The sequence below is a fragment of the Actinoallomurus sp. NPDC052308 genome (assembly GCF_040679195.1).
Classification (GTDB): domain Bacteria; phylum Actinomycetota; class Actinomycetes; order Streptosporangiales; family Streptosporangiaceae; genus Actinoallomurus; species Actinoallomurus liliacearum.
Genome location: NZ_JBFAUM010000010.1, coordinates 111752 through 168600 on the forward strand (window position 1 = coordinate 111752; position 56849 = coordinate 168600).

The following is a 56849-nucleotide window of genomic DNA, read 5'->3' on the forward strand; positions in this document are numbered from 1 at the left end:
TCATCCTCGCTCTTATCCTCGGCGGCGCCGGATTCGCCGTCCACATCCTGTGGTGGCTCGCAATCATCGTGCTGGTGCTGTGGCTGCTGGGCTTCGTCTTCCGCGGCTCGGCGACCTCCGGCGGCCCGCGTCGCCGCTGGTACCGATGGTGAACGTGCCGTCGCTCTCGTGATCTCTGGCGGCCGCCTCCCCGTACGGGAGGGCGGCCGCCAGAACACGGTTCGATACACGGGTTTATCGTGCGACTCGGCACGTGTCGCTTTACCGGAACGCCATGGCTCCGGTGAGCGGCGTGAAAGAAATGAAAACAGTCGGCCAATTCCAGTGAACCGCGTGACCATTCGCCGCGGACAGGCCGCCTCCCCGCCCATGCGAGAATCCCGTTGTGGATGAGGATGAGAGCCTGCGGCGGTACGGCCTGCGTCCATCCGCAGGAGATCTTGAACGAATCCGTGAGCTGCTGGAGACTCGCACGGCGATGGAACGCCGGCGCCAGGGCGATGGTGACACCGCGTTGCTGAAGCTGAGCTGTGTGCAGCTCTTCAACGCGGGTGACCTGGGCGACGTGCTGCCCATCTGGCGGGCCAAGGAGTCGAGCTGGGACGCGCACTGCTCGATCGATGTGCAACTGCTCTGCGGCGCCGGCCTGGAGGAGACGAAGGAGCACCTGGCGGCCGCCGCCTCCGAGGACGCCTCGGCGGCGCTCGCCCACCTGCTCGGCTGCGAGGCGGCCGGTGACTTCACGGGCTTCTCCGTGGCGTCGCAGACTCGCTGGTATGCCCGGTACTACCTGGGCTGACCCGACAGGCGCACCACCTCCTCGTCGGACAGCCGCAGGGATCCCGCGGCCACGTTCTCGGCGAGATGGTCCGGGTCGCCGGTACCCGGAATGGCCAGAACGTGCGACCCCTGATGCAGCGCCCAGGCCAGCCGCACCTGCGCGGGCGTCGCACCGTGGGCGCGCGCGACGGCGAGAACCTCCGCGCTCTCGGCAACGCCGGCACCGGCCTCGCGCCCTTCACCGGCGATGGTGAAGAACGGCACGAACGCCACGCCCTGCTCTCCGCAGGTGCGCAGGAGTGCCTGGGCCTCGGGCGGCGCGCCGACCCCGTAGGCGTTCTGGACGCAGACCACGGGCGCGATGGACCGGGCCTCGGCGAGGTGCTCGGCGGTGGCGTTCGAGACGCCCAGGTGCCGGATCAGGCCGGCGTCACGGAGAGCCGCCAGCACCCCGAAGTGCTCGGCGATCGAGTCGACCGGCCGCCGGGGGATGCGCAGGTTGACCAGGTCGAGATGGTCACGACCGAGCTGCCGCAGGTTCTCCTCGACCTGACCCCGCAACTGGGCCGGTGTGGCCCACCACCACTCACCGGAGGAGTCCCGGCCCGGCCAGACCTTGGTGGCGATGACCAGATCATCCGGGTACGGGCGCAGCGCCGTGTTGATCAGTTCGTTGGCCGACCGGAGCGACGAGAAGTAGAACGCGGCCGTGTCGATGTGATTCACGCCCAGTTCGACCGCGCGCCGGAGCACGCTGATCGAACGCGCGCGGTCACGCGGCGCACCGAGATCGAAGGCGGCATCACCCGTGAGGCGCATCGCGCCGAGGCCGATGCGATTGACCGTCAGGTCACCGAGCCTCCAGGTCCCCGCAGCCGCCGCCTTGCCGAACTGTGCAGTCATGCTCACCGACGCCCCCTCACCGGGACGATATCCATATGCATATGAGGCTCCTTGATGACGAGAACAAGATGGCGAGAGTCCAGGCCGAAGTCACTGCTCAAGGCTTGGCGGACCTTGCCCGAGGGATTGGATCCGCCGACCCGGGGCGATGCGCCCTCGGGCATGAAAAAAGCCTTCCTGCCGGACGAGTCCCGGATGAAGGAAGGCTGAGCTCTACTTAAGACCATATCAGTGCGATCCGGCCCCAGGCGCACCTCGATACTTCTCACCCATACGCGCCGGACCCAACACCGCCCGTCCCATCCCCCCGCTGATACGGAACCAGCCGCTCACCCGGAAGATGGGTGAACGGCCGGCCGTTCGGGGCGCGGCATCCATAACGGATGCCGCGCGGTGTCGGTGGGATGCGGATCTACGAGAGGACCGCAGTTCACTCGAACAGGTTCACGGTGTACCCGTACCCCGCCTCGGCCCGAGCGGTGGCCGCGTCGACCACCGTCTCGATGATGCGCTCCACGGCCTCGGTGGGCGACTGGCCCTCCTTCCGAAGGAGGGTGTACGCCTCCAGGGCCATGTCCGCGATGGAGGTGCCCCCGATCTCCGAGGTTGCCAGCTCCTCGATGTACTGGGCCACCTTCGCCTCGGAGGCGTGCGCACGGGCGTCGACGTACGACGCGAAGTCCGCGACGGTGACGCGGCCGAGTTCCGCGCTGCCGATACCCAACTTCATGGCCTTGTGGAGAGCCTTGAGAGTCTTCTCGTCGAACATTTGATGCACCTCTTAGTTGTTCGCTTTAGCGGTATCTGTGATTTTCGGTTGTTGCCCTTCTTCATAGACCGTCAGCATCCGGCGGTGAACCGCAACCCTGCCGAGCGATGCTCCCCGCCGAACCCGGCAGCACGATCTCCAGCCGGCGAGACGAGAGTCGCGGCGGTTCTTCTTCTCCAGGGGTCGATCCGGCGGGCCGTCGTTCGTGTACACCGTGAGGCCCCTGTCCGAGATCGCCCAGAAGGTGCGCGGCGTGGCCGCAGACAAGTTCGGCTGCGCGGTGACGGACGTCGCGGTGAGCGGCGGCCGAAAGCCGAACGCCTCCTCGCCGGGTGGCCGTCGGCGCCAGAAGGATCAACGGACGCGCGCTATATAACGGCGGGGAATCGCCGCAACGGACGGTCGTTGCCCCGCGCGTGTGCCTAGACGGCACCTCTGCCAAAACAGGTAGATCGCTTGCGTCTTGCATCGGTGTCGGACAGTCATGGCTGACGCCCGGAATGCCAGGTGTCGTCTTCGCCGAAGGCGAGTCTCATCATGACTGCCAAGCTGTCTGCCGCGCAGGAGTCCATCCAGAACAAGCTGGATCTCATCACTGCCCTGGGCCCGCTGGCTGCCGCCGGCAACCCGGCTGCCGAGGAGCAGGTGCGGCAGATCACCCTGGCCCTGATCCCCGAGTCGGCCAGGGGCGTGGCCAACAAGTTCCAGGCCATCGCCGAGGTCTTCGCGGACCTCGGCGCCGGTACCCCGAGCGACTACAGCAAGCTCTCCGACGAGGAAGTCACGGACGCCTTCAAGTTCGTCATGGCGGCGGCCAAGAACCTCGCGGAGCTCGAAGCGGAAGTCAGCAAGATCAAGTTCCCGCTCTGATCTGCTGTGACCTGAGCTGGTCCCCACGAGATTCCTTCTCCAGGACCGACTCCCAGCACACGAACCCCGGCCGCGCTGGCCGGGGTTCGTCTTGATCCGATACAGCGGAATTCGGCAAAGCACGGGGCTCGCGGCGCGTCAGAATGCGGAGGTGATGGGCTCGCTGTGTCTCCAGAAGACCAAAAGATCTTCATCGGTCGCGCGAGGTCGGCGAGTCTGCGATCGCACTTACCGGTGGCGCAGAGGCGCGGCACGGTCGGCGGCTCAGCCCTACGGCGACCTGTTGGCCTTCGCAAACCCCAGCCCGAGAGGGGGCGTGGGGGCGGAGCCCCCACATCGGGGGGCTCGGGGGGTCGTCCCCCCGAAAAACAAAACGCGGGCCACCGGGAAGGCGCTCCAGCGCCGACCATGGTGACCCGCCTCGCGTGGGCCTAGGTGGACTTGAACCACCGGCCTCATCCTTATCAGGGATGCGCTCTAACCGACTGAGCTATAGGCCCATGCAGCCGCCCCCGTGTCGAAGTAACCGGGGCGACGTCGAGAAACATACCCGATCGTCGGCCCCAACAGGAAATCGAATCCCGTTCTCCGGGGCGGCGGACCGCAGTCTTACTGGTCGGCCTCCTTGAGGGTGACCTCGACGCCTCCGACGAGGTCGGCGGCCATGTTGTAGATGACCGACCAGACGGTCGCCAGAGCGGTGATGAGGAGGACGTTGAGGGTGCCGATCAGCGCGGTGTAGCCGAGGATCCGGGCGGCGGAGAACCAGCTGGCGGGGTTCAGGCCGCCGCTGGTCTTGCCCTGCAGGTCCTTGATCGTGTTGGTGAGGGCGTCGAAGACGCCCAGCGCCGACAGGATGAGGTAGAGCACGGTGACCGCGACGAACAGCACCAGGAAGCACACCAGCGACATGATGAAGCTGAACTTCATCACCGACCACGGCTCGAACCGGGCGACCTGAAGGTGAGCCTTCCGCGGCGCCTTGCGCCCGGCGGGCTTGCCGCCGGCGGGCGGGGTCGCGTCCGCGGGCCGCCGAGCGGGCTCCAGGGCGGTGGAGGAGCCGGGTCCGTACGACGACGGGCCGGGGCCGGTCGCGGAGCCGGTAGAGCCGAAGCCTGGACTGGTCTTGGGAATGTCCATGGACGTCGTCCTACCCGACGCGGTGCCGGGCTCGCTCGTCTTCGACGTTTCCGTGGTCGATCCCTCATCCAGGGAGCTCTTGGAACCCCGGGAGACGAGCCGGTCCTTGCTGCCGGCGGCGTCTCCGGTGGGGTCCGGCTTCTTGGGCGGCAGCCTGAGGTCCTGGACGGTGTCCTCGCTGCCGTCCTTCTTGGTGGCCAGGTCGATGACGGTCTCCTCCGCCCGATCGGCCGGCTCCACCTCGTTGGCCTTGTCGTCGGTCTTCTTCACCGTCACCTCGTCGGTCGGCGGCCTGTTCGCGGCGCTGGTCTTCTTGCCCGGGCCGCTCTTGCCGCCCTTCCCGGTGGTACGCCCGGACTCCCCGTCGGCGCCCTTTCCGGCTTTGGCCGTCATATAACCTCCCCGGGGAGGCGACTCACGTCATGACGCGCCACGAGGCGTCTCACGCGTCGCTCCCCTCCCCGGACTCTGTGTCCGGCTCAGCCTCGGTGTCCTCGATGGACTCCACGTTCCTCGCGATGGCGACCACACTGTCCCCATCAGCGAGATTCATAAGGCGTACCCCCATCGTGGAGCGCCCAGACTGCTTGATCTCGGCCGCTCGTGTACGGATTACGCCACCGCTGGCAGTCATGGCGTACACCTCATCCTCGGGCCTGACCATGAGGGCACCGACCAGCCTGCCGCGATTCTCCACGATCTTAGCGGTCAGTACACCCTTCCCCCCACGACCGTGAAGGGGGTATTGGTCGGCGGGGGTGCGCTTGGCGTATCCGCCCTCGGTGGCGACCAGCACGTCTTCGCCTTCGAGGACGACATGCATGTCGAGGACTTCCTGGCCGTCGTCGAACCGCATGCCGATGACGCCGGCGGTGGCGCGGCCCATCGGGCGCAGGACGTCGTCGCGGGCGGGGAAGCGGATGGCCTGCGCGCCGCTGCTCACCATGAGCAGGTCGTCCTCGGGGGAGACCAGGCGGGCGGCGATGACCTCGTCGCCCTCTTCGAGGTTGATCGCGATGAGCCCGGCGGACCGCGGCGAGTCGTACGCCGACAGGTCGGTCTTCTTGACACGGCCCTGCTTGGTGGCGAGGACGAGGTACGGGGAGACGCCGTAGTCGCGCAGGTCGAGGACCTCGGCGATGCGCTCGTCGGGCTGGAACGCCAGCAGGTTGGCGACGTGCTGACCGCGGCCGTCCCGGCCGGCCTCGGGCAGTTCGTACGCCTTGGCGCGGTAGACGCGGCCCTTGTTGGTGAAGAACAGGATCCAGTGGTGGGTCGTCGTCACGAAGAAGTGGTCGACGATGTCGTCCTGCTTGAGCTGCGCGCCGCGTACGCCCTTGCCGCCGCGCTTCTGCGCGCGGTACAGGTCGGTCTTGGTGCGCTTGGCGTAGCCGCCGCGGGTGATGGTGACGACGACGTCCTCTTCGGCGATGAGGTCTTCCATCGACACATCGCCCTCGAAGGGGATGATCTGGGTGCGGCGCTCGTCGCCGAACTTCTCGACGATGGTCTGCAGCTCGTCGCGGACGATCGCGCGCTGCCGCTCCGGCGAGGCGAGGATGTCGTTGTAGTCCGCGATCTCCGCCATGAGCTTGTCGTACTCATCGGTGATCTGCTGGCGCTCGAGGGCGGCCAGCTTGCGCAGCTGCATGTCGAGGATGGCCTGCGCCTGGATCTCGTCGATCTCCAGGAGCTGCATCAGGCCGTTCTGCGCCTCGGCCGCGGACGGCGAGCGCCGGATCAGCGCGATGACCTCTTCGATGCGGTCGAGGGCCTTGAGGAGGCCGCGCAGGATGTGGGCGCGCTCTTCGGCCTTGCGCAGCAGGAAGCGGGTGCGCCGGACGACGACGTCGACCTGGTGATCGACCCAGTAGCGGACGAACTGGTCGAGGCGGAGCGTACGGGGCACGCCGTCGACCAGCGCGAGCATGTTCGCGCCGAACGTCTCCTGCAGCTGGGTGTGCTTGTACAGGTTGTTGAGGACGACCTTGGCGACCGCGTCGCGCTTGAGCACGATGACGAGCCGCTGGCCGGTGCGGCCGGAGGTCTCGTCCCGTACGTCGGCGACGCCGCTGATCTTGCCTTCCTTGACCTGCTCGGCGATCTTCAGCGCAAGGTTGTCGGGGTTGACCTGGTACGGCAGCTCGGTGACGACGAGGCACGTACGGCCCTGGATCTCCTCGACCTCGACGACCGCCCGCATCGTGATCAGGCCGCGGCCCGTACGGTAGGCCTCCTCGATGCCGCGGCGGCCGACGATCAGGCCGTAGGTGGGGAAGTCCGGGCCCTTGATCCGCTCGATCAGCGCGTCGAGGAGCGCCTCGTCGGTGGCCTCGAAGTTGTCGAGGTACCACTCGACGCCGGCCGTGACCTCGCGCAGGTTGTGCGGCGGGATGTTGGTGGCCATGCCGACCGCGATGCCGGCCGAGCCGTTGACGAGGAGGTTCGGGAAGCGGCTGGGCAGGACCTCGGGCTCCTGGGAGCGCCCGTCGTAGTTGGGCGAGAAGTCGACGGTCTCCTTCTCGATGTCCCGCAGCATCTCCATGGCCAGCGGCGCCATCCGGCACTCGGTGTACCGCATGGCCGCGGCCGGGTCGTTGCCCGGCGAGCCGAAGTTGCCGTTGCCGTCGACCAGGGGGTACCGCATCGCCCACGGCTGCGCGAGGCGTACGACGGTGTCGTAGATCGAGGCGTCGCCGTGGGGGTGGTAGTTACCCATGACGTCACCGACGACGCGGGCGCACTTGAAGTAGCCGCGGTCGGGCCGGTACCCGCCGTCGTACATCGCGTACAGCACGCGCCGGTGCACGGGCTTGAGGCCGTCGCGCACCTCGGGCAGCGCCCGCGAGACGATGACCGACATCGCGTAGTCGAGATAGCTGCGCTGCATCTCGACCTGGATGTCGACCGGTTCGATCCGGTCGGCCGGGCCTTCCGGCGGCAAGGTAACGTCCGTCACCTGAGAACCTCTTCCGCTGTTGAGTCAGTGGCCGGGCGGCACCGGGGATCGGCCCGGTGCCCGAGCGCCGGTCAGATGTCGAGGAAGCGCACGTCCTTGGCGTTGCGCTGGATGAACGAGCGCCGCGCCTCGACGTCCTCGCCCATGAGAACGGTGAACAGCTCGTCGGCCTGGGCGGCGTCGTCGAGCGTGACCTGGAGCAGAACGCGGTTGGCCGGGTCCATCGTGGTGTCCCACAGCTCGTTGGCGTTCATCTCGCCGAGGCCCTTGAACCGCTGCACGCCGTCGCGCGGGCGCGGGTCGCGCTTGCCGCCCGCGATGCCCGCCTCGATGACCGCGTCGCGTTCACGGTCGGAGTAGGCGTAGTCCGAGTCGTTGCCCCGCGCGTCCCACTTGATCTTGTAGAGCGGCGGCTGGGCGAGGTAGACGTGGCCGGCCTCGACCAGGGGCTTCATGAAGCGGAACAGCAGGGTCAGCAGCAGCGTGCGGATGTGCTGGCCGTCGACGTCGGCGTCGGCCATCAGGATGATCTTGTGGTACCGCAGCTTCTCGATGTCGAACTCGTCGTGGATGCCGGTGCCCAGGGCGGTGATCATCGCCTGGACCTCGTTGTTCTTCAGGACCCGGTCGATGCGGGCCTTCTCCACGTTGAGGATCTTGCCGCGGATCGGGAGGATCGCCTGGTGCATGGCGTCGCGGCCGCCCTTGGCCGAGCCGCCCGCCGAGTCGCCCTCCACGACGTAGATCTCGCACTTGGCCGGGTCGGTCGACTGGCAGTCCGACAGCTTGCCGGGCAGCGAGGTCGACTCCAGCAGGCTCTTGCGGCGCGTCAGGTCGCGCGCCTGCCGGGCGGCGATCCGGGCGCGGGCCGCCTGCGTGGCCTTGTTGATGACCTCCTTGGCCTCGCCGGGGTTGCGGTCCAGCCAGTCGCGCAGGTTCTCGTACATCGCGCGCTGGACGAACGACCGCGCCTCGGTGTTGCCGAGCTTGGTCTTGGTCTGGCCCTCGAACTGCGGGTCGGCCAGCTTGATCGAGATGATGGCGGTGAGGCCCTCGCGGACGTCCTCACCGGCGAGGTTGTCGTCCTTACCCTCGCGCAGGAGCTTCTGCTCACGCGCGTACTTGTTGACGACGGTCGTCAGCGCGGCGCGGAAGCCCTCCTCGTGGGTGCCGCCCTCCGCCGTGTTGATCGTGTTGGCGAAGGTGTGCACGGACTCGGAGTAGGAGCCGCTCCACTGCATCGCGACCTCGACCGACATGCCGTCGGTCTCCTCGTTGAACGCGATGACCGACTCGTGGACGGTCTCCTTCTTCGCGTTGATGTAGCGGACGAAGTCCTCGATGCCGCCCTCGTAGCGGTACGCGACCACGCGCGGCTCGCCGTTGATGTGCTCCGGCCGCTCGTCGCGCAGGGTGATGGACAGGCCCCGGTTGAGGAACGCCATCTCCTGCATGCGCCGGCTGAGCGTCTCGAAGTTCCAATCGAGCGTCTCGAAGATCGACCCGTCCGGCCAGAAGGTGATCGTGGTGCCGGTCTCGTCGGTCGGCTCGCCCTTCTGCAGCGGGCCCTCGGCGCCCTGCCAGGTGTAGGACTGCCGCCACACGTGGCCGTCGGTGCGCACCTCGGCCTCCAGCCGGGTGGACAGGGCGTTCACGACGGCCGAGCCCACACCGTGCAGGCCACCGGAGACGGCGTACGACTTGCTGTCGAACTTGCCGCCCGCGTGCAGCGTGGTGAGGACCAGCTCGATGGCCGGTCGCTTCTCCACCGGGTGCTCGCCGACGGGGATGCCGCGGCCGTTGTCCTGGACCCGGACGCCGCCGTCGGGCAGCAGCGTCACCTCGATGGTGTCGGCGTACCCCGCCAGTGCCTCGTCGACCGAGTTGTCCACGATCTCGTAGACGAGATGGTGGAGACCGCGCTCTCCGGTGGAACCGATGTACATGCCCGGGCGCTTGCGAACCGCCTCAAGGCCTTCTAGGACAGTGATCGAGCTAGCGTCGTACGCCAAGTGGAGATCCTCCTGCCGGAGGACACGCGCCGCGCAGCTCCCCGTATACACAAGCAGGGCGCCCGATCCACGGGCGGCCCGCAACGGCGATCGTGTCCTGTATCCGGCTTCCATTCTATCCGTCCCGGACCCGTTCTTGGGCCATGTAGGGCGTTCTCAGCCCGCACAAGCGACGAACAGAGTCGCCCGGAAGTCCCCCTACCGGTCCCGGGGGGTCACGAGGCGTACGGACGACGAAAACGAATCACCCCCGGCCGCGCAAGCCCACGCCCACAGCCTGTGGACAACGGCGCCTCACGGGGTACGGCGGCGGCCGCCGGTCACCCGCAGCCGGCCCGTCCCGCGCGGCCCCGACGAGGGACCGATGACCTTCACCCGCTGGACGGTGCCGTGCCCGAGCTCCTCGTTGAGCCGCTTCACCAGCGGTCCGGACAGCAGGCGCAGCTGCGCCGCCCAGGTGTTCGAGTCGGCCGCCACGACGAGGATCCCGTCCTCGAACGTCTGCGGCTCGGTGTGCTCGGCCAGCTCCGGCCCCACGATCTGCGGCCAGCGCCCGAACACGCCGCCGACCGCGGCGCGCTCCTGCCAGCCGCGTGCCGCGAGGAGCTCCCGGATGGCCGGGCCGAACGCCGTCGGGTCGCCGCCGCGCCGGCCGCCCTCCCGGCCGCCGCGCGGCGCACGCTTCTTCCGCGTCTGCCCGGGCTGGGCGCCGCGCGCCTTCGCGTCGGCCTTGGCCTGCGCGAGGGCCTCCCGGGCCAGCTCGATCCCCGACTTCGGTTTTTCCACAGGCTGTGGATCTTGCTGGTCATCGGACACGGGTGACCTCCCCACTCGCGACCTCGTACGTCGCGCCGCTGAGCCGTTCGGGTACGTCCTCGGGGACCGCCGCGGTGATCAGCACCTGTTCGGCCTGGGCCACCAGATCGGCCAGCCGGGTACGGCGCCCGGAGTCGAGCTCGGCGAAGACGTCGTCCAGGATCAGCACCGGGTCGTCGCCGTCGGCGCGCAGCAGCTCGTACGACGCGAGGCGCAGCGCGAGCGCGAACGACCAGGACTCGCCGTGGCTGGCGTAGCCGCGCGCCGGCAGGTCGCCGAGCTTGAGCAGCAGCTCGTCCCGGTGCGGGCCGACCAGGCTCACCCCCCGCTCGAGCTCGTTCTTGCGCGACTCCGCCATGCCCGCCAACAGGGCCTCGGCGAGTTGTGCACGGTCTGTGGACAACTCTTCCGCCAGGCCGACGGACGCGCGGTACTCCAGGTCGGCCGCGCCGCCGGGGGCCAATGCGGCGTACGCCTTGGCGACCAGCGGGCCGAGCGCCGCGACCAGCTCGAGACGGGCGCCGAGGAGCTCGGCGCCCGTACGCGCCAGGTGGGTGTCCCACACGTCGAGGGTGCTCAGCACCTCCGGACCGGGCGCCCGGCGGTGCTGGGCGGCGGATTTCAACAGGGCGTTGCGCTGCTTGAGGACACGGTCGTAGTCCGAGCGCACCGCCGCGAACCGCGGGGCGCGCACGGTCAGCAGCTCGTCGAGGAACCGGCGGCGCTCCCCGGGATCGCCCTTGACCAGGACCAGGTCCTCGGGCGCGAACAGGACGGTACGCAGCATCCCCAGCACCTCGCGGGGGCGCTGGACGGGCGACCGGTTCAGCCGGGCGCGGTTGGCCCGGCCCGGATTGATCTCCAGCTCGATCAGCGCCTTGCGCTCGTCCCGGACGACCCCGGCTCGTACGATCGCGCGCGGCGCGCCGTGTCTGACCAGCGGCGCGTCCGTGGACACACGATGGCTGCCGTGCAGCGCGACGTAGCCGATCGCCTCGACGAGGTTCGTCTTGCCCTGGCCGTTCGGGCCGAGGAAGGCGCTGATCCCCGGGTCGAGGGCGATCTCCGCGGACTCGTACGACCGGAAGTCCTGCAGCGCGAGGTGGGCGACGTACACCCAGATGAGGGTAGGCCCTGTAGACGCTCCCCGCTGCCCGGCCGCACACCGGCCCCGCCGGGCACGGGTGCGGCCTGGACGACACGGTCGTCCCGGCACCGCGGGGAGACCACGGCCGCTACCAGGGCTCCGGAACCGCCGTCCCCAGAACGGGCCGGATTTTTCCACAACCCTGTGGATGACCGGGACGGATACGCCCCGGAGCACCGGGGCGCGGGGCCGCGCTCGTCCACAGGATGGCGCTGCGGAAGGCTCAGGACTGCGGCGGGGCGACGTCCGCGCCAGGGGAGTCGGCGCCCTTCAACGTCTCCACCGCGTGGCCGCCGAACTGGTTGCGCAGCGCGGCGATCATCTTCATCGCCGGCGAATCGTCCTGCCGCGAGGCGAACCGCGCGAACAGCGACGCGGTGATCACGGGCAGCGGCACCGCGAGGTCCACGGCCGCCTGCACCGTCCACCGGCCCTCGCCGGAGTCCTGTGCATAACCCTTGAGGTGGGCCAGCTCCGGGTCCTCCTTCAGCGCGCGGTCGGCCAGGTCGAGCAGCCAGGACCGGATGACCGTGCCCTCGCGCCAGCTGCGGAAGGTCTCCGGGACGTTGTTGACGACGCCGCTGGCCTCGAGCAGCTCCCAGCCCTCCGCGAAGGCCTGCATCATGCCGTACTCGATGCCGTTGTGGACCATCTTGGCGAAGTGCCCGGCCCCGACGGCGCCCGCGTGCACGAAGCCGTACTCGCCCTCGGGCTTGAGCGCCTCGAAGATCGGCATGAGCTGCTTGACGTTCTCGTCGCCGCCGCCGACCATCAGCGCGTAGCCGTTCTGCAGGCCCCAGACGCCGCCGCTGACGCCGGCGTCGACGAAGCCGATGCCGCGCTCGGCCAGCAGCTCGGCGTGCTTCTGGTCGTCCTGGTAGTGCGAGTTGCCGCCGTCGACCACGACGTCGCCCGCCTCGAGCAGCTCGCCGAGCCGGTCGACCGTCTCCCGGGTCGGGCCGCCGGCGGGGACCATGACCCATACCGCCCGTGGGGCGTTCAGCCGCTGGACGAGCTCCTCCAGCGAGCCGACGTCGCTGACCGCCGGGTCACGGTCATAGCCGACGACCGTGTGCCCGGCCTGCTTGATCCGCTTGGCCATATTGCCGCCCATGCGGCCGAGCCCGATCATCCCGAGTTCCATGAACATCTCCTCAGATGGCGCTCTGTGTCCGTCTGAGCCTAGTTACCCCTGAGATTCAGCTTGACAGCCGGATGGGCATGATCAGATAGCGGTAGTCCGGATCGCCGTCGTCGGCGGGCTTACCGGTGATGACCGCGGGCTTCGTCGAGGTCGTCATGGCCAGCCGGGCGACGTCCGAACCGATCGCGCTGAGGCCGTCGAGCAGGAAGTTCGGGTTGAACGCGATGTCGATGTCCTGACCGTCCAGCGAAGCGCCCAGAACTTCCACAGCCTGTGCATCGTCGCCGCTGCCCGCCTCGAGCACGACCTCGTCCTGCCGGAACGACAGGCGGACGGGGGTGTTCTTCTCCGCGACCAGGCCCACGCGCTTCACGGCCTCGGCGAACGGGCCCGTCTGGATCTCCGCCACGGCCGAGGTCTCCTTCGGCCACAGCGACTGGTACTTCACGAACTCCGCGTCGAGCAGGCGGGTCGTCGTACGGCGGCCGCCGCCCTCGAAGCCGATCATGCCCTCGCCGCTGCCACCGGCCGCCAGCGCGATCGAGACCTCCGCGCCCGAGGTGAGGGACTTGGCGGTGTCGGAGAGCGTCTTGGCGGGCACGAGGGCGACCGCGGAGATGTCGGGCCGCTCCGGCTGCCAGCGGAGCGTACGGACCGCGAGACGGTACCGGTCGGTGGAGGCCAGGGTCACGGTCTCGCCCTCGATCTCCACACGCACACCGGTGAGCATGGGGAGGGTGTCGTCGCGGCCGGCGGCGATCGCGACCTGGGAGACGGCGGCGGCGAACGCGTCGCTGCCGATGGTGCCCGCGGCGGGCGGCATCGCCGGGAGGCTCGGGTAGTCCTCCACAGGCATGGTGAGGAGTGTGAACTTCGCCGAGCCGCACTTCAGCGTGACCTTCGCCCCGTCGGTGGTGATCTCGACGGGGGCGGCGGGCAGGCTGCGGCAGATCTCGGCGAGCAGCCGGCCCGACACCAGCGCGGTGCCCGGCTCGTCGGCGTCGATGTCCATCGTCATCTGCGCCGAGACCTCGTAGTCGAACGAGGACAGCTTCAGTTGGTCGCCGGCCTCGATGAGCATCCCGGCCAGGACCGGCACGGGCGGCCGGACCGGCAACGAGCGCGCGGTCCAGGCAACGGCGTCGGCGAGAACGTCTCTCTCGATGCGGAACTTCACTTTGGACCGTCTCCTGAGGTTTTGATCACCTTGTGTGGTGGAACTTAAGAAACCGTACGGGGCGGGCCGGTGGGCCCGCATGCCCCTCTACTTTTTGACTTTCTTTCTTTGTAGATACAAGGAGAGTCATCGTCATAGGGGCCGTGGATACTGTGGAGAAGCCTAGTCTCCGCAGGTCAGACCCCGTTTTCGTATCCACTGCGGGTGTGCATCACTCCTGTGGATCCAGTGGATGGCTGGGGATGACGAGAATCCATCCCCACCTCGTCCACCGTCCGTCCCCATCTCATCCACCGATTCACCCCTCTGTTCCACAGGGTTGTCCACCGTCATCCATCCACAGGTTTTTCCCCACCCTGTGTACTCCACGATCTCGGGATAACCCCTGTGCATCTCCTGTGGACGCCTGTGGACCGCTGGGGACAAGCGAGGCGCCCGGTGGACGACCGCTGGGGACAACTCACGCCCCACCGTTGCGGGCCTGCTGCTTGATGCGGTTCGTCAGCTCGGTGACCTGGTTGTAGATCGGCCGCTTCTCCGCCATCAGCTTGCGGATCTTCTTCTCCGCGTGCATGACCGTCGTGTGGTCGCGGCCGCCGAACTGCTGTCCGATCTTCGGCAGCGACAGGTCGGTGAGCTCCCGGCACAGGTACATCGCGATCTGCCGGGCGGTCACCAGCACCCGCGAGCGCGACGGCCCGCACAGCTGCTCCATGTCGATCCCGAAGTACGTCGCCGTCTGCGCCATGATCGTCGCTGCGGTGATCTCGGGGCCGCTGTCGTTGGGGATGAGGTCCTTCAGCACGATCTCGGCGAGCTGCAGGTCCACCGACTGGCGGTTCAGGCTGGCGAACGCCGTCACGCGGATCAGCGCCCCCTCCAGCTCCCGGATGTTGGTCGAGATCTTCGAGGCGATGTACTCCAGCACCTCCGGCGGCGCGACCAGGCCCTCCTGCACCGCCTTCTTGCGGAGGATCGCGATGCGGGTCTCCAGCTCGGGCGGCTGCACGTCCGTGATCAACCCCCACTCGAAGCGGTTGCGGAGCCGGTCCTCCAGCGTCACCAACTGCTTGGGCGCGCGGTCGCTGGAGATCACGATCTGCTTGTTCGCGTTGTGGAGGGTGTTGAAGGTGTGGAAGAACTCCTCCTGCGTCTGCTCCTTGTTCTCGAGGAACTGGATGTCGTCGACGAGGAGGATGTCGACGTCCCGGTAGCGACGGCGGAAGTTGTCGGCCTTGCCGTCCCGGATCGCGTTGATGAAGTCGTTGGTGAACTCCTCCGAGCTGACGTACCGCACCCGCGCCCCGTTGAACAGGCTCTGCGCGTAGTGGCCGATGGCGTGCAGCATGTGCGTCTTGCCCAGGCCGGAGTCCCCGTAGATGAACAGCGGGTTGTACGCCTTGGCCGGAGCCTCCGCCACCGCCACGGCCGCCGCGTGCGCGAACCGGTTGGACGAGCCGATGACGAACGTGTCGAAGGTGTACTTCGGGTTCAGCCGCGCGGGCTCGCTCGTCTTCTCGGCCGGGTCCGACGACGGCCGGGACTGCCAGCCGCCACCGGGCACCGAGCCGGGCGTCGGCACGAAGGGGTCGCGCCGGCCCGGAACGTTCGGCAGGCCCTGCTGGTCGGGGCGGCGCTGCTGGTCCTGCGGGTACGGGCCGCCCGGGCCGCCCGGCGCGCCGTACTGGTCGCGGTAGGTCTCGCCGCGATACGGGTCGCCGCCGCCGTACTGCTGCTCCGGGCGGTACCGGTCGGAGCCGTACCGATCACCGCCGTACTGGTCGCCGCCGTACGAGCCGGGCCCTCGGTCTCCGTATCCGCCCGCTCCCGGACCGGGGACGCCCGGGTCTCCGTATCCGCCCGCTCCCGGACCGGGGACGCCCGGGTCTCCGTATCCGCCCGCTCCCGGACCGGCGGCACCCGGGTCGCCGTACCCGCCGATGTTCGGTCCGGCGGGGGCCGGGGCGTTCGAGTCGCCGTACGAGCCCGGGCTCGGGTCACCGTACGGGCCGGGACCTGGGTCACCGTACGAGCCGGGGCCCGGCTCGCCGTACGGGCCGGGGTCGCCGGCCGGTCCGCGCTGCGGCGTGGTGGAGAACCGTGGACCTTCGAGGCGGTAGCCGCCGGGGCCGTGGGACGGCTGCTCGTGATCGGTCTCCGGCTCCGCGGGAACCTGGCGCTCGGCGGACGGCGACGGGTCCGGCTGCACCGTGACCACCACCCGGATCTCCCGGCCGAGCTGGGCGGACAGCACCTCGGTGATGAACGGGTGGAGGCGGTTCTCCAGCACCTCTTTGGCGAACTCGTTCGGCGTCGCGAGCAGCGCCGTATCCTCGACCAGGGCCAGCGGCCGGGTCATGGAGAGCCAGGCGCGATGCTGCGGGGGCAGATCGCCGGGCAGGGCCTCCAGGGCCCTCGTCCACACGAGCGCAAGATCCAGCCCGTCCATATCCTGGTTCCCTCCCTCGAAGCGGCCGGCGCCCCGGTAGTGGGCGTTAGTCCTCCCGCGAAACGTCAGACGAACACTCTCTCACGCGTCATCCACAGGGTTGTCCACAACTTGTGCACAAGCCCCGGCGTCATTGGGGATATGTGTGTTCGGTTTGACCGGAGGGCGGCGCAGAACGTAACGTACGACGGTCGAGTCGCATCGACGGCGGTGCTGCGCGCCCGCAGGTCGCCGGTCCCTCGCATGTCCGCGAGTGACGGCGCCCGATGCGACATCAGCACGTTGACCGCAGCACCCCACTGGAGTCTCGAGTGAGCAAGCGTACGTACCAGCCGAACAACCGTCGCCGGCACAAGAAGCACGGCTTCCGGCTTCGCATGCGCACCCGGGCGGGGCGCGCGATCCTGTCGTCGCGCCGCCGCAAGGGCCGCGCCCAAGTCGCGGTCTGAGTAGCGGCGGCTGTGCTGCCGTCCGGACACCGGATGCGGCGGCGAGAAGAGTTCACCTCGGCCGTTCGGCGCGGCGATCGTGCCGGACGGCCTAATCTCGTTCTGCACCTGCAGTTCCGGGATGACGTCGACGAGCCCGCCCGAATCGGTTTCACCGTCGGCCGCCAGGTCGGTGTCGCGGTGGTCCGCAACAAGGTTCGTCGCAGACTCCGCCATATCGCGCGAGAACACCTGCATCGGCTCGCACCGGGTAGCCTGCTTGTCGTGCGGGCCAACGCGAAGGCGGCGACCGCACGCCACGAGGAACTCGCCGCGGATCTCGACGCGGCACTCGACCGGCTCCTGCGGCGACAGGTCAAGAGGCGGACATGACGGACAAGCCGACGCTCGCGGCTCGGGCCCTGATAGTGCCCATCGTCTTCTATCGTCGGTTCATCAGCCCGCTTCTCGGCCCGGTCTGCCGCTACCAGCCGACCTGCAGCGCCTACGCCCTAGAGGCGCTTCGCACCCACGGCGCCCTCCGCGGAGGCTGGCTCGCGGTGCGTCGCATCGCCCGCTGCCACCCCTTCCACGCCGGCGGATACGACCCTGTCCCGCCGCGGAAGGGCCGAGCACCACAAGACCTCACGCCGCGCGAGAGCGGCACTGTTTCGGAGAGCACATAGGAGCCAGCCGGTGAGTCTCAGCTTCCTCAGTCCGCTGTTCGAGGCCGTAGCGTGGGTGATCGTACAGATCCACGCCGGCCTGAGCCTGATCTTCCCGGCGAACAGCGGATGGGCGTGGGGCCTGTCGATCTTCCTGCTGACCGTCCTCATGCGGGTCGCCCTCTTCCCACTGTTCGTCAAGCAGATCCACGCGTCCCGCAAGATGCAGGAACTGCAGCCGCAGGTGCAGGCGCTGCGCAAGAAGTACAAGAAGGACAAGCAGCGCCTCAACCAGGAGATGATGAAGCTCTATCAGGAGGCGGGTGCCAACCCGCTCTCCGGCTGCCTGCCGCTGGTGGTGCAGTTCCCCATCTTCATCTCGCTGTACAACGTGCTGCGCGCGATCTCCACGACCAAGCCGGGCCAGTCGAAGTACGGCATCTCGGCCGACCTGATCGCCAGCGCCCAGCACGCCCACATCTTCGGCGCGCACATCCCGTCGACGTTCAAGGACGCCTTCTCCAGCGGGCACATCGGCGCGATGGTCGTCACCGGCGCCGCCGTGGTGATCAGCTCGACCACGACGTTCTTCACGATGAAGACCAGCATGGGCCGGTCGATGCAGACGATGACCGCCGACAACCCGATGATGGCGTCACAGAAGTACCTGGTGTACCTCTCGCCGCTGTTCGGCCTCTTCGGCCTCACACTGCCGCTGGGCGTTCTGATCTACTGGGTCACCACCAACTCCTGGACCCTGGCCCAGTCGCACTACGTGTACAAGAAGTACCCGATGCCGACACCCGACGCCCAGGGCAACGGCACCGCCGCCACCGCCAAGCCGGGTGCCAAGCCGGCCGCCGGGGCCAAGGCCGGGACCGCCAAGGCGGGCGCCGCGAAGACCTCCCGTACCGCCGTCAAGAACGGCGCGGCGAAGCCCGCGACCGGCAGCGCGCTCGTGGGTAAGGCGAAGAACAAGGAGGAGGAGGCCGCGGCGGAGGAGCCGGTGGACGACGCGCCGAAGGTCGAACGCCACCAGCCGACACGCCAGTCGCGGAGCAAGAGGAAGCGATAGCGTGACTTCCCAGTCCAGCCGCAGCACGCAAGAGGAGCCCGGAGTGAGCCAAGCCGAAGCCGAGACCGCGGAGACCGTGAAGGTCGACATCAAGGCGCTCGAGCAGGAAGGCGAAATCGCGGCGGATTACATCGAGGGCCTGCTGGACATCGCCGACCTCGACGGCGACATCGACATGGACGTCGAGGGCGAGCGGGCCCTGGTGTCCGTCGTCGGCGCCACGCTGGACGAGCTGGTCGGACGCAAGGGCGAGGTGCTGGAGGCCCTCCAGGAGCTGACCCGCCTGGCGGTGCACCGCCGTACGGGCGAGCGGAGCCGGCTCATGCTCGACGTCGGCGGCTTCCGCGAGCGCCGCCGGTCGGAGCTGTCCAAGCTCGGCACCGAGGTCGGTGAAGAGGTGAAGCGCACCGGCGAGCCGAAGGCCCTGTCGCCGATGACGCCGTTCGAGCGCAAGGTCGTCCACGACACGATCGCCGCCCTGGGGCTGCGCAGCGAGTCGGAGGGCGAGGAGCCCAACCGGTACGTCGTCGTCTACGCCGAATAACGGACGACCGCCGCCGCACGGCCGAGCGGGCACCGACCCGCCGCGCCGACCGTGAGCAGAACGGCCCCGCCACTCAGGGAGTGGCGGGGCCGTTGCTCGTTCTGACGGTGTGGCCGGTCAGCCCACGGCGGATCGTGGCGGCTTATTCCGGCTCATACCTCGTGACGTTGCGACCTCCCGAAACCGGCCGCGGGCGAACCGGCGACTCCGCGCGCTGCGCAGGCTCCTGGACGACGACCGTGGGCCGCTCCTCCTCCCGGGTCACGAAGACCGGATCGTCCTCGACGATCTGCGCGACCTGCCGACGGCGACGCGGACGCGTGTAGGCGAACGTGATGGCCAGCCACGCGGCGCCGACGAACATCAGGATCCATCCGATCATCTGGATGTCGATCCCGCTGACGTGGAAATTGAAGGCGAAGGCGAGGATCGCTCCGATCGCGATGAACGCCAGGCCTGTTCCGATGCCCATCTGAGACGGCTCCTTCCGGGGATGGATCGGCCAGCGGGAGTCGTACCCGACCCACGGGAGATATGCACAGGGCCGAAATTTCCTTGTGGGGAGGGTGGGTCGACCGGTGAAACGCCTGCTCCTCCCGCTATCGGACAGAACGCCCCGATCGTCGTGCGCGGGGTACGGCCACGGGAAGCGCTTTCGCCGCGCTCTTGAACACGGCCATCGAGGGCGGTTCGCGGCCTCCGTCAGGTTCGCGGGTAGGGCCGACGTGGCGGACGCGGGCCCGGTCGCGCGGGTCGGCGTTTCCGGGAGGCCATGCGATGTGGAAGCATTCCATCACTGTGGGGACCCATACCAAGTTTCTGAGCCGCTAGCCATGGCACTACTTCCTGCGCCGTCGATCGCTCGCGAGATCTTCGCCGACGCGCTGCCTTCCGCCGAGAGATACGCCGAGTTCCTCGCCGGTCCCGGAGTCGAACGCGGGCTCATCGGGCCGCGGGAGGTCGATCGCCTGTGGGAGCGGCACCTGCTCAACTGCGCCGTGATGGCGGAGGTGATCCCGGCCGACGCGACCGTCGTCGACATCGGCTCGGGCGCCGGGCTGCCGGGACTCGTGCTGGCCATCGCCCGTCCGGATCTATCGGTGACGCTCCTCGAACCGCTCCTTCGCCGGACCGTGTTCCTGCAGGAGTGCGTCGACCTGCTCGGGCTGCCGAACGTCGAGGTACGCCGTGCCCGGGCGGAGGAGGCCGCCGACGAGTTCGCCGTCGACGTCGTCACGGCGCGCGCGGTGGCGCCGCTGGAGCGGCTGGCGGGCTGGGCGCTGCCTCTGCTGCGGCCGGGCGGTGAGCTGCTGGCGCTGAAGGGTGAGCGCGCGGCGGCGGAACTCGAGCAGGCGAGCGCGATTCTGAGTGAATTCGGCGTTCGCGACGCAGAGGTCCTCCAGGTGGGTCACGGTAAAGTCGAGCCTCCGACGACGATCGTCCGTGTTGTCGCCGGCAAGGCTCCGCAGCCTTCGGGGAGACGGACGAGTTCTCGTCGCGGCGGGCGCCGGCGCGGCGAACGGAAGAGGTGACGAGCCTTGACGACAGCAGAGGGCTTGGGCTGGCCGGACCGCGCGGGAGCGTCTCCACGACAATCGTCGGGACTCGGCTGGCCGGGTGCGTCGGTGGTCGTGCCTCCGTCTACGGCGGTGACCGGGGATCCGGGGCCGCCGGCGGCGCCGACCACGACGGCGGCGTCCTCCGCCGCGTCGTCGGCCGTGGCTCCTCCCACTCAGGCCGGGGCGTCGGTGGCACCGGCCACGGCGCCGCAGGCGGCCCCGGTTCCGGCGGCGGCAGCACCGGCCGCCGCGCCTCCGGAGACGCCGGCCTCGCCGGCGGCGCCTTCCGAGGCGGCCACTGTCTCCGCGTCCGAGGGGCAGGCGGTCCGGGAAGCCGTCACGGAAGCCCCGTCCGCTGCCGATCCTGTCAATGAGACGTCGCAACGTGTCCCGGTCCATGGGGAGTCGAAGTTGGTAAGTGAGGCGCTTAAGTCGGCCGATGTTTCACGTGAAACAGCGCAGCCGATGGTGCGGGCGACTGCGGCCGCGTTCAAGGCGGTTGCCAAGCGGGATGAGAAGGAGTGGCCGAGACCGCCTAAGTGCCGCATCGTCACGATCGCCAATCAGAAGGGCGGCGTCGGCAAGACGACCAGCACGGTGAACTTGGCGGCCGCGTTGGCGATGCACGGCTCACGGGTGCTGGTGATCGACCTCGACCCTCAGGGGAACGCGTCGACCGCACTGGGCGTCGAGCATCACGCGGACATCCCGTCCGTGTATCACGTCATCCTTGAAGGCGGGCCGTTCGAGGACATCGTCGTTCCGGCCGAAGGGCTGCCGAATCTCTACTGCGCGCCGGCCACCTTGCATCTCGCGGGCGCGGAGGTCGACCTCGTACCGATGGTGGCGCGAGAGGGCCGGTTGCGCCGCGCGCTGGAGGCGTACGACACCGGCAAGTTCGACTACGTCCTCATCGACTGCCCGCCGTCGCTCGGCCTGCTCACCGTCAACGCCCTGACGGGCGCCGACGAGCTGCTCATCCCGATCCAGACGGAGTACTACGCCCTGGAGGGGCTCACGCAGCTCCTGCACACGGTGGACCTCGTCAGGCAGCACCTCAACCCGAACCTCGCCGTGTCGACGATCCTCCTGACGATGTACGACGCGCGGACCCGGCTGGCGGCACAGGTCGCGGACGAGGTGCGGAGCCACTTCGGGGAGCTCGTCCTGAGCACGGTCATCCCCCGGAGCGTCCGGGTCTCCGAAGCGCCCAGCTACGGCGAGTCGGTGCTGACCTACGACCCGAGTTCCAGCGGTGCGCTGGCCTACACGGAGGCCGCCCGTGAGATGGCCTACCGGGGCGCGGAGGCCGGCGAATGACGAGCCGCAGGGCACCGGGGCGCGTTAGGGCCTCGGTCGCGATGGGTGACGCTTCACAGGGACGCAGTGCTGAGGAAGGTACGAAGTGAGCCAGCCACGCCGGGGTCTGGGTAAGGGGCTGGGCTCGTTGATCCCGACGGCGCCCGCACAGCCGGCGTCGCCGCCGACCGGGGCCGCCGACTCGGGTTCGCTCGACGGTGCGCCCCAGCCGCAGGCGGTGGCGGGCGCGCACTTCGCCGAGCTGTCGCTCGCGGAGATCACTCCGAACCCGCGGCAGCCACGGAGCACGTTCGACGAAGTGGCGTTGGAGGAGCTCGCCGCCTCGATCAAAATCGTGGGCCTGCTCCAGCCGGTCGTCGTCCGCGAGGTCGGCCCGAACCGCTACGAGCTCATCATGGGCGAGCGGCGGCTACGCGCTTCCAAGCTGGCGGAGCTGGAGAAGATCCCGGCGATCGTCCGGGACACCGGCGACGACGACCTGCTGCGCGACGCCCTCATGGAGAACCTCCACCGCCAGCAGCTCAACGCGCTGGAGGAGGCCGCCGCGTACCGGCAGTTGCTCGACGACTTCGGCGCGACGCACGAGGAGCTGGCCGCCCGGATCGGGCGTTCCCGGCCGCACATCACCAACACCCTGCGGCTGCTGAACCTTCCGCCCGTCGTCCAGCGGCGCGTCGCCGCCGGGGTCCTCAGCGCCGGCCACGCGCGGGCGCTCCTCGGCCTGGAGAGCGCCGAACAGCAGGAGTACCTGGCGAAGCGGATCGTCGAAGAGGGCCTCTCGGTCCGGGCCGTCGAAGAGCTGATCACCCTCGGAGAGGGCGGGGAGACGAAGAAGGCGACCCGGCGCAAGGCGCCGAGTGGGCCGGAGAACCCTCGTATCAGGGAGCTCGCCTCCGAGCTCTCGGAGCTCTACGAGACCAAGGTGCGCGTCGACGTCGGCCAGCGCAAGGGCAAGATCGTGGTGGAGTTCGCCACGCTCGAGGACCTCGAGCGGATCGTCGATGCGATGACGCCGGGCAACCACCCACCCGCATAGCTCCGCTCGGACGGATGGTTTCACGTGAAACACCGGCCATCCGTTCCGGCAGCGGTGGATCGAACCGCAGCTCTAAGCTCCCGCTGAGCGGGAATAGGTCTCGGGGAATGAAGGCGCTCCGCCTAAGAAGGGGGCCTGGCCGGTGTCGCGTCGTCTGGTGAATATCACGCTCGACAATCTTGATGATCTGCCATCGCGGTGTCGCAGCTGCGTGTTCTGGGAGCTCGATCCGGTGAGCAAACAGCGAGCCGAGGACTGCGGTAACACGGAGCTGGAGAAGGAGGCGTGGATCTCCGCCACGCTCCTCGAATGGGGGAGCTGCGGCAAGATCGTGTACGTCGACGGAGTGCCCGCGGGTTACGTCCTGTTCGCGCCGCCGCTGTACGTGCCGCGTTCCGTCGCCTTCCCGACGAGCCCCGCGAGCGCGGACGCCGCTCTGCTGATGACCGCGTACATCCTGCCCGAGTTCCAGGGCGGCGGGCTCGGGCGGATGCTCGTCCAGGGGATGGCCAAGGACCTGACCCGGCGGGGCATCCGGGCGATCGAGGCGTTCGGCGATCTCAAGTGGGAGAAGCCCGGCTGCGTCCTGCCGGCCGAGTACATGCTGGCGGTCGGTTTCAAGACCGTACGGCCGCACCACCGGTTCCCGCGCCTGCGGCTCGAGCTCAAGTCCGCCATTTCCTGGCGGGAGGACGTCGAGGTCGCCCTGGAACGGCTCCTCGGCTCCATGTCCCCGGAAGGCGCCCTCCGACCCGTCTGACGGCGTCTCAGGCCCGCCACCCGCTCCCGACGGCGACGCGAGGGCGGCCCGCCGAGGGACACCCGCGGGGACGGGCTCGGTCGACCGGGAGCTCGCGCGCAGCCGGCCTTCGGCGAGTCCATGACCTAGTGCGGTGACCACATACCTTCACCGGCTGTTTAGTCTCATGGCGTGGCAACGCAGGAGTTGGAGTCCATCGTCGGCGGTCTGCTCGCCCTTCCTTTTCCGCGGAACGAGACGCAACGAGGAGACGGTGCCAGCGGACCGGGCTACCACGTGCGCGTCCTACGGGCCAGCCAGGACTTTTGGGAGGACCGTAGTGAAGAGATCGTCGAAGCGGCCGAGAAAGAGATCGACGCCGCTTTTCAGGCGCTGGTAACGGCGCTGACGGCGCGCTGGGGCGGACCTGAGGCGATCGATCTGGATCCATACCTGTGGAGTGAGGACCCGGTTCCGGAACCGATCAGCTCGTTGTGTCAGCTCAGCGGTGAGATGCTCGTCTGGCGACAGCCGGACGCCACCCGGTGGGTCGCGATCACCGTCGGGCAAGGCGATCCGGAATTTCCCATCGAGTTGCTGGCGGCGGTCGGTGAGGCGCCCATCCCATAGCGCGGTGACCAGAACCGTCCACCGTGGGTGTGATCACGCCGCCTTGGGGCGTGGGCGGCCGATGCCGATGCCGATGCCGACGCCGATGCCGACGCCGATGCCGACGCCGATGCCGACGCCGACGCCGACGCCGACGCCGACGCCGACGCCGACGCCGACGCCGACGCCGACGCCGACGCCGACGCCGACGTCATGATGATCACCGAAGTGCGGATGAGACGGCGGTACGCAAGGCGACACGCCGCCCGATGGCAGATCGACTCGCCTGACAGGGGCCCATGGAGCAGATCGGAGAGCCTGCCCGGCGCCAGATGAGCATGATGGGGCCTGAGAGGGCGCTGAGGCGATCAACCCTCCGGATTGGCCCCATCACACCAGGATGGCGGCGTTCGCCCGCCAGCGGGGCTGTGGCGAGTTTCCGCAGGCTAGGGGCATGAAATGGCGGTGGCCCCGTGCTTTCGCACGGGGCCACCGCCGTCCAGGCCGCGGGAGGCCGGGAAAATCTGGGATCAGGCGCCGATTTTGGGAACGGAGGAGAAATCCTGCGGGGTCAGCTCCGCGAGCCCCTCGTCCTGCAGCCAGCGCTCCGCGTCGATGGCCGCCGCGGCACCGGTGCCCGCCGCGGTGATCGCCTGGCGGTAGCGGTGGTCGACGACGTCGCCGGCTCCGAAGACGCCGGGGATGTTCGTGTGGGTCGTCGGCGCCGCGACGCGGAGGTACCCCTCCTCGTCCAGCTCGAGCTGGTCGGCGAACAGCTCCGTGCGCGGCTCGTGGCCGATCGCGATGAACAGTCCGGACAGCTCGAGGGTGCGCTCCTCGCCGGTGTCCACGTCGCGAAGCCTCACGCCGGTCAGCTTCTCGTCGCCGAGGATCTCGGCGACCTCGCTGTTCCACGCGAACTTGATCTTCTCGTTCGCGAACGCGCGGTCCTGCATGATCCGGCTGGCCCGGAGCTTGTCACGCCGGTGGATGATGGTGACCGACCGGGCGAACCGGGTGAGGAAGATCGCCTCTTCCATGGCGGAGTCGCCGCCGCCGACCACCGCGATGTCCTTGTCGCGGAAGAAGAAGCCGTCGCAGGTGGCGCACCAGGAGACGCCACGGCCCGAGAGCTGCTTCTCCTTCGGCAGGCCGAGCTCGCGGTACTTGGACCCGGTGGCGATCACGACCGCCTTGGCCAGGTGGGTCTCGTCACCGACCTTGACGACCTTGGGCGTGGCCTTCAGGTCGACCTCGGTCACGTCGTCGGCGACCAGCTCGGCGCCGAAGCGCTCCGCCTGCTTGCGCAGGTTGTCCATCAGGTCGGGGCCGACGATGCCGTCGGGGAAGCCCGGGAAGTTCTCCACGTCGGTGGTGTTCATCAGCGCGCCACCGGCGGTCACCGAGCCTTCGAAGACCAGTGGTCTGAGGTCCCCTCGGGCCGCGTAGATCGCTGCGGAGTACCCCGCCGGCCCCGAACCGATGATGATCACGTTCCGGACGTCGCTCACCACAGTGCCTCTCTCTGATCGCGTCCGCGAAGCCGGGCCCGGTCCCGTTCGTCCGGTCGCCTCCGCTCGCAGTGGCCTAAACCGATCCTAGGGCGCGGAGATTCCCGCTCATGCACACGCGCAGGTCATCCCGCGCGTACACGTCGCAGGCCGCACCGCCCGGCGAGCACGAGGGCGATGCGGCCTGCGACGCGCCAGGATCAGCGGGTGATCTGCCGGTGCGCGATCAGGTCCGGGTCATCGGCGGAGCACTTCGCTCCGACGATCCAGACGTCGGCATGCCCGGCATCGGCACCCGGCAGCGCGATCACCGTCGCCGGACGGCCCTCGTAGGCGGCCGAGTCGACGAGCAGCGGGGCCTTCCCGCCGCTCACCCGGCCGACGCAGTCCGCCAACGACCCGGGGGTCACCGCGGTCAGCGCGCGGTCGGCGGTCGACGTGGACAGTGCCGAGGCGACCTGCGACTCGAGCTGGGCCGAGGTGTAGCGGGTCCCGCTCCGTACGGCGGTGAACGGAACGGACCGGGCCGGCCGAGGCTGGGCCCGGGCGCCTCCCGTACGCGGACGAGAGGGATCCTCCACCGGTCGCTGGGAGACCGTCGCGCTGTTGGAGTCGCCGTTCTCCAGGACAGTGCGGGCGATGACCCCCCCACCGCCGACGACCACCACCGCGGCCGCCGCCGCGGCGAGGAACTGAAATCGCCGGGCGTGCCGATGCACCGGCACGTGGGACGCCGCCTCGGCGGCGATCGCCGCGTCGAGGCGCTCGACCAGGTGTGCGGGCATCGGCGGGGTGGGTGCCTCCGCGAGAACGCGGGACACGTCCGCGACCTCAGTGGCCCGATCACGACATTCGGCGCACTCGGTCAGGTGTTGTTCTGCGGATGTGGCCGTGGCATCGTCGAGAATCCCCTCGGCGAGGTCGGCCAGCGCTTCGTAGTCAAGGTGTGCGGCAGTCACGCGGATGTGCCACCTCCTTCCTCCGCAGATTCGACGCCCGAGCCGCGTCCCTGGTTCCGTAGGTGCCCGAGAAGCGGTGCGAGACGGGCGCGGCCGCGTGCGCACCGGCTCTTGATGGTGCCCGGCGGGACCTCCAGGACCCTGGCGGCCTCGTCGACGGCGTACCCCATCATGTCGACCAGTACGAGCGCCGCCCGCTGTTCGAAGGGTATGCGCTGCAGCGCCTCGTTCACGTCGAGCGACAGCTCGTGCGTGGAGGTGGGGTCGGAGTTCTTCGGCGCGACGGAGTCGAGCGTGGCGTCGTCGCCCATCGGCACGACCGGCCGGATGGAGCGCCGGCGTATCCGGTCGAGGCAGGCGTTGACGACGATGCGGTGCAGCCAGGTCGTGACGGCCGCGTCACCGCGGAACCGGCCGGCCGCGCGGTACGCCGACAGGAAGGCGTCCTGGAGGGCGTCAGCGGCCTCCTCGTGGTCGCCGAGTGTGCGGAGCGCGACCGCCCACATGCGGTCGCGGTGCCGCTGTACGAGCTCGGAGAACGCGTACGGGTCGCCATTCGCGTGTCGCGACAGCAGCTCTTTGTCCGGAACGGCCTCGATCGAATGTCCCCCGCGTATGACCGCCATTTTCGTCAGCCCGCTCCGTAACCGGCGACCCCGCCGATGGTGTACCGCCTCGCCCAGCGTGTTCCCCCTGAGTCCCCCTCCCGAATCTGCAACCGTGCCCGGCGTGCATGTGATTCGACGACAAAGGGGGTCCTCAACACGCTCACGATGGTAGCCGCCTCGGTACCGTCACGCCCCTTGTGACGGGATCATCGCGATCCGTACACCTCGACGTCTTTCAGCTCGATGATGTATCGGCCGAAAGTCGGCAGCTTCGTGTACCAGAGCAGGACGTACCGGCCCTTGGCGTTCTTGGCGTCGATGCTGTCCGTTCCCGTGCCAGAACCCTCGCCCACCTTCGTCATGGACTGGGTACCGGAGTCGCCGACCCGGATCTCCAGGGTGCCGGCACCGCCGTTCGGAGCCTTGACGACCACCTTGTCGACCGTCGTCGTCCTGCCCATGTCGATGAGCAGTCCCAGGCCGCTTTGCAGCTTGCCGTAGTGGGCGTCGGTGTAGAACTGGCTCTTCCAGACGGTCGAACTCTTGCCATCGATCGCGTACTCGGGGTTCTGCCGGGCGGTGTCATCGCGGCCACGTGGGTCGAGCGTCTCCGCCTTGTCCGGCTTGAGCTTGGTGGACGCCGGTTGGGTGGCCTGAGTGGGGCTGGCCGACGTGTGGTTCTTGGCGTTCTTGTCGCCGTTGCCGTCGCTCATCTGGGAGAGGGCCCAGCCGCCGACGGCGACCACGATGAGCACGACCACGACGACGACGGCCACGAGAGGCTTGTTGAACGAGCCGCCCTGGCCGCCCCCGGCCCGGTGACCGCCGGTCGTGTGCTGCGGCGGCTGCGGCCGCTGTGGTGGCTGCGGAGGGCGCATCCGGGCGCTGTCCGGCACGGTCTGCACCGGGGGGATCGGCTGAGCCGCCGTGGCGGACATCTTCGCCGTACCGTCCGGGTTGCTGTCGGGCCGTGACACGACCGACGGCGGCGTCGAGCCGACGAGCGGCACGAACGGCAGCGGGGACCGGGGGACCTTGGCGAGGGCGTCGGCGAAGGCCGCGGGGGAGTCGAACCGCTCCGGAGCGCCGTGGACGGCCAGGCCCAACGCCCGGCCGACGACCGCGTCGAGGTTGTGCGGGATGCCCGCGCGGACCTGGCTCGGCAGCAGCGGCCGTCCGTCCGGGCCGGTCGGCGCGGGCGGCAGGACGGTGCCCTCGCCGCCGGGCCAGTGGCCGGTGAGCGCGGCGTACAGCATGGCGCCGAGCCCCTGCACGTCGTCCAGTGCCGGCGTGTCGGACTCCGCACCGGACAGGACGGCTTCGACGCCCAGTCCGGTGATCTTGACGGTGCCGCCGCTGGTCCAGACGAGATTGTGGGGGGTGAGGCAGAGGTGGGCCAGGCCCGCGGCGTGCGCGGAGGTCAGCGCCTCGGCGGCCTCGAGCAGGAAGGCGGCGGCCCGGTCGGACTCCATGGGCCCCTGGGCGAGGAGGTCCTCGAGGGTCTCCCCGGTGACCCACTCGCTGACGACGTACGCCCGCTCGCCGCTGTCATCGGCGTCGAAGACCTGGGTGAGGCGTGGGTCGGTGAGGCGGCTCGCGGCGCGGGCCGCGGTCACCACGTCGTTCACCCGGGGGAAGCCGGGCGCGAAGGTGAGCACGGCGACCGAACGGGCGAGGATCTCGTCCGTCGCCTTCCAGAATGTGGAACCGCCCGCTTCGCTGACACGGTCGTCCAGGCGGTACCGACCGGCGAGGCGGGTTCCGGGTTCGATGACGGACGTGCTCAACGCGGCGTCCGGCGTAGGTGGTCGCATCCCATCATCAGTGCCGTGGCTCCCTTACGCCTTCGACCCTCCCTCGCTCCCTTATGGACGGAGGAAGACTTCATCACAATCCCGCCCGATGGTAGGACGCTCGAGGAGCGTCGATGGATTACTACCCGGCGCGAGTCGCGCTCTCCCACCTTACGGGCAGCGCCTCCTAACTCGCCCCACGACCGGGCAATCTGGCCATCATGGTTCGTTGCAGCGATTCCATCTCGGGGATCCGCAGAAGCCGCGCGACCAGGAAGTACAGCACCATTGCCCCGCCTCCGCCGATCGCGAGAACGCCCAGCGACGACAGAACGTTGTAGTAGAAGAACTTGAAACTGACCAGGTGCACGGCGAGCGCGAACAACAGCGCCGGGACCGTCGCGACCGCGATCTTCACATGCGACGTGACGATGTGCCGGGCGCCGAGGCCGTTCAGCCGGCGGCGCAGGATGAACGCCGCCACGAAGCAGCCGAACGTCCAGGACACGCCGAGGGCGATCGAGATGCCCATCACGATCTTGTCCGTGGGCAGCGTGTGGTAGCCGATCAGTCCGAGGGTGATGCTGATCGCCACGTTGAAGACGGCCATGAAGGCGGGCGTGCGGGTGTCGGCGAGCGCGTAGAAGACCCGTAGCAGCAGCTGGTAGATCGCGAACGGCACCAGCGCGAACGTGAACGCCTGCAGCACGTTGCCGATCATCAGCGCGTCGGAGATCCTCGTGGAGCCGTGCGCGAAGAACAGCGTGGTCATCTCCGGCGCCAGCGCGAACAGCAGCGCGGCGGACGGCACGATCACCACCGACGACAGGTTCAGCGCGGAGGACATGTCCTCTCGGACCAGGTCGTACCGTCGCTCGGAGGCGTGTCGGCTCATCTGCGGCAGCAGCGCCGTGACCACCGAGACGCCGACGATCGCGTACGGGAGCTGGAACAGCAGGTACGCGTTGCTCCACGGCGTGAGCCCGACGCCGTACGTGATGCCCTCGCGGGCGCCCTTGTCACCGGCGCCGTTGGCGATGTTCGTGTTGACGACGAAGCCGACCTGCTGGATCGCGACGTACAGCAGCGTCCACAGCGCCATGCCGCCGACCGGCGCGAGCTCCTCGCGGCGGAAGTCGAACCGCGGCCGGTACCGGAAGCCGACCTTCCGCAGGGACGGCCACATGGCGATCGTCTGGATCACGATGCCGAGCGTGGTGCCGCCCGCCAGCAGCAGGATCTCGGTGTGCGTGATGTTCGCCGGGCCGACGCCCCGGCCGGCGACGAAGAGGAACGCGACGCCGATCACGATCACGACGACGTTGTTGAGGACCGGCGTCCACATCGGCGCGGCGAAGCTGCCCCGGGCGTTGAGCGACGCGCCGGCCAGTGCGCCGACGCCGTAGAAGAAGATCTGCGGCAGGAAGAACAGCGCGAAGAGGACGGCCAGGTCGTGCTTCTGCTTGTCGTACGAGCCGGCGTACAGGTCGACGAGCAGCGGCGCGGCCACCATCGCGATCGCCGTCAGCGCCAGCAGCGCGCCGAGGACGAGCGTCAGCAGGCGCGCTTCGTACTCCTCGCCGTACTTGCGGTCCTTCTCCAGCGCGCGCACCAGCATCGGGACGTGCACGGCGGTGAGCACGCCGCCGAGGAGCAGGTCGTAGATGACGTTGGGGAAGGTGTTCGCGGTGTTGTAGACGTCACCGAGCGCATGGGTGCCCAGCGCGATGACGAGCACGGCCGTGCGCATGAAGCCGGTGAGCCGGGACGCGATCGTGCCCAGGGCCATGACGGCGCTGGACTTCAGTAGTCCGCTGACTCCGCCGCGGCGGCCGGGCTCCTCGGCGGGCTCCTCTGGGGAGATCGCCGGGAGATCGACCCGCGTCACCGCGGCCTCGGGACCTGGTTGTGCCTCAGCCACCCGTCGTGTCCTCCGCTTCGTCACCTCGGCGTCGTATCACGCGATATCCGACGCCGACGCAGACTACGGCAAGCGAGATACCGGTGATGAGCAGCGCGGTTCGCCCGTACGCGGTCGCGCGGACCGTCAGCACCCTGGTCGTCGTGAACGGCTTATCGTCCGGGCCGAGCAGGTCCAGGTAGACGTAGGCGGGGCCGTTGGCCGCCGCCTTCATGTAGAGGTTGACCGTCTCCTTGTGGCCGGCCTCGAGCGTGATCTCGCTCTGTTTCTCCCCCGGGCCTTCGACGTGGAGCCGCGTGTCGTTCTGCGAGACGGCGCGCAGTTTGATCTTCACGGTGCCGTGCTCGAGCCCGTTGGAGACCGTGATCGGCACCTGCCCGGACTTGCCCGCCAGGTCGAAGCGGTCGTTGAGCACCTTGATCTTGTCCTGGGCGGCGCGGAGCTGAGTCTCCAGTGTCTGCCGCAGCCGCAGTCCGCTCCGGGTCTGGTCGGCCCACGCCGACGATTCGGCCCGCGCGACGCCGAGGGTGAACCCGCTCGCCGGGGGCTGGAAGACCGTGGTGAACCGCCACGCCTCCAGGCTGAGGTCCTTCACCGGCTTCAGGTAGCGCTTCGACAGGCCGTTCTGGCTCTTCGGCGGCACGAAGGTGCGCGGCTCCGACTTCCGCTGCTTCGCGACGGCGCCCAGTGGGGCCATGCGCATCCACGGTGCGCGCGCGGAGAACTTCAGCAGGTCCTTGGCGAAGGTCGCGCCCGGGCTCCAGCGGCGTGGCGGCACGATGACCACGGTCCGCGGGTTGGCGGGCAGCTCACTGGTGATCATGGCCGTCTCGGCGAGGAACCGCTGCTCGGCGAGCAGTGCTCCCCCCGGCTCGCCGGTCTCCGCGGCGAGGACCTTGCTGATCGTGTCGTCGTACGCGATGAGCCGGACGTTCTTGCCGTTGATCTTCTTCGTGGTCTGGGGATTCGCGGTGTAGCTCTGCGCCTGCAGGTTGGGCAGGACGGTGCTGTTCAGCAGGATGGTGCCGGCCCCGGCCTTGACGAGATCGTTCAGGGTCCGCTGGTCGGCGGCGCCGTCCGGTGGCACCGCCACCGTCGTGTTCTCCAGGGGCATGTTCGCCCGGCCGAGGGCGGACGGCACCGCGTCGACGGCCGTCTTGACGTGCTGTCCCAGACCGGCGCGCGACAGCGCCATGACGTCCGGGTCGGCGTACGGCGTGGCGATGACGTTCTTGCCGACGAGGGAGTTGCGCAGGGTCTGCAGCCAGGCTTGCGCGGTGGCGCTCTTCGGTTTGTGGGCGTCCTTGACGCTGTAGCCGTCCTTGTTCGCCAACTGGGCGGCGTCGTCCACCAGCGCGGGATCGACGAGCCAGCTGACCGCCTTGTACGAGGGCGAGGCCGCCGCCGTCACCAGGTCGTTCAGCCGCCCCCCGGCGCCCAGCGCGCGTTCCAGCCGGTCGTCCACGAACGTCGAGTCGTCGGCGCGGTGCGGCTGGTCGATCACCGGCCAGACCCACGAGACCCGAGTCTTCTCGCCGAATGTGTACTTCGGGAAGTAGGTGATGAGCGTGCGCTGTCGGCCGACGACCTGGTTGACGGAGTTCACCGCCTCTACGGCGATCGGGTAGACGCCGAACCCGGGCAGGTGCATCCGGCTGACGGGCAGCGCGAGCGCCCACGGCTGGTGGCCGCCCGGCTGCGCGGCCGCCGGCACGACCTGCGTCTTGCCGAGCAGAGCGGGGTCGGCGGTCCTCCCGTCGGCGTACGCCTGCAGCGCTCCGCGGCTGCCCACCCTCTGCGTGGAGTAGACGAGGCGGATGGTGAGCCGCTGGTAGGCGTTGTCGGACTGGTTCTGCACCTGGCCCTTCAGCCTCAGGGTCTCAGAGGACTGCTGCAGGTAGCTCGGGCTGATCGAGTCGACGACGACGTCGACGGGCAGCTTGCCGGCGGGCTGCCGGGCGCGGGAGGCGCGTTCGGGAGCCGCGGCGTGTCCGGTGTGCGTGGTGCGGGTCCCGGTCTCGTGGTGCGGAGGCGGGGTGGCGGCGAACGCCGGGGCTCCGGTCAGCACCAGCGGGATGACGAGGGCGAGGAGCCGCTTCATGCGGTGCCCGCGAGCAGCTCGGGCACCTTGGCGACGAGCGCCTGCTCGTCGGCGTAGGCGAGACGGCCGGCGACCTCGTCGAGCGGTACCCAGGCGACCTGGGCGACCTCCGCGTCGCCGTCCGAGAGGGCGCCTCCGACGGCGATCAGCAGATGATGGTGCACGGTCTTGTGCACCCGTCTCCGGTCGACGGAGAACCAATAGTCGACGCTGCCGAGCGGGGCGATGATCCGGCCGCGGATGCCGGTCTCCTCCTCGACCTCTCGCACGGCCGCCTCCTCGATCGTCTCGTCGGCCTCGAGGTGCCCCTTCGGCAGCGACCACAGGAGCCTGCCGTCGCGGTCGTACCTGGCGATCAACGCGGCTCGTGGGGTGTCTGCCGTGTCGACGACCAGGCCGCCCGCCGACGTCTCCTCGCGGTGACGGCCCGGCGGGCCGGCGGGCCGACGACTCGGTCTGCGCGGGCGGGACACGGCCGCAATCGTAGTAGCCGCGCGTACGTCCTCGGTCAATGATCGCTAGGACTCGGGGCCTTCGGGGGCGTGCGTGCAGGGGATCGGTGTGGGTTTCGCGTCACAGAGTGTGAACAGATCGAGAGTGTGGATCCCCAGGGCCGTCCAGGCCTCACCCGTGGTGGTGTAGACGACCTCGTCGCCGTGCGCCGCCCGCTGGTCCACCAGCGTGGTGACCTCGGCGGGCAGGAGCAGCGGCGCCACGAGTTCCGCCGCGTAGTCGGTGACCTCGTTCACCAGGTCGACCGGCGCCGGCCGTACCTCCGGGACGCCGAGGGCGTCGGCCACGGCGGCCGGCGCGGGCCGGGTCCCCGCCGTCACGATCACCGCGACGAGGGGATGGTGCGCGGTGTACAGGCGGCCGGGTTCGTACGGGAGGTAGACCCGTGTGCACAGGCAGCGGGACGGCGGCAGGCCGAGCACCTCGGGAAGATCGTCCGCGGAGCCGATGTGTCTCGGCAGGCGTACGATCTCGTGGGCCATCTGGCGCTCCAGCAGGAGCCGATGGATGGAAAGTGCGTCCTTCATCGTGGTCTCCGTGCCTGTTCCGGAGATTTACCCCGATTTCCGGCTGTTAGCGGATCACCCGCGCGGTGATTCGCGTTTTGCCCGCCACGTGCGAGGACCTAGGCTCGATTGCCGTGCCGAACGACCATGACGTGACCTCCGACCAGCACGCGGCAGTCCGAGACCTGCTGCGGCGCGTGACGCCCCTCGCCGACGACCTCGGCCGGCGCTTCGCGGACGCGGGGCACCAGCTCGCCCTCGTCGGCGGTCCGGTGCGCGACGCCCTGCTCGGCCGTCCGGTCAACGACCTCGACTTCGCCACCGACGCTCATCCCGACCGGGTCCTGGAGATCGTCGAGGGCTGGGCGGACGCCGTCTGGACGATCGGCATCGAGTACGGCACGATCGGCCTGCGCAAGGGCGACCACCAGCTCGAGATCACCACGTACCGCAGCGAGTCCTACGACCCCGACTCGCGCAAGCCGGAGGTGACGTACGGCACCTCCCTCGAGGGCGACCTCGCCCGCCGCGACTTCGCGGCGAACGCCATGGCCGCGCGCCTGCCGGGGCACGAGTTCGTGGACCCCTTCGGCGGCCTGCGGGACCTGAGGCAGAAGGTCATGCGGACCCCCGGACGCCCCGAGGACTCCTTCGGCGACGACCCGCTGCGGATGATGCGCGCCGCGCGGTTCGCCGCGCAGCTCGGCTTCACCGTCGCCCCCGAGACCGTGACCGCGATGAAGGCGATGGCCGACCGCATCGAGATCGTCTCGGCCGAGCGGGTCCGCGACGAGCTGTCCAAGCTGCTGCTCGGCGCCCACCCGCGCGCCGGCCTCACGCTGCTGGTCGACACCGGCCTGGCCGAGCGGGTGCTGCCCGAGCTCCCGAAGCTCCGGCTGGAGATCGACGAGCACCACCGGCACAAGGACGTCTACGAGCACTCTCTGATCGTGCTCGAGCAGGCGATCGCCCAGGAGGAGAACGGCCCGGACCTCGTGCTGCGGCTGGCCGCGCTGCTGCACGACATCGGCAAGCCGAAGACGCGCTCGTTCGTCGACGGCGGCCGCGTGACCTTCCACCATCACGAGGTCGTCGGCGCGGCGATGACCAAGAGCCGGCTCACCGCGCTGCGGTACCCGAAGGACGTCGTCGCCGACGTCTCCCGCCTCGTCGAGTTGCACCTGCGCTTCCACGGCTACGGCACGGGCGAGTGGACCGACTCGGCGGTGCGCCGTTACGTCCGCGACGCCGGGCACCTGCTGACGCGGCTGCACAAGCTCACCCGCGCCGACTGCACCACCCGCAACCGGCGCAAGGCCGCCGCGCTGGCCCGCACGTACGACCAGCTCGAGGCGCGGATCGCCCGCCTGCAGCAGGAGGAGGAGCTCTCCAGGATCCGGCCCGAGCTGGACGGCAACGAGATCCAGCAGATCCTCGGCATCCAGCCCGGCCCGGCCGTCGGCAAGGCGTACAAGTTCCTGCTCGACCTGCGGCTCGACCGTGGTCCGATCGGCAAGGAGGCCGCGGCCGAGGCGCTCCGCGAGTGGGCTCGCGAACAGGGCTGAGATCCCCGCGCGGAGCCACTCCGGATGCGATCATTGGGCCGCATGGGCCCTGAGGAACTCCTCGCGTTCGACCGGGAGCACATCTGGCACCCGTACGCCCCCATGCCGGCGACGACGCCGGTGCACCCGGTCGTCGCGGCGCAGGGCGTACGCCTGACCCTCGCCGACGGCCGGGAGCTGGTCGACGGGATGTCGTCGTGGTGGGCGGCGATCCACGGGTACGCCCACCCCGTCCTCGACGCGGCCCTCACCCGGCAGCTCGCCGCGATGGCCCACGTGATGTTCGGCGGCCTCACCCACCCTCCGGCGGTACGCCTCGCGGAGCTGCTGGTCGACTGCACGCCGGAGCCGCTCACGAAGGTGTTCTTCGCCGACTCGGGATCGGTCTCCGTCGAGGTCGCGATCAAGATGGCCCTGCAGTACCAGCGGTCGCGGGGCCGTACGGGCAAGACCCGGCTGTGCACCGTGCGCGGCGGGTACCACGGCGACACCTTCGGCGCGATGGCGGTCTGCGACCCGGTCGGCGGCATGCACCACCTGTTCGCGGACCTGCTGCCCGCCCACGTCTTCGCCCCCATGCCCCCGGCCCCGTACGAGACCGCGTACGTGCCGACGTACGCGGCGGAGCTGGAGAGCGTCGTCGCCGCCCACGCCCACGAGCTGGCCGCCATCATCGTCGAACCGGTGGTCCAAGGGGCGGGCGGCATGCGGTTCTACGACCCGGCGTACGTCCGCCTGCTGCGGGAGCTCGCCGACCGGCACGACGTGCTGCTGATCCTCGATGAGATCGCCACCGGGTTCGGCCGGACCGGCACGCTGTTCGCCTGCGAACGGGCCGGGATCAGCCCGGACATCATGTGCGTGGGCAAGGCGCTCACCGGCGGCTACCTGACCATGGCCGCCACCCTGTGCACCGACCGGGTCGCCCGCGGCATCAGCGACGGCGAGGCCGGCGTGCTGATGCACGGCCCGACGTACATGGCCAACCCGCTCGCCTGCGCCGTCGCCATCGCGTCGATCGAACTGCTGCGCCAGCGCGACTGGCGGGCCGAGGTGGCCGGGATCGAGAAGCTGCTCACGGCCGGCCTGCAACCCGCCTGGGACCTGCCCGGGGTCGTCGACGTCCGGGTGCTCGGCGCGATCGGCGTGATCGAGCTGACCGACCCCGTCGACGTCGGCACCGTCCAGGACGCCGTCATGGCGCAGGGCGTGTGGCTGCGGCCCTTCCGCAACCTGATCTACACGATGCCACCGTACGTCTGCACCGCCGAGGACATCGACCGGATCACCCGGGCGATGCTCGCGGGAGCGCGAGCGGCGACCCGCTGATCACCGGCCGCGGAGGCCGGAAAGATCATCCGGGTGGCATAGCCGCGGCGGTCCGGAGGCGTCTCCAGGGTGACGCACTTCGGAGGTGACGATGGTTACCGTGACCGCCGCGGCCCCGAGAGGACCGCACCCCGACGCACCGGAAGCCGACCGGTCGGCTCCGCCGGAGGCCGACCGGCCCGGGATCTTCCGCGGCCTCCTCGGCCTGGTCGCGGCGGCCCTCGGCCGTGAACCGGACCTGCACTCCGGCGACGACGGGCACGCCCTCGACGAGGAGGAGGAACTGGACGCGTTCTGAGCGCCGATCTCCTCGATACCTGAGCGCCGATCTCCTCGATACCGATTTCGCCCGGCCAGGCATAGCCGCCGCGCCCCGCAGGCGTCTAAGGAGATCGACGTACTTCGGAGGTGACGATGGATGCCGCAGCGGAGCGACATTTCCACGAGTTCGTGGTGGCGCGGTCACCCGCGCTGATGCGCCTCGCCTATCTGCTCACCGGCGGTGACCAGCAGTCGGCCGAGGACCTGCTGCAGGTCGCGCTCGTGAAGACGGCCGCCCGCTGGCGCACGGTCGACGACCCCGACGCCTACGTGCGGCGCGTGATGTACCACCAGCAGGTCAGCTGGTGGCGGCTCCGATGGCGGCGCCGCGAGACGCAGGTGGCGCTCCCGCCGGAGACGGCGCGGGACGACGACACCGCCGCCGTCGACCTGAAACTCAGCGTACGGCGGGCGATGGCGCGGCTCACCGCCCGGCAGCGCGCGGTCCTCGTCCTGCGCTTCTTCGAGGACCTGTCCGAGTCGGAGGTGGCCCGGATCCTCGACTGCAGCGTCGGCACCGTACGCAGCACGACACACCGGTCCCTGGCCCGCCTACGGCAGCTCGCCCCCGAACTGGCCACGGTCGAAAGCATGACGGAGGTCCACCAGTGAAGCTCGAGACGCTGATCGGGCGATCCCTGACGGAATGGTCGGCCGATGCCACGGTGCCGGCCGGCCTGGCCGAGCGGGCGCTGCGCCGTCGCACCCGGCGGCGCGTCCGTACGGTCGCGCTGGCCACCGGCGCCGCGGCGCTCGTGGCGGTCGGGGCGGTCACGACCGGGGTCGAGCGGGGCCCGGCACCGCGACCCGCGACACGGCCGGTGGACACCAGCCTGCACGCCGACCCGGCGCACTCCCCGCCCGTACGGTTCGTCGCCGCCGGGCGGATCGCGATGTCCGCCTACTACGTGACGCACCGGACGGGGAACGGCCTCGCGGTCGCGTCGCAGCGCACGTGGTACCTGTACGACCCGGCGTCCGGCGGGTACCGGGAGACGCCATGGGCGTACCTGGCCGTCGCACCGGGTCTGCGGAAGGCGGCCGTGCTCGAAGGCCCGCTGCCGGCCGCGCGGGTCGGCCTGCTGGACACGCGCACGCGGAAGGTGACCCGCTGGATCCCGCTCGGCCGCCGCGCCGGCGGCCTGTCCTGGTCCGCGGACGGGCGGCGGCTTCTCGTGACGACGTACGCCCAGAGTCCGGACCTGCCCACCGGTCCGCGATCCAGTACCCGGACCGGCTTCTATGCCGTCGACGCGAAGACCGGCCATACAGGCTCCTTCCATCCTCTTCCGCCGGACGCGGACAATTTCAACGTCCGGCAGGATCTCGGCTGGAGCCGATCAGGCGCGTTGATCTGGTCGCCGACCGGCAGGGTACCCACCAGGACCTTCTACGACCTGCGGGGAAGGCCGCAGGCGGCCCCGCCGCACGAGGCGGACGGCGATCAGGCCGCGGGTCTGTCGCCGAACGGCCGGTACGTCGCCACCGGCAATCCCGGCACCGGCCCCGGCCCTCTCACCACCGTGAAGGACGCCGCGGCCGGGCGCACGGTCGGCGTCCAGCCCGTCGAGCAGTTGAGCGCGTGGGCCGACGACGGCCATCTGATCGCGGTGGCCTGCGAGCCGAAGGCATGCATGGGCAAGGGCGAGTTCTACAACCGGCTGGTCCTGGTGAGCGTCGACGGCAAGACGATCACGCCGCTCACCGGCTACCGCCACACGGACCGGGGGAGCTCCTGGACCCCGGTCTTCACCTCTCGCTGAGGACGGGCGTTGATCCCTGGCGAACGTTGCCGGTAGAGCGCGGTGTTCGCCAAGGATCAAGCACTCGCCGACCCGCTGGCGGAGGTGGCGACCTGCGCGGTGCCTCTCGCGGAGAGCCAGTAGATCAGGGCCGACAGGGCGTAGCCGACGCCGATGAGGGCGAGGACGCCGTAGGACTTGCCGTTGGCGGGCAGGAGGGCGGCGGCGACGGCGAAGCCGGCCACGTACATGCCGTTGAAGAGCATGTCGTAGAGGGCGAAGACCCGGCCGCGGAAGGCGTCGGCCACGGTCGTCTGGACGATCGTGTCCACGCAGAGCTTCACGCCCTGCGAGACCAGGCCGAGGACGAAGGAACCCACGATGAACGGCCCCGGCGAGAACGGCGCGGCGAGGATCACCTCGGCCACGGCGGCGAACGCGAGCTGGGCCGCGATCCACGCCTCCTTACGGATCCGCGCGGTGACGAGCGGGGTCGTCACGGCCGCCAGGAAGTAGCCGATCCCGGACACGACGAGAACGACCGCGAAGCCGCCGAGACCGGCCTCCGCGCTGCTCGCGAAGTAGTTACGGAACAGCAGCACCGTCATGATCGTGGTGATGCCGTACAGGAACCGGTGCGCGCCGATCGCGCCGAGCGCCGAAGCGGCCGGCCGCCGGTCCCATACGTGCCGGGCGCCCTCGACGAGGCCGTGCAGCACCTGTCCGAGCGCCTCACGGGTGTCCGCCCGCAGCTCGCTCCGGTCCGGGCCCAGGCGGTCGCGGCCCATGCGCCTGGCGGCCAGCGTGGTGGCGACGTAGAGGACGGCGGAGGCGAGGAGGACGGCGGCCGTGCCGGAGCGACCGGCGCCGAACAGGACGCGCAGGACGTACCCCACCCCGGCGCCGGCGAAGGTCATCATCGTCCCGGAGGTGACCGACACGGCGTTGGCGGTGATGAGCTCATCCGCCCCGACCACGCGGGGCAGCGCCGCCGACAGCGCGGACAGGAAGAAGCGGTTCACCGCGAACACGACGAGCGCGGCGAGGAAGAACGGGACGCCGTCCTCGCCGCGCGCCAGCAGCAGCGCGGTCACGGCGACGGCGACGGCCCGGATGAGCGGGGCGTGGACGAGGATCTGCCGGCGCCGCCACCGGTCGATGAAGACCCCGGCGAACGGGCCGAGCACGGAGTACGGCAGCAGCAGTACCGCGGCCGTGGCGGCGGCCTCCACGGCGGTGGCCTGCTGCTCGGGGGAGAACAGGACGTAGCCCGCGAGGCCCACCTGGAACACGCCGTCGGACAGTGCCGAGACGACGCGTGTCGTGAACAGACGGCGGAAGTCCTGACCCCGGATGACCAGGCGAAGGTCGGCGGCGTAGGACACCGCCCAAGCCTAGAACAGCCGAACGGCCGGCCGCCCCCGGGGGACGACCGGCCGTTCCGACCGCAGAGCTCCGTCAGTCGACGCGCACGCGCGGGTCGAGGAAGGAGTACCCGATGTCGACGATCAGGTTGGCGACGACCACGAACAGCGCCGTCAGCAGCGTCACGCCCAGGATGACCGGGGTGTCCCCCTTGACGATCGAGTTGTAGACGAGCTGGCCGATGCCCTGCAGACCGAACACCTTCTCGGTGACGATCGTCGAGCCGATCAACGCGCCGAGGTCGACGCCGAACTGGGTGATGACGGGCGTCAGCGCCGCCCGCAGCCCGTGGCGGTAGATCACCCGCCGTTCGGACAGGCCCTTGGCCCGCGCCGTCCGGATGTAGTCCTCACCGAGGACGTCCATCATCGAGCCGCGGGTCAGCCGGGTGTACGTCGCCACCAGCATGAACGCCAGCGCGACCCACGGCAGCACCATGCGCTGCAGGAACTGCTGCGGGTCGTCCAGCGGCGAGGTGTACTGGCCCGGCTGGAACCAGTGGATGCCCCAGTCGCCGAACTTGGTGAAGAACAGCAGGAGCGTCAGGAGCGCCATCAGGAACGGCGGGACCGACAGGCCGATCAGCACGAACACCGTGGACGCCCGGTCGAGGAAACTGCGGGCCCGGGTCGCGCTGAGCACGCCGGTGGTGACGCCGCCGACGAACCAGAGGACCGCCGCGCCGCCGACCAGCCAGAGGGTGGCCGGAAGACGGTCCGCGATGATCGACGAGACCTTCGCCTGGGTGACGTAGGAGTAACCCAGGTCACCGGTGAAGGTGTTCTTCAGGAAGTTCCAGTACTGGACCAGGAAGGGCTTGTCGAGCCCCAGGTTGTGCCGGATCAGTGCGACCGTCGCGGCGGACGCCCGCGGACCGGCGATCATCTTCTCCACCGGGGTCGGAGAGATGTGCAGCAGCCCGAAGACGGTGGTGGTGACCAGCCACAGGACGAGGATCCCGAACAGCAGCCGCCGAATGATGAATCGAAGCATCGTCAGGACCTACTTTCCGATGAGACGCTCGCTGCGCGGGTCGAACGCATCGCGGATGCCGTCTCCGAGCAGGTTGAACGCGAGGGTCGTCAGCAGCAGCAGCCCGCCCGGCACGAACAGGAGCCACAGCGAGCTCCGGTAATCCGCGTCGTTCAGCATGCTGCCCCAGCTGGGCATCGGCGGCTGGATGCCGACCCCGAGGAACGACAGCGTCGCCTCGAACACGATGGCCGTCGGGACGAGCAGCGACGCGAGCACCGTGACCGGCGCGACGAGGTTCGGCAGGATGTCGACGAACATGATCCGCAGCCGGCCGGCGCCCAGCGACCGGGCCGCCTCGATGAACTCCTTCTCCTTCAGCGAGATGACCTGGCCGCGCACGATGCGGGCCATGGCGGCGAAGGAGAAGAACGCGATCACGACGATCGTGATGGTGACGCTGAGCCAGGTGGAGTGCGGCTTGAACGTCGTGGCGATCACGATCGCGACCAGGAGGTACGGGAAGGACAGCACGACGTCCATGAGGCGGGCCAGCACGGTGTCGACGGCGCCGCCGATGTAACCGGCGAGCACGCCGACCGTGACCCCGATGAGGGTGGCCAGGATCGTCGCGGAGATGCCGACGAGCAGCGAGATCCGCGCGCCGTACGCGGCCCGGACGAGCACGTCGCGGCCGAGCGGGTCGGCACCGAGCCAGAAGTCCTTGCTCGGGCCCTTCGGCAGGCCCCAGGAGTCGCGGGCGAGGGTGGGGTACTGCGCGGCGTACGGGTGGTGCGTCCAGGAGGCGAACAGCGGAGCCGCGATCGCGAACACGATGATGAGGAGCAGCACGACCGCGGAGATGACCGCCACCTTGTCGTGCATCAGCCGGCTCATGGCGAGCTTGAACGGGCTGCGCCCCTGGATCTGCCGGCCGCTCGGTTCGACGTCGGCCGGAATGGCGTCGGCGCTGAGCTCGGTAAGACTCATTCGGACACCCCCAGAGTGGGCTCGGTGGACTCCTGGGCGATGCCGGCCTGCGCCTCGGCGAGGTTCTCACCGATCTGCACGGGGAAGTGGCACGCCGTCAGATGGTCGGCGATGTCGCCCTCGCGCGGGATCAGGGTCGGCTCCTCGGTGGAGCAGAGCGCCTGCGCCTTCGGGCAGCGCGGGTGGAACCGGCACGCGGGCGGCGGCTTGATCGGCGACGGCACGTCACCGGTCAGGATGATCCGCTCGCGCTTCTCCGCCTCGTCCGGGTCGGCGATGGACGCCGCCGACAGCAGGGCGTTGGTGTACGGGTGGCGGGGCTTGGCGTAGAGCTCCTCGGCCTCGGCGTTCTCGGAGATCTTGCCGAGGTACATGACCGCGACCCGGTCGGAGACGTACTCCACCACCGACAGGTCGTGCGCGATGAAGATGTAGGTGAGTCCGAGCTCGTCCTGCAGGTCCTTCAGGAGGTTGATCACCTGCGCCTGGATCGACACGTCCAGCGCCGAGACGGGCTCGTCGCAGACGATCAGCTTCGGCTTGAGCGCAAGGGCACGGGCGACGCCGATGCGCTGCCGCTGACCGCCGGAGAACTCCGCCGGGAACCGGTTGTAGTGCTCGGGGTTGAGACCCACGAGCTCCATCAGCTCCTGGACCCGCCGCTTGCGCTCCGCGCCGTCGGCGATCCCGTGGATGTCGAACGGGTCGCCGATGATCGACCCGACCCGGCGGCGCGGGTTCAGCGAGCCGTACGGGTCCTGGAAGATCATCTGAACGTCACGCCGGAACGCCTTGTCCGGCGTGGGGCCGACCTCCTTGCCCTCGAAGAGGATCCGCCCCTTCGTCAGCGGGTGCAGGCCGGTGATGCAGCGGGCCAGCGTCGACTTGCCGCAGCCGCTCTCCCCGACGATGCCGAGGGTCTCGCCGCGGCGTACCTCCAGGTCGACGCCGTCGACGGCGTGGACCCGCGCCACCTCGTGCTTGAAGATGATCCCCTGTTTGATGGGGAAGTGCTTGTAGGCGCCCTCGACCCTTACGAGGACGTCTCCGTTCGCGTCGGTCACGCGCCCTCCTTCTTCCGGCCCGCTGCCACGGCGCTCTCCCGCAACTGCTCCGCCTCGGGACTGAGGCCGAGCGCGTCCTTGGGGAGCCAGCACGCGGACCCGTGGCCCGCGGCCACCTCTCGCAACGGTGGCTCGTCGACCCGGCACGTGTCCATGACGTACGGGCAACGAGGATGGAACGCGCATCCCGAAGGCGGGTTGATGAGGCTCGGCGGCTGCCCCGCGATGGGGATCAACCGGCCGCCGCGGCCGCCGGCGCCGCTCGGGATCGACCGGAGCAGACCGGCGGTGTACGGGTGGTGGGACCGGTAGTACAGCGACCGCCGGTCGGTGTGCTCGACCGGCTTGCCGGCGTACATCACGAGAACGTCGTCGGCCAGGTCGGCGATCACACCGAGGTCGTGAGTGATCATGATGAGCGCCGTGTCGAACTCGCGCTGCAGGCGCAGCATCAGGTCCAGGATCTGGGCCTGCACGGTCGCGTCGAGGGCGGTCGTCGGCTCATCGGCGATGATGAGCTTCGGGTTCAGCGCGAGCGCCATGGCGATCATCGCACGCTGGCGCATACCGCCGGAGAACTGGTGGGGGAAGTCGTCCACCCGCCGGTCCGGCTGCGGGATGCCGACCATGCCGAGCAGTTCGATCGCGCGCTTGCGCGCGGCGGCCTTGGAGACGTCCGGCTCGTGGGTCCGGATCATCTCGATGATCTGCCAGCCCACCTTGTACAGCGGGTGCAGGCTGGACAGCGGATCCTGGAAGATCATGGAGATCTGCGGACCACGGATCCGGCGAAGCTGGTCGGGGGTCATCGAGAGCAGGTTCTGGCCTTCGAACAGGGCCTGGCCGCTGACCTTGGCACCCGGCGTGAGACCCATGAGGGTCTGGGTGCTGACGCTCTTGCCGGAGCCGGATTCACCGACGATGCCGAGCGTCTTGCCGCGGTCGATGCTGAAGGTCATTCCGCGAACCGCTTGTACGACGCCGTCCGAGGTGTTGAAGGAGACCTTTAGGTCTGTGACCTCGAGAAGGCTCATGTCCTCCCCTTCGAGAACTGAGTTAGGGGTTACGCGCCAGGGCGAGTTCCATCGAAGATTACCCAGAGTGAGTGCGTGATAGGGACATCGTCCCGGCATGATGACGGCCGGGCACGCCTCGTGCGGGGCGCACCCGGCCGTCTCATTGGGGTGTGGGTTACTTCTTGGCCAGCCAGACCAGGCTGTAGTCGTAGGTCTGGAAGGCGGGGAGGAACAGCGTGTTGTGGATCCGCGCCGACGTGTAGGTCGAGTACTTCTGCGTGATCAGCGGAACGATGGCGGCATCGTCCATGACCAGCTTGTTGACCTGCGCCCACGCCGTCTGGGCGTCGGCCTGGGTCTGCGCCTGGTTGGCCTGGTCGATCAGCTTGTTGACCTGGTCGTTGTTGTAACCGCCGTAGTCCGGGGAGTTCGGGCCGTACATGCGGCCGTCGAACAGCGGCTGCAGGCCGGAACGGCCGTTGTTGCCGTACCAGTCCGGACCCCAGCCCGGAGCGGCGATGTCCCACTTACCGGCCTTGGCGTCCGCCGGCGTGACCAGGGTGGTGCCGTAGAAGTTGCCGTTGGTGTCCGGCGACATCTGGACAGTGATCCCGCAGGCCTGCAGGTTCGCCTGGATCGACTGCGCGTTGCGCGGGTGGTTGCTGTTGGTCCGGTACGGGAACTTCAGCGTGAGGCCGTTCGCGTAGCCGGCCGCCGAGAGCATCTGCTTGCACTTGGCGGGGTCACCCGAGTCGTTGTTGGTCGGGTACGGGTTGTAGTTCGCGTCGTAGCCGACGTTGCCCGGGGCGACCGCGGAGCGGACCGGCTGGGCCACGTTGATGCCGCCGTAGTTCTTGGCGATCGCGACCTTGTCGATCGCGTACTCGATCGCCTGCCGCACCTCCTTCTTGCCCAGCGCGCCCTTGTTGTTGGGGCTCAGGGTGTTGAAGACGATGTACGGGTTGACGCCCGGGTTGTCCTGCAGGCTGAACCGCTTGTCCTTGGCCTGCGCCAGGCGCGGGATCGCGGAGGTCGGCACCGGCTGGTCCCACGCGAGGTCCGCCGTGCCCTGCTCCAGCTGCTGCTGCACCTGGTCCGGGGAGTCCTGGCCGAGGTCGACCTCGATGCGGTCGACGTACGCCTTGCGGAGCTTGTCGGAGGCGGCGTCCCAGTTGGCGTTGCGCTCCAGGATGAACTTCTTGTCGCTGTACGACGTCATCTGGTACGGGCCGTCGGAGATCGTGTGCTGCCGGAACTCCGGGCTGTCCGGGACGTAGTTGTCGTACTCCTTCGGCGCGGCCGAGGCGAACGACATGCCGATGATGTTCAGGAAGTCACCGGCCGGCTGCTTCAGCGTGACGACAAGGGTCTTGTCGTCCTTGGCGACGTAGCCGGAGATGTCGTGGCTCTCCTGGTAGTCGCCCATCGCCTTGGCGGACTTGGCGTCGACCTTGCCGTAGCCCTTGCAGAAGTCGGCCATGCCCACGATGAGGTCCGTGTAGTACGGCGCACCGGCGGGGCTCGCCGGGTTGCACGTCCGCTTCAGACCACGAACGAAGTCGGCGGCCGTGACCGGGCGAACCGGGTTGGAGTTCCACTTCAGACCGTCACGCAGCTTGATCGTGTAGGTCTTGCCGTCCGCGCTGATGCCGCCGTTCTCCTTGGTGGGGAGCTCGGCCGCGGCGTCCGGGTAGTTCGGGATGGTCTCGTTGAAGTTGTTCGAGGCCTTGTTCGTGAAGAGAGTGAGCGCCCAGTTGCGGGAGAAGCCCTGGTTGACCGTGCTGTAGGCGCTCGCGGGGTCGATGTGGTCCGGCACCGACGAGCCTGCGATCTTCAGCGTCCCGCCCTTTTGAGGCGTTCCTTCATCGGAGCTGCTGCCCTTCCCCCCGCCGCCACAGGCGGCGAGGGCGATGGCGAGCGTGCCGATGGCGGCCGCTGCCTTCAACCCCGTCTTCTCGACTGTCATGAACGCCCTCCATCCGGCCTTACGGCCGTGTTGCGCTAGGTGTGATGCTTTTGTTCGCAGGCATGCCGGGTTCTCGACACGTCCCCGTGGGAGAACACCTTCGTGTCCCGGTCGCTGTCCAGCTCAGATCGGTAAAGATTGGGACGAGTTACTTAACTGTGCAGTAGGTGAGACAACCTCGTGATGGACCCTCACTAGGTGTGATACGGGCGTTGCGGCACGTATCCCTTGTGCGTCACCTTCCCGCGCTCGTGACCCTCTTCCTTCTCCTTCGCCGGAGGCGACCCGAGCGGCCCTGGGCGGGGGCCGTCGTTCGCCTGCACGGCCCAGCGTCGCACCGGGGAGCAGTCCCCGGCATCTGACCGAGCCGACGTAACAGTATGTGCTTACCGTAACCGCGACGAAATCCGGGGTCCGGCTCTGAGCAGGCGAAAAGGTGAGGGGCCCGTGCGCCACGGCGCACGGGCCCCTCACCTGACACCCCCGGCTCACTACATCGCGTGAGCCCGGCGGTGGTTCTCGCTCAGCGCTCGTCGGCTCAGCGCTCGACCTCACCGCGGATGAAGGACTCCACGGCCTCGCGGGCCTGGTCGTCGCTGTACTGCACCGGCGGGGACTTCATGAAGTAGGAGCTCGCCGACAGGATCGGGCCGCCGATGCCACGGTCCTTGGCGATCTTGGCGGCGCGGACCGCGTCGATGATGACGCCCGCGGAGTTCGGGGAGTCCCAGACCTCGAGCTTGTACTCCAGGTTCAGCGGGGTGTCGCCGAAGGAGCGGCCCTCGAGGCGGACGTACGCCCACTTGCGGTCGTCGAGCCACGGCACGTGGTCGGACGGGCCGATGTGCACGTCGGCCTTGGCCATCTCGTGCGGGATCTGCGAGGTGACCGACTGGGTCTTGGAGATCTTCTTCGACTGGAGGCGCTTGCGCTCCAGCATGTTCATGAAGTCCATGTTGCCGCCGAAGTTGAGCTGGTACGTGCGCAGCAGCTCGACCCCGCGGTCCTCGAACAGCTTCGCCATCACGCGGTGGGTGATGGTGGCGCCGACCTGGGACTTGATGTCGTCACCGACGATCGGGACGCCGGCGTCGGTGAACTTCTTCGCCCACTCCGGGTCGCTGGCGATGAAGACCGGCAGCGCGTTGACGAAGGCCACACCGGCGTCGATGGCGCACTGCGCGTAGAAGCGGTCCGCCTCCTCCGAGCCCACCGGCAGGTAGGACACGAGAACGTCGGCCTGGGTGTCCTTGAGCACCTGGATGACGTCGACCGGCTGGTCGTCCGACTCCTCGATGATCTCGCGGTAGTACTCGCCGAGGCCGTCGAAGGTGTGGCCGCGCTGCACGGTGACGCCAGACGGCGGCACGTCGCAGATCTTGATGGTGTTGTTCTCGCTGGCGACGATCGCCTCGGAGAGGTCGCGGCCGACCTTCTTGGCGTCGACGTCGAAGGCGGCCACGAACTCCAGGTCGCCGACGTGGTAGTCGCCGAACTGGACGTGCATAAGACCAGGGACCCGAGTCTCGGGCGAGGCGTCCTTGTAGTACTCGACTCCCTGGACGAGCGAGCTCGCGCAGTTGCCGACACCGACGATGGCTACGCGCACTGAACCCATCCGGATGCTCCTTTGCTCTCTTGTGCGGGGGGACGCCTTGCGCCCTCAGCGGTTGTTCTCATCTGCTTGCTGCGCGCGTTCGCGGCCGATGAGCTCGTTGAGCCACCGGACCTCGCGCTCGACCGACTCCAACCCGTGCTGCTGGAGCTCGAGCGTGTAGTTGTCGACACGCTCCCGCGTACGGGCCAGTGCGACGCGCACGCTCTCCAGCCGCTCCTCGAGCCGGCTGCGCCGGCCTTCGAGGATCCGCAGCCGTACGTCGGCGCGGGTATGGGCGAAGAAGGCGAAATGTACTCCGAACCCCTCGTCCTCCCAGGACGCGGGCCCGGCCTCGGAGAGGAGCTCCTGTAGGCGCTCCTTCCCCTCGGCCGTGAGCTTGTAGACGATCTTCGAGCGCCGGGTGCCACCCGGACGCACCGCGGCGGGCTCCTCGTCGTCCTCCGTGATCAACCCCAGCTCGAGCAGCGCCTTGAGGCAGGGGTAGAGCGTGCCGTAGGAGAACGCGCGGAACATGCCGAGCAGGGTGTTGAGCCGCTTGCGCAGCTCGTACCCGTGCATGGGGGACTCGTGAAGCAGACCGAGAACGGCGAGTTCCAGTACGCCGGCCTTGCTCCTCATGATCCCTCCACTCCATCGCTCGACTCGATGTATCGCTCGAATGTATCGACTCGATACATCAGGAAGATACGGTCCCCCTCCGAACATGGTCAAGCGGGAGCGCGCGCCGACCCGGAAATTACGGCCGTGGTCAGGAAGAAAGCACCTAGAGTGTCCGAAATGTCACGAATGTAGGACTGTGGGTCGTCGTAGTCTGCTGACATGTGGTCCCAGCGACTGGTCGTCGACTACGGGCTCGCCCGGCGGGCCACGTTGGCCGAGCTGTCATCCGGTGGCCTGACCGTCGCGGACGCCTGCGACGCACACCCGTACCTCCTGCGGGCCGCGAAGTATCACGGCGAGCCCACCGACCAGCCCTGCCCTGTCTGCCGGAAGGAGCGGCTCACCCATGTCACCTACGTGTACGGGGACGAACTGGGCCGCTACGCCGGGCGGGTCAAGGCGACGGACGAGCTCCAGGAGATGGCCCGGGAATTCGGTGAATTCCGGGTGTATGTGGTTGAAGTATGCCAAAGTTGTGCCTGGAACCATCTGACGCTGTCGTACGTCCTTGGCTACGGAGAGAACGCTCCTGACCAGGGGCGGAGCGTCCGAGAGTAGCCGCGCGACAGCGTGGTGCACCCGGCAGGCGGTCCCCGCTCACTTGCCTACACAGTACTGTCGGACGGATTGAAAAGCCGTACCCCAGTGAACGAGGTCGCGTGAGTTACAGCAGCGATTACGGGCCAGAGTACGGTCGATCGGGGTCTGCCGGACCTGCCCCGACCCGGCCGCAGCCGCAGGTTGACGGGTCCAACCTCCCCGCGGTCCCCACCCGGCCACACCCCGGCGGCCCAGGCGGTCCCGGTCGTCCGGGCGGTCCCGGTGGCCCTGGAGGCTCAGGTGGCGGCGGCGGCCCGGGTCGTCGGCGTCCCGGCGACGGTGACGGCACGCGGCGCGGCTCCGGCAAGAAGGCGAAGCGGAAGGGCTGGCGCCGCCTTCTGTCGTGGAAGCTGTGGCTCGCCGTCTTCGGCATCGGCACGCTCGCGAGCATCTGCCTGGTCGGGGTCGCGTACGCGATGGTGAAGGTCCCCAAGGCGCCCAACGCGGACGTCATGAAGCAGGGCACCACCGTGTACTACCGCGACGGCAGCCGGATGGTGCAGATCGGCAGTTCACGGATCATCGAGCCGATCGACAAGATCAGTCCGAACATGCAGTGGGCCGCGATCGCGATCGAGGACCACAATTTCTACAACGAGTCGGCGATCTCGCCGAAGGGCATCGCGCGCGCGGTGTACAACAACGTCTCGGGCGGCAGCACCGAGGGCGGCTCGACGATCACCCAGCAGTACGTCAAGAACGCCTACCTGACCCAGCAGCGGACCTTCAGCCGTAAGTTCAAAGAGATCTTCATCGCCATCAAGGTCGGTAAGCAGGAGGACAAGAAGACCATCCTGCAGCACTACCTCAACACGATCTACTTCGGCTACGGCGCGAACGGCGTGGAGGCCGCCGCGCAGACTTACTTCGGTCCGAAGGTGCACGCCAGCGACCTCACCGTCCCGCAGGCGGCGGTGCTCGCGGCCAACATCAAGCAGCCTCAGTACTACGACCCGCGGAGCAAGGGCCAGCAGCACACCGACGCGGTGAACCGCTACAACCTCGTGCTCGACGCGATGCGCCGGATGGGCAAGCTGTCCGACGCGGACTACGCCAAGTTCAAGGACAAGCCGCCCCTGACCGTGAAGCAGAAGGACAGCGAGCTGTACCGCGGACAGCGCGGCTACATGATCCAGCGGGTCAAGAACGCGCTGCACGGGATGAACTTCACCGACGAGCAGATCAACAACGGCGGCCTCAAGGTCTACACGACCTGGGACAAGAACCTCCAGACGCAGGCGCAGAAGACGGTCGAGGCCGATCTGCGGGCCCATCGCATGCCGAGCGACACCAACGTCGGCCTGGTCACCGTCAATCCGATCAACGGGGAGATCCTCGCCGCCTACGGCGGTCGTGACTACCTGAAGCGCGCGGTGGACGACGTCTTCTACTCCACGGCGCAGGTGGGATCGTCGATCAAGCCGTTCGTCCTCGCGGCCGCCGAGAAAGAGGGCATCGGGCTGAAGAGCACGATGGACGCGACCGCCCCCGCGTACATCAACACGGACGGCGACCGCGTGTCCCCCTCCGACCCGAGCGGCCACCCTTTCACCAACGACGAGGGCAACCCCAGGCAACCGGTCGTCAACATGATCACCAGCCTGGCGCAGTCGTACAACACGATCTTCGTGCCGCTGGGGTACAAGGCCGGAACGCCGAACGTGGTGCAACTCGAGAAGGACGCAGGCCTGCCGGAGGAGGCTCTCAAGCGCGGTAACCCGGGTGAGGGTGGTTTCTTCCTGGGCCAGTCGGACATGCGCCCGCTCGACCTGATCACCGGGTTCGCCACGATCGCCAACGACGGCGAGTACGTCACCCCGCACAGCATCCGGAAGGTCATCGACAAGGACAACAAGGTCCACAAGCCGAGTAACGTCACCACCCGACGGGCCTTCAACGCGCAGATCGCGCATGACGTTCAGTACGCCATGCAGCAGGTCGTCAAGACCGGTACGGGGACCAGGGCTCAGCTGCTGAATCATGAGGTGGCCGGCAAGACCGGTACGACCAGCGCGAACAAGGCCGTCTGGTTCTCCGGTTTCACTCCCAAGGTCAGCGGCGCCAACGATCTGCAGTACGTCACGACGGTCGGCATGTGGCGCTTCCACGCGGCGAAGAAGCACCAGAAGGCGGAGTACCTGCCGCTGCAGAACATCGGCGACTACTCCCACATCAACGGTGGGGACCTGCCCGCGCAGATGTGGCACGACTTCATGACCAAGGCGCTGGAGGGCAAGTCGACCGAGCAGTTCCCGCCGCCCGCCTACTACGCCCCGGCCAAGGCGTACGCGACGGCGAGCCCGTCGACGACGCCGACGCCGACGATGACGCCGACCTGCCAGCCGGGCCAGAACCCGGTGACCGACGACTGCAAGCCGCGCAAGACGCCGAATCCGACCAGCACGGACCAGTGCACGCAGTTCCCGCAGCTCCCGCAGTGCAGGCACCACTCGCAGAGCCCGGATCCGACCAGCACCTGCAAGCCATGGGACATGAACTGCACGTCGCCCTCAACAAACCCAAGTGGCCCCGGTAAGCACGGCAACACCGCCCAGGACGTCCAGGGCCAGGCCGCCCGGCCGCTCAAGGATTAACCTGCTGGCATGCCGGAGTCACAGCTGATCGATGGGGCCGGGGGAGCCGCGAACTCCCCCGGCCCCGCCGGTGTCCGTACGGGCCTCCGGCAGGTGCTGCCGCTGCTCGTGTCCACCACCGCGGCCGTCTCGGTGCTGGGGTATCTCCAGAAGGTCCCCTGCAAGAACGTGGGCTTCGACTTCATCCCGACGGTGCGCAACGCCTGCTACACCGACATCTATCCGCTGTACTTCGGGCGGGGCCTGGCCGACGGGAAGGTCCCGTACCTCGACAAGATCCCCGAGCCGGTGGAGTACCCCGTGCTCACCGGCGGGTTCATGCAGGTCGCCGCGACGGCGGCGCGCTGGTTCGGCGGGGATGACGCCGTCTCGCGCGGCATGTGGTTCTTCAACCTGACCGCGGTGGTGCTCGTGCTGTGCGCGGTGGTCACCGTGCTGGCGACCGCGCTGGTCGCCGGCGGGCAGAGCCGCAGGGTCGGGCTCATGGTCGCCGCGTCGCCCGCGCTCCTCCTCACCGCGTACATCAACTGGGACCTGCTCGCCGTGGTCCTGTCCGCGCTGGCGCTGGCCGCCTGGGCGCGCCGGCGCCCCGGCGTCGCGGGCGTCCTGCTCGGCCTCGCGGTCGCGGCGAAGTTCTATCCCCTCGTCTTCCTCGGCCCGCTGTTCCTGCTGTGCCTGCGCGCGGGCCGGTGGCGGGAGTTCGGCCGGCTGCTGGCCGGCACGGTCGTCGCCTGGCTGGTCGTGAACGTGCCGATCATGCTGGCGGCGTGGGACAGCTGGGGCCGGTTCTACACGTTCAACCAGGAACGCCCGGTCGACTGGGGCTCGATCTTCTTCCTGACCGAGCGCAAGGGCCTGTCGTCGGTCGACAAGGTGTCGACGCTGAACCTCATGGGCGAGGCCGGCTTCGTGATCCTCGCCCTGGGCATCGCGTTCCTCGTGCTGCTCGCCCCGCGCCGGCCCCGGCTGCCGCAGGTGCTGTTCCTGACGCTCGCGGCGTTCCTGCTGACCAACAAGGTCTGGTCGCCGCAGTACGTCCTGTGGCTGCTGCCGCTGGTGGCGCTGGCCCGGCCGAAGCTCCCGGCCTTCCTGCTGTGGCAGGCGGGGGAGATCGTCTACTTCTTCGGCATCTGGTGGTACCTCATGGCCGGCGCCAAGCAGCATCCCGGCGTGGGGCTGTCCGCCACCCTGTCCGCGGTCCTGTCCGGGCACGCCCCGACGGCGGGCATCAGCGACGGCGTCTACTTCATCGCGCTGCTGGCCCGGTTCCTGACCGTCCTGCTGCTGGCGGTGCTCGTCGTGATCGACATCCTTGTGCCCCGGCTCGACACCGTACGGGCCGACGGCGCCGACGACCCGGCCGGCGGCGTCCTGGACGACGCCGAGGACCGCTTCGTCCTGATGCGCCGCCGGGTTCCCCGGCCCGCCTGAGCCATGGTCGAGGAAGGCCGCTCGGACGGCGTCGGCGTGGCGCGGCTCCGTACCGGCGACCGGCTCGCGCTGCGCGCCTGGTTCGGTACGCGGGCGGCCGTGCTGGGGATCTCGCTCCTCGCCTCGGCGTTGTGGTCGTACGGTGACCTGCACGACTCCTTCCTCGGCCGGTGGACCCAGTGGGACGTCGACCACTTCGTGGAGATCGCCCAGTACGGCTACCGGGGGAATCCCGCCCACCCGCCGGACGCCGGGCTGCCGGCCTTCTTCCCCGGCCTGCCGCTCGTGCTGCGGATCCTCCATCCGCTGATCCCGAACTGGGAACTGTCGGCGCTGCTGGTCAGCCTCGTCGCCGGCGCGGTGGCGTCGGTCGCGCTGGCCCGGCTCGGCGAGCAGGCCGTGACGGGCGCCGACGGGAGCGGGGTAGACGCCGGCGGGAGCGGGGCGCACGCCGGTCACTCCAGGCTCGGCGCGCACGCCGGATCGCCCCTGAGCGGCGCGGGGCCGCGCGCGGTGTTCGCGCTGCTCGTCAGCCCGTACGCCGTGTTCCTGTTCGCCGGTTACTCCGAGACCCTCTTCCTGGCGTTCGCGCTGCCGGCCTGGCTGCTGGCCAGGCAGCGGCGGTGGCCGGCCGCGGTCCTGTGCGCCGCGGGCGCGTCCTGCGTGCGGGTGACCGGGCTCTTCCTCGCCGCGGCGCTGATCGTGGAGTTCCTGACCGCCGACCGGCGATGGCGGTCGGCGCCGTGGTTGGCGGTGCCGTTCCTCCCGGTGCTGGGCTACGCCGCGTATCTCTGGCGTCGTACGGGCGACTGGTCGGCGTGGCAGCACGCGCAGGAGGCGGGCTGGGGACGCTCGACGGTGTGGCCGTGGACCTCCTTCGAGACGACGTGGCAGGCGGCCTTCGGCACGCACGACCAGTTCACGACGGCCTTCCGGGTGGAGCTGATCGCGGCCGCGGTCGGCGTCGCGCTGACCTGCTGGCTGTTGTGGCGGCGGCAGTGGGCGGAGAGCGTGTACGTCGGGCTGCCGCTGATCTCGCTGCTGACCTCGGCGTACTACCTGTCGATCGGCCGGGCGACGCTGCTGTGGTGGCCGCTGTGGCTGGCGGTCGGGCGGTGCCGGCGTCCGGCGTACGTGATCCTGATCGTCGTCTTCCTGCCGCTGATGACGGCCGAGGTGGTGACCTACAACTCCGGAGGCTGGGCGGGCTGACGCCGGACGGGTGTACGGAGGACCATCGAAGGTAGGTACAGCGAGCGGCAGACCGCCGGACCTTCGAACGCTGCGAACGGGTGAGTGATGATCGCGGAGCTCCTGACCGGACGCCGGCCACCGGGCGTGTACACCTGGCCCGTCGACCGGAAGGAGGCCGCCCGTGGCGCCGCCGAGGCCGAACGCGCCGGTCGGCGGGTCTTCTGGCTCGACGTCCACGATGTGCGGGACAAGCGGGCGCTCCTCGAGCGGTGCGCCGAGGAGTTCCTCCTGCCGTCGTACTTCGGGCACAACTGGGATGCCCTCCAGGACGGCCTACGGGACCTGTCCTGGGCGCCGGCGAACTGCGGCTACCTGGTGATGTACGACCACTGGCGGGAGCTGGCGGGCGCCGACCCGGCGGTCCACCAGACGCTACTGGAGGTCTTCACCGCCGCCGTCGAGCACTGGCGGCACACCGCGACGCCGTTGGCGGTCCTCATCCTGGTGACGGAGGAGGACCGGGAAGGCGCCCCGGTCGGGCTCCCCGACGCCTGAGCCGCGCTCCGATTGTCCACAGCCTGTGGACAATCGGCCGCTCGGCGTCCGGCGAATCAGGGGCCCACCATGGCGCGACGTCGTCCACAGCCTGTGGATAACTCCCGTGCCCGGTAGGACGGGATGCGGGTCAGAGGTGCTCGCGGAGCCAGGCGATGTCGGCGGCCTGCCCGTCGCCGGGCGTCTCCACGACCACCGGCGCCCCGGCCGCCCGTACGACGGCCAGGATCAGCTCCGGGTCGATCCGGCCGTCGCCGAGGTTGGCGTGCCGGTCGGCGCCGGAGCCGAACGCGTCACGGCTGTCGTTGCAGTGGACCAGGTCGATCCGGCCGGTGATGGCCTTGACGCGCTCGACCACGTCGACCAGGTCCTCACCCGCCGCGTGCGCGTGGCAGGTGTCCAGGCAGAACCCGACGTCGAAGCCGTCGAGGGCCTCCCACAGCCGGGCGATCCGGTCCAGCTTGCGGGCCATGGCGTTGTCCCCGCCCGCGGTGTTCTCGATGAGGACGGGGATCGGGAGGTCCTCCATCCGCTCGAAGACCTTGCGCCAGTTGTCGAAGCCGCTCTGCGGGTCGTCGTTCTTCAGCACGTGCCCGCCATGCACGATCAGACCCTTCGCGCCGATCTTCGCGGCGGCCTCGAGCTGCTGGGTGAGGATCTTGCGGCTCGGGATCCGGATGCGGTTGTTGGACGACGCGACGTTCACGATGTACGGCGCGTGGATGAACACGTCGACGTCGGAGTCGCGGATCGCCTCGTACCCCTCGGGCAGGACGGGGGCCTTCCAGCCCTGCGGGTCTCCGAGGAAGAACTGGACCACCTCGGCCTTCTTCGCGGCCGCGGCGGCGAGCGGGTCCGTTCGGTCGACGTGGGCTCCGATTCGCAGCATGGCGACGAGCCTACGCGCGCGGTCCGACCAGAACGGCGACCGACGAGAATCCACCGCCACGGATCGGCCGCTCCGGTTCCTCCGACCGCTTCGGCCGGTCAGACCGTGAAGCCGCCATGCGACAGACCCAGGCCGAGGCCGACGAAGGCCATGCCGATGCCCAGGACGTTCAGCCAGCGCTCGACCGTGGTCGCGGAGACCAACTGGGAGTACAGGCCGAAGAGGAACGTCACGAATCCCAGGCACACGGCGACGAAGTGCGTCGTGTGGACGGCCCCGAGGACGAAGGTCGCGAGGCCGGCCGCCACGGTGACGAGCGCGAGGGAGTTCTCCAAGGGGTGGGCCTGCCGTTCCAGCAGACGTCGCGGGATGGCCAGTGGTGACATAACGATTCGTCACCTCCTCCACGGGGTGGTGTCCTCCCAGAGTCGTTCCCTGTCGCCGGGCAGGTCAAGACCCTGATCGGGGGGTACGGGGCGACGAGCGTTCTGTCGGCCCCCAGGGGTATTGTCGAACGTGGTTTCGAATGGAGGATGCCATGACGATGATCACTCGTGACCTGGCCGCCATCGACGACACGGAGCTCATCGAGGAGTTGTCCATGCTGACGACCCAGACGGCCCGCATGCGGTCGCGGATGGCCGACATCATGTCCGAGCTGGACCGGCGCCGGGGCCGCTAGCGCGGGTCCCGGTCCACGGCTTCCGGCCGATTGAGCTGCCGGTTGTTGATAGCCTTTGTCGGTCCCGCGCATCCGAGACGCGGGGCGACGCAAGAGCCCTCCTGTCACGGAGAGACCGTGACCGCACCAGTCCAAAGGAGGTTGGGACCAGCATGCGTCGTTACGAAGTGATGGTCATCCTCG

56 protein-coding genes and 1 tRNA gene (2 of these 57 running past the window's edge) are annotated in these 56849 nt (G+C 69.2%); 25 read left to right on the forward strand and 32 right to left on the reverse strand.

Going from position 1 to position 56849, the window contains the following annotated elements:
• Together AB0L00_RS24200 and AB0L00_RS24205 are read left to right on the forward strand one after the other, a co-directional pair.
• Positions 1 to 152: the 3' portion of a hydrophobic protein gene (locus tag AB0L00_RS24200; protein WP_364438216.1), read on the forward strand. 22 nt of this gene lie to the left of the window's left edge; 152 of the gene's 174 nt are visible here — the last part of the coding sequence; the start codon falls outside the window, past its left edge; its stop codon occupies positions 150 to 152.
• 233 nt (positions 153 to 385) lie between these two features.
• Complete coding sequence (locus tag AB0L00_RS24205) at positions 386 to 799, forward strand: hypothetical protein (RefSeq protein WP_364438219.1); 414 nt, start codon at positions 386 to 388, stop codon at positions 797 to 799.
• Here AB0L00_RS24205 and AB0L00_RS24210 read toward each other — a convergent pair.
• Positions 787 to 1683 (reverse strand): aldo/keto reductase, encoded by an 897-nt coding sequence (locus tag AB0L00_RS24210; protein ID WP_364438474.1) that lies wholly within the window; start codon positions 1681 to 1683, stop codon positions 787 to 789. The genes AB0L00_RS24205 and AB0L00_RS24210 overlap by 13 nt on opposite strands.
• A 430-nt stretch (positions 1684 to 2113) precedes the next feature.
• Entirely contained in the window at positions 2114 to 2452 is a 339-nt protein-coding gene (locus AB0L00_RS24215; RefSeq protein WP_364438221.1) for a hypothetical protein, read from the reverse strand.
• 537 nt (positions 2453 to 2989) lie between these two features.
• On the opposite strand from AB0L00_RS24215, the gene AB0L00_RS24220 reads away from it, so the two are divergent.
• On the forward strand, positions 2990 to 3322 hold the full coding sequence (locus AB0L00_RS24220) for a hypothetical protein (RefSeq protein WP_364438223.1): 333 nt from the start codon (positions 2990 to 2992) through the stop codon (positions 3320 to 3322).
• Positions 3323 to 3748: 426 nt separating this feature from the next.
• Here AB0L00_RS24220 and AB0L00_RS24225 read toward each other — a convergent pair.
• The 9 genes from AB0L00_RS24225 to dnaA form a co-directional block, all read right to left on the reverse strand.
• Positions 3749 to 3822, reverse strand: a tRNA-Ile gene (locus AB0L00_RS24225).
• Between the two features lie 109 nt (positions 3823 to 3931).
• Positions 3932 to 4855, reverse strand: a complete 924-nt coding sequence (locus AB0L00_RS24230; RefSeq protein WP_364438226.1) for a DUF3566 domain-containing protein — start codon at positions 4853 to 4855, stop codon at positions 3932 to 3934.
• 49 nt (positions 4856 to 4904) lie between these two features.
• On the reverse strand, positions 4905 to 7421 hold the full coding sequence (gene gyrA / locus AB0L00_RS24235; RefSeq protein WP_364438229.1) for a DNA gyrase subunit A: 2517 nt from the start codon (positions 7419 to 7421) through the stop codon (positions 4905 to 4907).
• A gap of 71 nt (positions 7422 to 7492) precedes the next feature.
• A complete protein-coding gene (gene gyrB, locus AB0L00_RS24240) occupies positions 7493 to 9433 on the reverse strand; it encodes a DNA topoisomerase (ATP-hydrolyzing) subunit B (protein WP_364438232.1) in 1941 nt (646 codons plus the stop codon).
• Positions 9434 to 9727: 294 nt separating this feature from the next.
• Complete coding sequence (locus AB0L00_RS24245; protein WP_345366311.1) at positions 9728 to 10219, reverse strand: DciA family protein; 492 nt, start codon at positions 10217 to 10219, stop codon at positions 9728 to 9730.
• Between the two features lie 19 nt (positions 10220 to 10238).
• The gene (gene recF, locus AB0L00_RS24250) at positions 10239 to 11366 is read right to left on the reverse strand and encodes a DNA replication/repair protein RecF (protein WP_364438235.1); all 1128 of its coding nucleotides are present in this window, start codon (positions 11364 to 11366) and stop codon (positions 10239 to 10241) included.
• A gap of 253 nt (positions 11367 to 11619) precedes the next feature.
• On the reverse strand, positions 11620 to 12540 hold the full coding sequence (gene gnd / locus AB0L00_RS24255) for a phosphogluconate dehydrogenase (NAD(+)-dependent, decarboxylating) (RefSeq protein WP_364438238.1): 921 nt from the start codon (positions 12538 to 12540) through the stop codon (positions 11620 to 11622).
• Positions 12541 to 12595: 55 nt separating this feature from the next.
• Complete coding sequence (gene dnaN, locus AB0L00_RS24260) at positions 12596 to 13717, reverse strand: DNA polymerase III subunit beta (RefSeq protein WP_345366305.1); 1122 nt, start codon at positions 13715 to 13717, stop codon at positions 12596 to 12598.
• A gap of 460 nt (positions 13718 to 14177) precedes the next feature.
• Positions 14178 to 16166, reverse strand: a complete 1989-nt coding sequence (dnaA, locus tag AB0L00_RS24265; protein WP_364438241.1) for a chromosomal replication initiator protein DnaA — start codon at positions 16164 to 16166, stop codon at positions 14178 to 14180.
• A gap of 311 nt (positions 16167 to 16477) precedes the next feature.
• Here dnaA and rpmH point away from each other — a divergent pair, with 311 nt between their 5' ends.
• Genes rpmH through AB0L00_RS24290 form a run of 5 tightly spaced genes read left to right on the forward strand, consistent with a single transcriptional unit; the run spans position 16478 to position 18878 of the window.
• Entirely contained in the window at positions 16478 to 16615 is a 138-nt protein-coding gene (gene rpmH / locus AB0L00_RS24270; RefSeq protein WP_252781307.1) for a 50S ribosomal protein L34, read from the forward strand.
• Positions 16616 to 16627: 12 nt separating this feature from the next.
• Positions 16628 to 16987: a ribonuclease P protein component gene (gene rnpA, locus AB0L00_RS24275; RefSeq protein WP_364438243.1), complete on the forward strand. Its 360-nt coding sequence runs from the start codon at positions 16628 to 16630 to the stop codon at positions 16985 to 16987.
• A complete protein-coding gene (gene yidD, locus AB0L00_RS24280) occupies positions 16984 to 17280 on the forward strand; it encodes a membrane protein insertion efficiency factor YidD (protein WP_345366299.1) in 297 nt (98 codons plus the stop codon). Before rnpA ends, yidD begins: the two co-directional genes overlap by 4 nt.
• 10 nt (positions 17281 to 17290) lie before the next feature.
• Complete coding sequence (yidC, locus tag AB0L00_RS24285; RefSeq protein WP_364438248.1) at positions 17291 to 18334, forward strand: membrane protein insertase YidC; 1044 nt, start codon at positions 17291 to 17293, stop codon at positions 18332 to 18334.
• Between the two features lie 43 nt (positions 18335 to 18377).
• Complete coding sequence (locus AB0L00_RS24290; RefSeq protein WP_345366295.1) at positions 18378 to 18878, forward strand: R3H domain-containing nucleic acid-binding protein; 501 nt, start codon at positions 18378 to 18380, stop codon at positions 18876 to 18878.
• A gap of 142 nt (positions 18879 to 19020) precedes the next feature.
• Here AB0L00_RS24290 and AB0L00_RS24295 read toward each other — a convergent pair whose 3' ends face one another.
• Complete coding sequence (locus tag AB0L00_RS24295) at positions 19021 to 19350, reverse strand: DUF6458 family protein (RefSeq protein ID WP_345366293.1); 330 nt, start codon at positions 19348 to 19350, stop codon at positions 19021 to 19023.
• Positions 19351 to 19711: 361 nt separating this feature from the next.
• Between AB0L00_RS24295 and rsmG the strand changes: the two genes are divergently transcribed.
• Complete coding sequence (gene rsmG / locus AB0L00_RS24300) at positions 19712 to 20410, forward strand: 16S rRNA (guanine(527)-N(7))-methyltransferase RsmG (protein WP_345366291.1); 699 nt, start codon at positions 19712 to 19714, stop codon at positions 20408 to 20410.
• Between the two features lie 200 nt (positions 20411 to 20610).
• Here the strand turns inward: rsmG and AB0L00_RS24305 are convergent, their stop codons facing one another.
• Positions 20611 to 20736 (reverse strand): hypothetical protein, encoded by a 126-nt coding sequence (locus AB0L00_RS24305; RefSeq protein ID WP_364438252.1) that lies wholly within the window; start codon positions 20734 to 20736, stop codon positions 20611 to 20613.
• A gap of 166 nt (positions 20737 to 20902) precedes the next feature.
• Between AB0L00_RS24305 and AB0L00_RS24310 the strand changes: the two genes are divergently transcribed.
• The 4 genes from AB0L00_RS24310 to AB0L00_RS24325 all read left to right on the forward strand — a co-directional run bounded on the left by AB0L00_RS24310 (position 20903) and on the right by AB0L00_RS24325 (position 24162).
• Positions 20903 to 21757: a ParA family protein gene (locus tag AB0L00_RS24310; RefSeq protein ID WP_364438255.1), complete on the forward strand. Its 855-nt coding sequence runs from the start codon at positions 20903 to 20905 to the stop codon at positions 21755 to 21757.
• Positions 21758 to 21842: 85 nt separating this feature from the next.
• Positions 21843 to 22793, forward strand: coding sequence for a ParB/RepB/Spo0J family partition protein (locus tag AB0L00_RS24315; protein ID WP_364438258.1), 951 nt, complete (start codon positions 21843 to 21845; stop codon positions 22791 to 22793).
• Positions 22794 to 22935: 142 nt separating this feature from the next.
• The gene (locus AB0L00_RS24320; RefSeq protein ID WP_345366283.1) at positions 22936 to 23553 is read left to right on the forward strand and encodes a GNAT family N-acetyltransferase; all 618 of its coding nucleotides are present in this window, start codon (positions 22936 to 22938) and stop codon (positions 23551 to 23553) included.
• 171 nt (positions 23554 to 23724) lie between these two features.
• Entirely contained in the window at positions 23725 to 24162 is a 438-nt protein-coding gene (locus tag AB0L00_RS24325) for a hypothetical protein (RefSeq protein WP_364438261.1), read from the forward strand.
• A gap of 33 nt (positions 24163 to 24195) precedes the next feature.
• On the opposite strand, the gene AB0L00_RS24330 is transcribed toward AB0L00_RS24325, so the two are convergent.
• From AB0L00_RS24330 to AB0L00_RS24370, 9 genes are all read right to left on the reverse strand, one after another.
• On the reverse strand, positions 24196 to 24402 hold the full coding sequence (locus tag AB0L00_RS24330; RefSeq protein WP_364438264.1) for a hypothetical protein: 207 nt from the start codon (positions 24400 to 24402) through the stop codon (positions 24196 to 24198).
• A 269-nt stretch (positions 24403 to 24671) separates the two neighbouring features.
• Complete coding sequence (trxB, locus tag AB0L00_RS24335) at positions 24672 to 25652, reverse strand: thioredoxin-disulfide reductase (RefSeq protein WP_364438267.1); 981 nt, start codon at positions 25650 to 25652, stop codon at positions 24672 to 24674.
• A gap of 200 nt (positions 25653 to 25852) precedes the next feature.
• The gene (locus AB0L00_RS24340) at positions 25853 to 26611 is read right to left on the reverse strand and encodes a hypothetical protein (RefSeq protein ID WP_364438270.1); all 759 of its coding nucleotides are present in this window, start codon (positions 26609 to 26611) and stop codon (positions 25853 to 25855) included.
• Entirely contained in the window at positions 26608 to 27237 is a 630-nt protein-coding gene (gene sigM / locus AB0L00_RS24345; protein ID WP_345366275.1) for an RNA polymerase sigma factor SigM, read from the reverse strand. Before sigM ends, AB0L00_RS24340 begins: the two co-directional genes overlap by 4 nt.
• A gap of 188 nt (positions 27238 to 27425) precedes the next feature.
• Entirely contained in the window at positions 27426 to 29033 is a 1608-nt protein-coding gene (locus tag AB0L00_RS24350) for a protein kinase family protein (RefSeq protein WP_364438273.1), read from the reverse strand.
• 166 nt (positions 29034 to 29199) lie between these two features.
• Positions 29200 to 30933, reverse strand: coding sequence for a murein biosynthesis integral membrane protein MurJ (murJ, locus tag AB0L00_RS24355; protein WP_364438276.1), 1734 nt, complete (start codon positions 30931 to 30933; stop codon positions 29200 to 29202).
• Positions 30926 to 33034: a DUF6049 family protein gene (locus tag AB0L00_RS24360; RefSeq protein WP_364438278.1), complete on the reverse strand. Its 2109-nt coding sequence runs from the start codon at positions 33032 to 33034 to the stop codon at positions 30926 to 30928. The genes murJ and AB0L00_RS24360 overlap by 8 nt, the downstream gene beginning before the upstream one ends.
• A complete protein-coding gene (locus tag AB0L00_RS24365) occupies positions 33031 to 33507 on the reverse strand; it encodes an NUDIX hydrolase (RefSeq protein ID WP_364438281.1) in 477 nt (158 codons plus the stop codon). The genes AB0L00_RS24360 and AB0L00_RS24365 overlap by 4 nt, the downstream gene beginning before the upstream one ends.
• A 45-nt stretch (positions 33508 to 33552) precedes the next feature.
• On the reverse strand, positions 33553 to 34074 hold the full coding sequence (locus tag AB0L00_RS24370; protein ID WP_345366265.1) for a YbaK/EbsC family protein: 522 nt from the start codon (positions 34072 to 34074) through the stop codon (positions 33553 to 33555).
• Between the two features lie 131 nt (positions 34075 to 34205).
• Here AB0L00_RS24370 and AB0L00_RS24375 point away from each other — a divergent pair, with 131 nt between their 5' ends.
• From AB0L00_RS24375 to AB0L00_RS24395, 5 genes are all read left to right on the forward strand, one after another.
• Positions 34206 to 35618, forward strand: a complete 1413-nt coding sequence (locus AB0L00_RS24375) for a CCA tRNA nucleotidyltransferase (RefSeq protein ID WP_364438477.1) — start codon at positions 34206 to 34208, stop codon at positions 35616 to 35618.
• Between the two features lie 42 nt (positions 35619 to 35660).
• Positions 35661 to 36947 (forward strand): adenosylmethionine--8-amino-7-oxononanoate transaminase, encoded by a 1287-nt coding sequence (locus AB0L00_RS24380; protein ID WP_364438284.1) that lies wholly within the window; start codon positions 35661 to 35663, stop codon positions 36945 to 36947.
• A gap of 100 nt (positions 36948 to 37047) precedes the next feature.
• Positions 37048 to 37245 (forward strand): hypothetical protein, encoded by a 198-nt coding sequence (locus tag AB0L00_RS24385; protein ID WP_364438287.1) that lies wholly within the window; start codon positions 37048 to 37050, stop codon positions 37243 to 37245.
• Positions 37246 to 37361: 116 nt separating this feature from the next.
• Positions 37362 to 37880: a SigE family RNA polymerase sigma factor gene (locus AB0L00_RS24390; RefSeq protein WP_364438290.1), complete on the forward strand. Its 519-nt coding sequence runs from the start codon at positions 37362 to 37364 to the stop codon at positions 37878 to 37880.
• On the forward strand, positions 37877 to 39031 hold the full coding sequence (locus tag AB0L00_RS24395; RefSeq protein ID WP_364438293.1) for a hypothetical protein: 1155 nt from the start codon (positions 37877 to 37879) through the stop codon (positions 39029 to 39031). The genes AB0L00_RS24390 and AB0L00_RS24395 overlap by 4 nt, the downstream gene beginning before the upstream one ends.
• Positions 39032 to 39087: 56 nt before the next feature.
• Here the strand turns inward: AB0L00_RS24395 and AB0L00_RS24400 are convergent, their stop codons facing one another.
• The 8 genes from AB0L00_RS24400 to AB0L00_RS24435 form a co-directional block, all read right to left on the reverse strand.
• Entirely contained in the window at positions 39088 to 40395 is a 1308-nt protein-coding gene (locus tag AB0L00_RS24400) for an MFS transporter (protein ID WP_364438295.1), read from the reverse strand.
• 73 nt (positions 40396 to 40468) lie between these two features.
• Complete coding sequence (locus AB0L00_RS24405) at positions 40469 to 41428, reverse strand: ABC transporter permease (RefSeq protein ID WP_364438298.1); 960 nt, start codon at positions 41426 to 41428, stop codon at positions 40469 to 40471.
• 9 nt (positions 41429 to 41437) lie between these two features.
• Positions 41438 to 42397, reverse strand: coding sequence for an ABC transporter permease (locus AB0L00_RS24410; RefSeq protein WP_364438300.1), 960 nt, complete (start codon positions 42395 to 42397; stop codon positions 41438 to 41440).
• On the reverse strand, positions 42394 to 43461 hold the full coding sequence (locus AB0L00_RS24415) for an oligopeptide/dipeptide ABC transporter ATP-binding protein (protein ID WP_364438303.1): 1068 nt from the start codon (positions 43459 to 43461) through the stop codon (positions 42394 to 42396). Before AB0L00_RS24415 ends, AB0L00_RS24410 begins: the two co-directional genes overlap by 4 nt.
• Positions 43458 to 44495: an ABC transporter ATP-binding protein gene (locus AB0L00_RS24420; protein WP_345366247.1), complete on the reverse strand. Its 1038-nt coding sequence runs from the start codon at positions 44493 to 44495 to the stop codon at positions 43458 to 43460. The genes AB0L00_RS24415 and AB0L00_RS24420 overlap by 4 nt, the downstream gene beginning before the upstream one ends.
• 157 nt (positions 44496 to 44652) lie before the next feature.
• Complete coding sequence (locus AB0L00_RS24425) at positions 44653 to 46443, reverse strand: ABC transporter substrate-binding protein (protein WP_364438306.1); 1791 nt, start codon at positions 46441 to 46443, stop codon at positions 44653 to 44655.
• 538 nt (positions 46444 to 46981) lie between these two features.
• Positions 46982 to 48061, reverse strand: a complete 1080-nt coding sequence (locus AB0L00_RS24430) for an inositol-3-phosphate synthase (protein WP_364438309.1) — start codon at positions 48059 to 48061, stop codon at positions 46982 to 46984.
• Positions 48062 to 48106: 45 nt separating this feature from the next.
• On the reverse strand, positions 48107 to 48679 hold the full coding sequence (locus tag AB0L00_RS24435; protein ID WP_364438312.1) for a PadR family transcriptional regulator: 573 nt from the start codon (positions 48677 to 48679) through the stop codon (positions 48107 to 48109).
• Between the two features lie 201 nt (positions 48680 to 48880).
• Here AB0L00_RS24435 and AB0L00_RS24440 point away from each other — a divergent pair, with 201 nt between their 5' ends.
• The 5 genes from AB0L00_RS24440 (at position 48881) to AB0L00_RS24460 (ending at position 55095) form a co-directional block, all read left to right on the forward strand.
• A complete protein-coding gene (locus tag AB0L00_RS24440; RefSeq protein WP_364407811.1) occupies positions 48881 to 49279 on the forward strand; it encodes a DUF5318 family protein in 399 nt (132 codons plus the stop codon).
• Between the two features lie 458 nt (positions 49280 to 49737).
• Positions 49738 to 51915, forward strand: a complete 2178-nt coding sequence (locus AB0L00_RS24445) for a transglycosylase domain-containing protein (protein WP_364438314.1) — start codon at positions 49738 to 49740, stop codon at positions 51913 to 51915.
• 9 nt (positions 51916 to 51924) lie between these two features.
• The gene (locus tag AB0L00_RS24450; protein ID WP_364438317.1) at positions 51925 to 53346 is read left to right on the forward strand and encodes a glycosyltransferase 87 family protein; all 1422 of its coding nucleotides are present in this window, start codon (positions 51925 to 51927) and stop codon (positions 53344 to 53346) included.
• Positions 53347 to 53349: 3 nt separating this feature from the next.
• Positions 53350 to 54558 (forward strand): hypothetical protein, encoded by a 1209-nt coding sequence (locus tag AB0L00_RS24455; RefSeq protein ID WP_364438319.1) that lies wholly within the window; start codon positions 53350 to 53352, stop codon positions 54556 to 54558.
• 87 nt (positions 54559 to 54645) lie between these two features.
• The gene (locus AB0L00_RS24460) at positions 54646 to 55095 is read left to right on the forward strand and encodes a barstar family protein (protein WP_364438322.1); all 450 of its coding nucleotides are present in this window, start codon (positions 54646 to 54648) and stop codon (positions 55093 to 55095) included.
• 130 nt (positions 55096 to 55225) lie between these two features.
• Here AB0L00_RS24460 and AB0L00_RS24465 read toward each other — a convergent pair whose 3' ends face one another.
• Positions 55226 to 55984 carry a deoxyribonuclease IV gene (locus AB0L00_RS24465; protein ID WP_364438324.1) on the reverse strand — a complete coding sequence of 253 codons (759 nt, stop codon included), beginning with the start codon at positions 55982 to 55984 and terminating at the stop codon, positions 55226 to 55228.
• Positions 55985 to 56082: 98 nt separating this feature from the next.
• On the reverse strand, positions 56083 to 56370 hold the full coding sequence (locus tag AB0L00_RS24470; protein ID WP_364438327.1) for a hypothetical protein: 288 nt from the start codon (positions 56368 to 56370) through the stop codon (positions 56083 to 56085).
• 152 nt (positions 56371 to 56522) lie between these two features.
• Here AB0L00_RS24470 and AB0L00_RS24475 point away from each other — a divergent pair, with 152 nt between their 5' ends.
• Positions 56523 to 56666, forward strand: coding sequence for a hypothetical protein (locus tag AB0L00_RS24475; RefSeq protein ID WP_364438330.1), 144 nt, complete (start codon positions 56523 to 56525; stop codon positions 56664 to 56666).
• A 152-nt stretch (positions 56667 to 56818) separates the two neighbouring features.
• Positions 56819 to 56849, forward strand: the start of a protein-coding gene (rpsF, locus tag AB0L00_RS24480) for a 30S ribosomal protein S6 (RefSeq protein WP_345366221.1). Its footprint extends 260 nt past the window's final position; 31 of the gene's 291 nt are visible here — the first part of the coding sequence; the start codon lies at positions 56819 to 56821; its stop codon lies off the right edge, out of view.

What these genes read in the sequence shown, in the direction of transcription:
- AB0L00_RS24210 (WP_364438474.1), bottom strand. Translation starts at nt 1,683, where the DNA reads ATGACTGCACAGTTCGGCAAGGCGGCGGCTGCGGGGACCTGGAGGCTC.
- AB0L00_RS24215 (WP_364438221.1), bottom strand. Translation starts at nt 2,452, where the DNA reads ATGTTCGACGAGAAGACTCTCAAGGCTCTCCACAAGGCCATGAAGTTG.
- AB0L00_RS24220 (WP_364438223.1), top strand. Translation starts at nt 2,990, where the DNA reads ATGACTGCCAAGCTGTCTGCCGCGCAGGAGTCCATCCAGAACAAGCTG.
- AB0L00_RS24230 (WP_364438226.1), bottom strand. Translation starts at nt 4,855, where the DNA reads ATGACGGCCAAAGCCGGAAAGGGCGCCGACGGGGAGTCCGGGCGTACC.
- gnd (WP_364438238.1), bottom strand. Translation starts at nt 12,540, where the DNA reads ATGGAACTCGGGATGATCGGGCTCGGCCGCATGGGCGGCAATATGGCC.
- dnaA (WP_364438241.1), bottom strand. Translation starts at nt 16,166, where the DNA reads ATGGACGGGCTGGATCTTGCGCTCGTGTGGACGAGGGCCCTGGAGGCC.
- yidD (WP_345366299.1), top strand. Translation starts at nt 16,984, where the DNA reads ATGACGGACAAGCCGACGCTCGCGGCTCGGGCCCTGATAGTGCCCATC.
- AB0L00_RS24295 (WP_345366293.1), bottom strand. Translation starts at nt 19,350, where the DNA reads ATGGGCATCGGAACAGGCCTGGCGTTCATCGCGATCGGAGCGATCCTC.
- rsmG (WP_345366291.1), top strand. Translation starts at nt 19,712, where the DNA reads ATGGCACTACTTCCTGCGCCGTCGATCGCTCGCGAGATCTTCGCCGAC.
- AB0L00_RS24310 (WP_364438255.1), top strand. Translation starts at nt 20,903, where the DNA reads ATGGTGCGGGCGACTGCGGCCGCGTTCAAGGCGGTTGCCAAGCGGGAT.
- sigM (WP_345366275.1), bottom strand. Translation starts at nt 27,237, where the DNA reads ATGGCGGTCATACGCGGGGGACATTCGATCGAGGCCGTTCCGGACAAA.
- AB0L00_RS24350 (WP_364438273.1), bottom strand. Translation starts at nt 29,033, where the DNA reads ATGCGACCACCTACGCCGGACGCCGCGTTGAGCACGTCCGTCATCGAA.
- AB0L00_RS24360 (WP_364438278.1), bottom strand. Translation starts at nt 33,034, where the DNA reads ATGAAGCGGCTCCTCGCCCTCGTCATCCCGCTGGTGCTGACCGGAGCC.
- AB0L00_RS24370 (WP_345366265.1), bottom strand. Translation starts at nt 34,074, where the DNA reads ATGAAGGACGCACTTTCCATCCATCGGCTCCTGCTGGAGCGCCAGATG.
- AB0L00_RS24380 (WP_364438284.1), top strand. Translation starts at nt 35,661, where the DNA reads ATGGGCCCTGAGGAACTCCTCGCGTTCGACCGGGAGCACATCTGGCAC.
- AB0L00_RS24390 (WP_364438290.1), top strand. Translation starts at nt 37,362, where the DNA reads ATGGATGCCGCAGCGGAGCGACATTTCCACGAGTTCGTGGTGGCGCGG.
- AB0L00_RS24405 (WP_364438298.1), bottom strand. Translation starts at nt 41,428, where the DNA reads ATGCTTCGATTCATCATTCGGCGGCTGCTGTTCGGGATCCTCGTCCTG.
- AB0L00_RS24410 (WP_364438300.1), bottom strand. Translation starts at nt 42,397, where the DNA reads ATGAGTCTTACCGAGCTCAGCGCCGACGCCATTCCGGCCGACGTCGAA.
- AB0L00_RS24420 (WP_345366247.1), bottom strand. Translation starts at nt 44,495, where the DNA reads ATGAGCCTTCTCGAGGTCACAGACCTAAAGGTCTCCTTCAACACCTCG.
- AB0L00_RS24425 (WP_364438306.1), bottom strand. Translation starts at nt 46,443, where the DNA reads ATGACAGTCGAGAAGACGGGGTTGAAGGCAGCGGCCGCCATCGGCACG.
- AB0L00_RS24430 (WP_364438309.1), bottom strand. Translation starts at nt 48,061, where the DNA reads ATGGGTTCAGTGCGCGTAGCCATCGTCGGTGTCGGCAACTGCGCGAGC.
- AB0L00_RS24435 (WP_364438312.1), bottom strand. Translation starts at nt 48,679, where the DNA reads ATGAGGAGCAAGGCCGGCGTACTGGAACTCGCCGTTCTCGGTCTGCTT.
- AB0L00_RS24440 (WP_364407811.1), top strand. Translation starts at nt 48,881, where the DNA reads ATGTGGTCCCAGCGACTGGTCGTCGACTACGGGCTCGCCCGGCGGGCC.
- AB0L00_RS24445 (WP_364438314.1), top strand. Translation starts at nt 49,738, where the DNA reads ATGGTGAAGGTCCCCAAGGCGCCCAACGCGGACGTCATGAAGCAGGGC.
- AB0L00_RS24450 (WP_364438317.1), top strand. Translation starts at nt 51,925, where the DNA reads ATGCCGGAGTCACAGCTGATCGATGGGGCCGGGGGAGCCGCGAACTCC.
- AB0L00_RS24455 (WP_364438319.1), top strand. Translation starts at nt 53,350, where the DNA reads ATGGTCGAGGAAGGCCGCTCGGACGGCGTCGGCGTGGCGCGGCTCCGT.
- AB0L00_RS24460 (WP_364438322.1), top strand. Translation starts at nt 54,646, where the DNA reads ATGATCGCGGAGCTCCTGACCGGACGCCGGCCACCGGGCGTGTACACC.
- AB0L00_RS24465 (WP_364438324.1), bottom strand. Translation starts at nt 55,984, where the DNA reads ATGCTGCGAATCGGAGCCCACGTCGACCGAACGGACCCGCTCGCCGCC.
- AB0L00_RS24470 (WP_364438327.1), bottom strand. Translation starts at nt 56,370, where the DNA reads ATGTCACCACTGGCCATCCCGCGACGTCTGCTGGAACGGCAGGCCCAC.
- AB0L00_RS24475 (WP_364438330.1), top strand. Translation starts at nt 56,523, where the DNA reads ATGACGATGATCACTCGTGACCTGGCCGCCATCGACGACACGGAGCTC.